This is a genomic window from Kocuria soli (assembly GCF_003797835.1).
GTDB classification, from domain to species: Bacteria; Actinomycetota; Actinomycetes; order Actinomycetales; family Micrococcaceae; genus Kocuria; species Kocuria soli.
On sequence record NZ_RKMF01000004.1, the window covers coordinates 1 to 57671 of the forward strand.

Here is a 57671-nt window from a genome sequence, read left to right on the forward strand (position 1 = left end):
GGGCGTCAAAGGTGCGTTAGCGTGAGTCACGAAGGCCTCCGTGGTGAAGATGTTGAGTGTGGTAACCCACATCTTGCCCGGAGGCCTTCATCTACCCCGCGTGTTCACAACCTGCCGGGGAAGTACAGCTAGCGGTGCGTTTGGTCTTCTGGTCGAAGTGCTCCAGGGTGTACTGCACGATCGGCCTGATACGGCGCGGATCCAGCAGGGCCTTCTCCGAGTCGATCGCTGAAACCTGTACGTCGTCGGGGTTACCGACCTTCACCGTATTGACGTAATCGATCCGGAACGGAAGCACATTCTTGTCGGTGATCGCGTCGACGATCGTGTACGTGTGCAGTTTGTCGCCGAAGGCCTGCTCGGTCGTGCGCAGCTGCGGGTTACCGCCCTTACCAGCATTCGCCGCGAAAATCGGCGTCCCGGTGAAGCCGAACAAGTTGTACTTCTTGAATGCCCGCGTGATGTCGGTGTGCATGTCGCCGAACTGGGACCGGTGGCACTCGTCGAAGATGATCACGGCGTGCCCGGAAAACACCGCGTGGCCCTTGTTGGCCTTGATGAACGTGGACAGCTTCTGAATCGTGGTGATGATGATCCGAGCGCCCGGGTCCTCAAGCTGCTTCTTCAGGATCGCCGTGGACGCGTTCGAGTTGGCCGCGCCCTTCTCGAACCGGTCGTACTCGCGCATCGTCTGGTAGTCGAGGTCCTTGCGATCGACGACGAATAGGACCTTGTCGACGCTCGGGAGCCTGGAAGCAAGCTGCGCCGACTTGAAAGAGGTGAGTGTTTTGCCCGAGCCCGTGGTGTGCCAAACGTAGCCCCCGGCGGCGACCGTGCCGAGGGCGCGGTAGTTGGTGGAGACGGCGATCTTTTGCAGGATCCGCTCAGTGGCCACGATCTGGTATGGACGCATGACCAGTAGATCGCGGTCGGCGGTGAGCACGCAATACTTCGTGAGGATGTTCAGCAGAGCGTGCTTCGCGAAGAACGTCCGAACAAACGCCGTCAGCTCGGTGACCGGCTTGTTGGACGCGTCAGCCCACCAGCTGGTGAACTCGAACGAGTTGCTCGATTTCTTGCCCCGGCCAGCGCTGGACGCCTTCTGCGCTTCCTTGAGATGTTTCGAGCGGGTGCTGTTGGAGTAGTACTTGGTCAGCGTCCCGTTGCTGATCACGAACAGCTGCACGTACTCGAACAAGCCGGACCCAGCCCAGAAGCTGTCGCGCTGGTACCGGCGGATTTGGTTGAACGCCTCACGGATGTCAACGCCGCGACGCTTCAGCTCAATGTGCACCATCGGCAGACCGTTCACCAGCACGGTGAGGTCATAGCGGTTGGCGTGGTTCGCGCCGCCCTCGTCTCTATCGATCTCGTACTGGTTGATCACCTGCAGACGATTGTTGTGGATGTTCGTCTTATCGATCAGCGAGACGTTCTTGGTCGAGCCGTCGTCACGTTTCAAGATCTGGACGTGGTCTTCCTGGACACGCACGGTCTTCTCGACGATGCCGTCGTTCTGGCCAGCGATCTTGGTGGTGAAGAACGACGCCCACTCTGCGTCGGAGAAGGTGAGGTGGTTCAGCGCCTCCAGCTGCGACCGCAGGTTTGCAACCAGCTGTGCCTCGGACCTGACCGGCAGATACTCGTATGCCTGCGACTCCAGCAGGCGGATCATCTCCCGCTCGAGTGCTGCTTCCGACTGGTACGCCTCAGCCTTCGGCTCGTCCGGAATGTATTCGGTAACGACCGTGCTCTCGGAAGAAACCGCGATTGGGTCGTACTTGCGTGCCTGCCCATCACTCATGCCGCCAACTCCTTGAAGGTCAAGAGCCGGTCCCGGTAATGCTCATACTGGCGGCGTCGAGCCGCAAGTTCGGCAGGGATACCGATGCTGAGGTCGTTGACCAGGGTGTCGAAGTTGTCGAGAAGTGCCACGATCCGTCGCTGGTCCTCAAGCGATGGAACCGGCACTCGGTATTCCTTGACCTTCTTGGAATTCAGATTGGACTGAGAGCCCTCACCGAGCGACTTCAAGCGCCCGTACTCGCGCGAGATCCAATGGAATACGAAACGGAAGTCTGCCTGATTCGGATCAATGTCTAGATTGCAGCAGGCCTGGTTCGTCGTGACCGGAATGGAGTTGATTGCCACTTTTGCCGCTGTAGCACCGTACATTGCCACTATCACGCAGTTCGCTGGAATCCACTTTGCGGACGAGTTCGCGAGACCCGCGTCGGTGATGCTCCTTCCGGTCGAGGTGATGTATCCGAAGTCGACTTCTTGAGTACGCACCCACGGTATACCGCCGCCATAGTAGTCGTCTCGACCAGATGACGGCGTTCCGCCTGACGAAACATGAGAGCTGATCGCCCCTAAAGTTGACCACCTGATACCCGCATCAGGCGAGAAACTGAATGCTTCGTGACGGTAGTGGTCGTACTGGCGGCGTCGAGCCTCCAGCTCCGCCTCCAGCTCCGCCTCCAGCTGAGTGAACTGATCCAATATTCGCACGATTTCCCGCTGCACATCGAGAGGGGGTACAGGGATTCTGAATTTCGAGTAGGTACCGATCCACTGTCGAGCATGGTCCTGCGGTCGGTACGCAATGGTTTGCATTGCATACCACACAAAACGAAGGCTCACCCCAGCGCCTAAACGACAACTAAGCATCTTCATGGCAGATGACTTCACCTTGAACCTGAATTCAACCCACTTAAATGCCGTCGTGAAGTCATCAAATATTACGACCGGATCTACCGATGATGCCGAATATATTCCTTCAGTCTCATCCGTATAGCCGAGAATGAATTTCTGTCCAGCAGTCAGTACCGGCGTTTTATGAGAGTCATCGTAGCGCGCGGATGAGACCAGGTATTTGGCGGGTTGCTCGTAGTCAAGCAACTCCCCCAAGGGCTTGAATTCGACCCCATCCGGGCAAAGGTCCTGGATTAGTTCATCGATGCGGCTCATGCGAAGAAATCCTCGTCGATCTCGACAACCTTGTAAGTCTCTTTCGCCTGCACGCCCACGCCGTAGCGGATCATGAGTCCGGTGAGTCGTGCACCGTCGATCAGGATGATGCGTGTTGGCACGTTCTCCGCATACAAGCGCGCTCCGTCAGAGAACCGGCTGGTCGTGATGAAGACGCCGCTGTCCGCCTTGCCGCTGAGCGCCCCGACAAACGCCTGCAAATCTGGACGCCCCACGGTGTTCTCGCCTTTGTACCGCTTGGCCTGGATGTAGACGCGGTTGAGACCTAGGACGTCCTGGTCAATCACGCCATCAATGCCGCCGTCGTTGCTGAGCTGTGTGACGTTACCGGCTCCGGTGGTGCCGCCGTAGCCCATGGCCAGCAGGAGATCGACAACTGCCTGCTCAAAAAAGCCTGGGTCTTTGTCCTGCAGCCGCTTGAGTAGCTCGATAGCGATCTCTTCATGGATACGTGCGACGCCACTTTGCACCTGCTCAGTTGGAGTCATTGACGATTCTTTGACCGGGTTGGTCGTTTCAGACTCAACCGTCTTGCGGTCCGTGGAAGCCACGTACTCGCGGATCGGCGAACTGGGGTCCGCACCGAGGGCCTTGATGTCACGTTCCTTGGCACCGTTCGGAAACAGCTCGATCAGCTGCTTACCGGCATCAGTGATCTGATAATGACCTCGCTTCGGACGCGTCAGCGCACCAACGTTCGTCAGAAACGAGACGCCCCAACCGATGCGGTTCTTATACCTCTCCCCACTTCCGGAGGGGAGCATCTCGCGGCGCTGTCCATCCGTCAGTCCGACTTCGTCAGCGGTCATCGGCTGAAACTCGCGCCAATGCCGTACCGCGCCATCGCTCATGACTCGCAGCGTCGGGATCATGAAGCCTTCCCAGTTGGGCATATCCGTCATGACCGCGTACCTTCCAGATCCGCCACGATCTCGTCGATCGCCGTGCGCAGCTCGGCCTGGCGCGCCACGATGCCCGCGATCTCGGAGTTTAGCTCCGTGATGTCAATTTCTTCGCGAGTGTCCTCGGCCTCTACATAGGACGAGACCGCGATGTTGTAATCGTTTGCGGCGATGTCCTCGTTGCTCACGAGTGCTGTGAAGTAGTCCTCGGGGTCACGCGTCGTGAACGCCTCAAGAATCCGCCCTCGGTGCTCATCCAGTAACTTGTTCTTGTTGCCAATGCGCTTGAACTCAGCCGACGCGTCGATGAACAACACATCGCTGGTCTTCTTCGACTTTTTCAGCACAAGGATGCACGTGGCAATCGTGGTCCCGAAGAACAGGTCTGGCGGAAGCTGGATGACGGCGTCAACGTAGTTGTTGTCGATCAGGTACTGGCGGATCTTTTTCTCCGCTCCCCCGCGATACAACACACCGGGGAACTCAACGATCGCCGCCGTACCATTGACGGCCAGCCAGCTGAGCATGTGCATGGTGAAGGCCAAGTCAGCTTTTGACTTGGGAGCGAGAACCCCGGCCGGGGCAAACCGCTCGTCGTTAATCAGCAGCGGGTTGGCATCGCCTTCCCACTTGATCGAGTAGGGCGGGTTGGAGACGATCGCCTCGAACGGCTCGTCGTCCCAGTGCTGGGGGTCGATCAGTGTGTCGCCATGGGCGAGGTTGAAGTCGGAGTAGTTTACGTTGTGCAGGAGCATGTTGATCCGCGCGAGGTTGTACGTGGTCAGATTGATCTCCTGACCGTAGAAACCCTGACGAACGTTGCCCCTGTCGAGCACCTTGTTGAATTTCAACAGCAGGGATCCCGATCCAACGGCGGGATCGTAGACCTTGTTGACCTGTTTCTTGCCGACCACCGTGATGCGCGCCAGCAGCTCAGAAACTTCCTGCGGCGTGTAGTACTCGCCGCCGGACTTACCGGCGTTCGCGGCGTACATCTGCATGAGGTACTCGTAAGCGTCACCGAACAGGTCGATCGAGTTGTCCTCCCAGCGCCCCAACGGCAAGTCGCCGATCGCGTCGAGCAGCTTCACCAGCTTCTGGTTCCGCTTGGCCACCGTGGATCCGAGCTTGTTACTGTTCACGTCCAGGTCATCGAACAAACCCTTGAAGTCGTCCTCGCTCTCAGTCCCGATCGCAGAGGCTTCAATGTTCTTGAACGCACGCTCAAGGGTCTCGTTCAGGTTCTCATCCCACGCCGCACGCTCCCGAACGTTGGAGAAAAGATCGGACGGCAGGATAAAGAAACCCTTCTCCGCGACGATGTCCTGGAGAGCCAATCCCGCCTCCGAGTCGGGCATTCGCGTGTAGTCGAAGGACTCATCCCCGGCGTCATGCTCTCCCTTGTTGATGTAGGCGGTCAAGTTCTCGGAGATGAACCTGTAGAACAGCATGCCCAACACATAGGACTTGAAGTCCCAGCCATCAACGCTGCCCCGAAGGTCGTTCGCGATTCGCCAGATGGTCTTGTGCAGCTCAGCACGCTGAGCCTCTTTGGTGGTGGGGACCATAATGCAGTTCTCTCCTGGGCGCTCACGCGCTGTACTTGCTACTGAGTGGTTGGTTTCAGACTATCCGCGCCCACCGACATTCGAATGCTCCGACGCCGGTTTGGCACGGGAAGGGCCCGCCCCGTCGAAGACGGAAGCGGGCCCAACCAGGCAGCCGATCAGATCAGATCAGTTGGACGCGATCTGGCGCAGCACGTACTGCAGGATGCCGCCGTTGCGGTAGTAGTCGGCCTCACCCGGGGTGTCGATGCGGACGTCCGCGTCGAACTCCACGGTGGAGCCGTCTTCCTTGGTGGCAACCACCTTGACGGTCTTGGGGGTCTGGCCCTCATTGAGAGCGGTCACCCCGGAGATCGAGAAGGTCTCCGTGCCGTCCAGGTTCAGCGAATCGGCCGACTCACCGGCGGGGAACTGCAGCGGCAGCACGCCCATGCCGATCAGGTTGGAGCGGTGAATGCGCTCGTAGGACTCGGCTATCACGGCCTTGATGCCGAGCAGTGCGGTGCCCTTGGCGGCCCAGTCACGCGAGGACCCGGAACCGTACTCCTTGCCCGCCAGGACAACCAGCGGGGTGCCTGCGGCCTGGTAGTTCTGGGCGGCGTCGTAGACGTAGGCCTGCGGGCCGCCGTCCTGGGTGAAGTCGCGGGTGAAGCCGCCCTCCACACCGTCCAGGAGCTGGTTCTTGATCCGGATGTTGGCGAACGTGCCGCGAATCATGACCTCGTGGTTGCCACGGCGCGAGCCGTAGGAGTTGAAGTCCTTGCGCTCCACACCGTTCTCGATCAGGTACTTGCCCGCGGGAGTGTCGGACTTGAACGACCCGGCCGGGGAGATGTGGTCGGTGGTGACCGAGTCCCCCAGCTTGAGCAGAACGCGGGCGCCTTCGACGTCGGAGACCGGGGTGGTCTCCATGGTCATGCCCTCGAAGTACGGTGGCTTGCGCACGTAGGTCGAGTTCTCGTCCCACTCGAAGACCTTGCCGGTGGGCGTGTCCAGGTTCTGCCAGCGCTCGTCACCGTCGAAGATCGTCCCGTATTCCTTGGTGAACATCTCGGTGTCGATCGAGGCGTCGATGATCTTCTGGACCTCGGCCGGGTCCGGCCAGATGTCCTTGAGGAACACGTCGTTGCCCTCGGCGTCCTGGCCCAGCGCGTCGGACTCGAAGTCGAAGTCCATGTTGCCGGCCAGTGCGTAGGCGACCACCAACGGCGGGGACGCCAGGTAGTTCATCTTGACGTCCGGGTTGATGCGGCCCTCGAAGTTACGGTTGCCGGAGAGCACCGAGGTCACGGCCAGGTCGTTGTCCTGGATGGCCTGGGAGATCTCGTCCTCGAGCGGACCCGAGTTGCCGATGCAGGTGGTGCAGCCGTAGCCCACGATGTAGAAGCCGAGCTCCTGCAGCGCGGGAACCAGACCGGACTTCTCGTAGTAGTCGGTGACCACCTTGGAGCCCGGTGCGATCGAGGTCTTGACCCACGGCTTGGCCTTGAGGCCCTTTTCCACCGCGTTGCGGGCCAGCACGGCGGCGGCCATCATCACGGACGGGTTGGAGGTGTTGGTGCAGGAGGTGATCGAAGCGATCGACACCGCACCGGTCTCAAGCTCGAACTCACGCCCGTCGGCGGTGGCCACGGCCGCGGAGTTCGTGCCCTTGGAAGACTGGTAGTTGGCGACGTCCTTCTCGAACTGCTCCTTGGACTTGGACAGCTCGATGCGGTCCTGCGGACGCTTGGGGCCGGAGATGGACGGAACCACAGTGGAGAGGTCGAGCTCCATGTACTCGGAGAACTCGATCTCGCGCGACGGGTCGTGCCACAGGCCCTGTTCCTTGGCGTAGGCCTCCACCAGGGCGACCTGCTCGGCGGAACGGCCGGTCAGGCGCAGGTAGTCCAGGGTCACGTCGTCGATCGGGAAAATCGCGGCGGTCGAACCGAACTCGGGGCTCATGTTGCCGATCGTGGCGCGGTTGGCCAGCGGGACGGCGCCGACGCCCTCGCCGTAGAACTCCACGAACTTGCCGACCACGCCGTGGGCGCGCAGCATCTCGGTGATGGTCAGCACGACGTCGGTCGCGGTGGCACCCGAGGGGATCGCGCCGGTGAGCTTGAAGCCCACGACACGCGGGATGAGCATGGAAATCGGCTGGCCGAGCATGGCTGCCTCGGCCTCGATGCCGCCCACGCCCCAGCCGAGAACGCCGATGCCGTTCTCCATGGTGGTGTGCGAGTCGGTACCCACGCAGGTGTCCGGGTAGGCGCGGTTCACGCCGTCGACCTCACGGGTCATCACCACGCGGGCCAGGTTCTCGATGTTGACCTGGTGCACGATGCCCATCCCCGGGGGGACGACCTTGAAGTCGTCGAACGCGGTCTGGCCCCAACGCAGGAACTGGTACCGCTCGCCGTTGCGCTGGTACTCGATGTCCATGTTGCGCTCGATGGCCTGCGAGTTGCCGAAGGAGTCGATCTGCACGGAGTGGTCGATGACCAGCTCGGCGGGTGCCAGCGGGTTGACCCGGGTGGGATCGCCGCCGAGGTCGGCAACGGCCTCACGCATGGTGGCCAGGTCCACGACACAGGGCACACCGGTGAAGTCCTGCATGATCACACGGGCCGGGGTGAACTGGATCTCCGTGTTGGGCTGGGCCGATGCGTCCCAGTTCGCCAGGGCGTCGATGTGCGCCTGGGTGATGTTCGCGCCGTCCTCGGTGCGCAGCAGGTTTTCCAAGAGAACCTTGAGGCTGTACGGGAGCTTCTTCGCTCCTTCCAACACGTTCAGACGGTAAATCTCATACTCGGTGCCATTGACGTCGAGAACGCCTTTTGCTCCGAAACTGTCCACGGTGCTCATATTGCCCGGAACTCCTCTCGCCACGGTTGTGCTGTACCGCGGACGTCATGGGCCGCATCTGGACCGGTACTGGGCACCGGCTGGGCGACGTCGACGTCCCGGCAGTCGCGCCCCAATATACCGCTTTGAGACACCTGTTCACTCCGTGACGCCGCCGCGAAGCCCCGTTTGACGACAAATTGTCAAGGGGAGCGTCCACCGGTCATTACCGGCCGTTCTTTCCGAGGCGCTCCCGGCCGTTCCGCGAATACTTGACAGGCCTCCGGCAGGCCAGGCGGGTTCACCGGGTCAGGGTCACCAGCGATTCCAGGTGGTGGGTGTTGGGGTAGAGATCGAACGCCCGCATCGACTCGACGGCCCACCCGTGGTGGCGGAACCGGGCGAGGTCACGGGCCAGCGTGGCCGGATCGCACGACACGTACACGACCCGTTCCGGACCCAGAGCGTGGATCGCGTCCACGACGGCTTTGCCTGCGCCGACCCGGGGCGGGTCCAGCACGACGACGTCGGGTCGACGCGAACCGTCGGCCACGGCGGATCCCGCAGCTGGCCGGGTTCGCGCCCGCCCGTGGCGCCCGCCGGAGCCGCGGCGTCCACGGGACCGGACGGTCCCCGGCCAGCGGCGCGCCAGGACCTGTTCGACTCCCCCACGCACGACCTCCACGTGGTCGTCGTCCCCGAAGGTCAGGACCGCGTCCGCGCTGGTCACCGGCGAGCCTTCCACACCGACGACGGCGCCGGTCGTGGTCCCGCGCGCCCCCACGGCCTCGGCCAGGGCAGCCGTGAACAGTCCCGCCCCCGAGTAGAGGTCGAGAGCGAACTGGCCTTCTCGCGGCTGCGCGGCACGCAGCACCGCCTCGAGAAGATGCCCGGGAGCCAGTCTGTGGATCTGCCAGAACCCTCCAGCCGAAACCCGCCAGGCGTGGTGATCGACGTGTTCGACGACGTGCCCCTGCCCGGCGACAACGGTGTGTTCACCCGCTCGGCCCTCGGGCGGGCCGAGGACCACGGAGGTTCCGGGGCCGACCCGGTCCAGGTGGGGCAGCAAGTCCCGCTCCAGACGCGCGATCAGTGCGTCCCGGGCTTCGGCACCGTGGGCCGAGGACGTGACCGTTCCGCGGGCCGAGTCGGACCGCGGGGTGAGGATCAGCTGCGGCGGCTGCTGGGTCCTCCCGCCGTCGGGGGCGGCCAGATCCACTCGGGCCACGCCCGTCAGGTTCACCCGGTGCAACTCGAGACGTTCCAGCACCGGAACCATGAGCGGGAAGCCCTCGACCGGCACGAGGTCTTCGCTGCGGTGCGGGTGCATACCCACCGCGCCGTCGTCGTCGACCGCGAAGTGCGCGCGGGTCCGCCAACCGAGACCATCCGGGTCCTCCCCCGGCAGCGCTTCCACACGGGGAGCGAGTTGGTCGAGTTCCTGCGGACCGAACTTGCCGATCCCGCCCAACAGATCCCGGAGAACGCCGGTCTTGATCTCCCGCTGCCGCTCCAGGCCCAGGTGCCCGAATTCTGCCCCTCCGACGGGCCGGCGCCCGAGGGCAGCCGCGCGCAGTGCATCGGCGGGCTCCCAGGGGTGACGGTCGCGTCGATCGGGGGAAGCCTCCAGGACCTCGACGACGTCCCCGCGCCACAACTTGGCGTTCTCGTCGCTTTCCGTCAGCCGTACACGCACGGTCTCCCCCACGTCGGCGTGGCGGACGAACACGACCCTGCCCTCCGGCGTACGCGCCACGGTGTGCCCTCCGTGGGCCCAGTCGTGCGGTTGGAGGACGACCTTGGATTCCTCCGGCCGGTCATGACTGTGGTTCACCTGGTCTCCGTCCGCTCGGAAGATGGGTCTTGGAGCCCGGAGCCCGCCGAGGAGGTCTGGGCGGGATCACCCGAGTCGACCCGCCAAGGGACGGAGGCGATCATGACCCCCGGCTCGAAGCGCAGTCGGCCTGCCAGGGCCCGGGTCGACTGGTTGTGCAGTATCCGCTCCCACCAGGTCCCCACCACGTATTCGGGCAGGTACACGACCACCAGGTCGCGGGGGGAACGACGGCGGACGCGATGCAGGTGGTCGATCACCGGCTGCACGGAGTTGCGGTACGGGGCATCGAGCACCGTGACGGGTACCGGGATCTCCAGCCTGCGCCATTCGTCGAGGATGCGCGTGGTGATCGCCGGGGACACGTCCACCACGATCGCCTCCAGGGTGGATGGGCGCGAGGCACGGGCGTAGGCCAGGGCACGCATCGCGGGTTTCCGGACCGAGGGCACGATGATCATGGCGTGGACCCGGGAGGGCAGTGCCCGCGCCGAGGAATTGCGTTCCAGCTTGAGATCCCGGTCCACGAAGTCGTAGTGCCGCCGAATCGCGAGCATGAGCCCGCCCAGCAGGCACATGGCCACAACTGTGATCCACGCGCCCTGGGCGAACTTGGTCACGAGCACGATGACCAACACGGTGGCACTCAGCACGAAGGCGACGTGGGCGAGGACCGTGGTGCCGATCAGCCGCCGTCGGGCTGCGGGTTCGTGGACGTAGCGGCGCTGCCGCCTCCAGTGCCGCACCATGCCGGCCTGCGTGAGGGTGAAGGACGTGAAGACCCCGACCACGTAGAGCTGCACCAGACCGTTGACGTTGGCCCGGAACAACACCACCAGGAGCGCGGCGGCCACCAGGAGCGCGATGATCCCGTTGGTGAAGGCGAAACGGTCACCGCGTGCCTTGAGCTGCCTGGGGAGGAAGGAGTCGCGGGCCAAACGCGAGCCGAGAGCCGGGAATCCCGAGAATGCCGTGGACGCTGCGAACACGAGCACCAGGACAGTTGCCAGGATCACCACGTAGAACATCGGCGTGTCCAGGCCGAAGACCGACCGCGCCAGTTGCCCCAGCAACGGGTTCTGGTAGAAGTCCTCGGTGGGCGCACGACCGTCGATCCGCAGTTGCGCGGCGGGGTCCAGGACCACGACGGCGCCGGTACGCTGGGCCAGGTAGATGGTCCCCATGAGCAGCACGCAGGAGATCGCGCCCATGATCGTCAGGACGGTCCCGGCGTTGCGCCCCTTGGGCTTCTTGAAGTACTGCACGGAGCCGGCCACGGACTCCACGCCGGTCACGGACACCGCGCCCGAGGAGAACGCACGGAGAATCAGCATGACCATGGCCAGGGTGCTCCAGGCGGTCTGCTGGTCAGCGGTCGGGAGCACGTCCCAGCTCGACGACGGCGCAGGGGTCAACCCGCCCGTGACGGACTCGACCACGCCCACACCGATCAACACGAACATGACGATGACGAACAAGTACGTGGGCACCACGGCAGCGCGTCCCATGAACTGTTGGCCGCGGAGATTCAACAGACCGGCCAGCAGGACACCGACCAGGGCCACCTCGGTCCGGTGATCGATGAGCGAGGTGAATGCCGCCGCCAGGTACTGGGCGGCAGCGGACATCGACACTGCGACCACCAGGGTGAAGTCCACCATGAGCGCCGAACCGACGACCACCCCCGCCTTGCGGCCCAGGTTCTTGGAGGCGATCTCGAAGTCCCCACCGCCGGAGGGGTAAGCCCGAAGATTCTGCCGGTAGGCCGCGACGACGACCGCCGTCACCAGGACCACGGCCAGCCCCACCCACGGTGACAGCGCAACGGCCGAGATGCCGGCCAGGGCCAGGGTCAACACGATCTCATCCGGTGCGTAGGCCACGGAGGACAGAGAATCCGCGGAGAACACGGGCAACGCGGTGCGTTTGGGTAGAGCCGTCTCGGCGAAACGCTCGTTGTGCAACGGGCGCCCCACCAGCGTGGTGCGTACGGCTCGCAGAATACTCACCGGACCAGGCTAGCCCCACCGCACCGTCCAGGGCTCATCGAGGGTGCGCGGTGGTGGCCGGGGAGGGCAGTACCCTGACTGCATGCCGCATTTCGTGATCATGGGTGCAGGACGCGTGGGCGTCATGCTCGCCCACGCACTGGAGGACTCCGGGCACTCGGTGGCCGTCGTCGATCAGGACGACCGCTCCCTCCGTCGGCTGCGCAGCGGGTTCCAGGGGAAGAAGGTCACCGGGCACGGGTTCGACCGAGACGTCCTGCGCCGCGCCGGGATCGAGACCGCGTACGCCTTCGCGGCCGTCTCCAGCGGCGACAACACGAACATCTTGGCGGCCCGGGTGGCCCGCGAGACATTCGGCGTGGAACGCGTGGTGGCCCGGATCTACGACCCCGCCCGCGCCGAGTTCTACCAACGGCTCGGCATCCCCACGGTGGCTGCGGTCCGGTGGTCCGCCGACCAGGTGCTGCGGCGCATGCTGCCGGAGCAGAGCATTGCCGGGGACTGGAGGGAGGCCTCCGGGCGGCTCCAGCTGGGCGAGCTCTCCCTGGACGATTCCTGGTCCGGCCTGCATCTTGACGCGATCCAGGAGGCCACGGGGGTTCGAATCGCCTTCGTGACCCGCTTCGGCGAAGGCATCCTCCCGGGGCCCTCGACCAGTTACCAGAAGGGCGACGTCGTGCACGCCATGATGCGCATCGAGGACATCGAAGACGTGGCCCGGGTCCTGGCTCAACCGCCCACGGCGCAGATCAAGGAATTGGCACAGTCCTTGCGGCTGGACGAGGACTCCGACGGGAGCGAGGAAGCGTGAAGGTAGCCGTCGTAGGGGCAGGGTCCGTCGGGTCCTCGATCGTCCGCGAGTTGTGCGGCCACGGGCACCAGGTCGTCGTCATCGACGAGAAACCGGATGCCATCGGTCGTGCGGATCTTCGGAACAACCACTGGATCGTCGGTGACGCCTGCGATCCCATGGTGTTGCGGGAAGCGCAACTCGAACAGATGGACGTCATCGTGGCAGCCACCGGCGACGACAAGGTCAACCTGGTCGTCTCCCTCATGGCGCGCTCGGAGTTCGGCGTGCCGCGCACGGTCGGGCGGGTCAACAACCCCAAGAACGAGTGGATGTTCGACCAGGCCTGGGGCGTGGACGTCGCGGTGTCCACGCCGCGACTGATCACCGCCCTGGTCGAGGAGGCCGTGGAGATCGGCGGGGTCGTGCGGCTGCTGAACCTTCAGTCCGACCGGGCGACCCTGAACGCCTTCACCGTGCCCCGCGAACACGACCTGGTGGCCACAACCGTGGGCGAGGTCCCCTGGCCGCAGGAGGCCACCCTGGTCGCCATCCTGCGGGACGGGCTACCGATCGCCCCCACCGACGACGACGTGATCGAAGCGGAGGACGAACTGTTCTTCCTTGCCACGGGCGACGGCGAAGGCCGACTTCACCGCTTGTTCGCGCGCTGACCCTGGTCCTTACGCTGATCCGACGCACCCTGTTCTGGTTCGTCCTCCGGGGTCTTGACGGCTTCCGGGCGGGACACCATCCAGGCGAGCCACAGGGCCATCGCGTACAACGGGGCGCCCATCACCAGACGGGTGATCCCCAGCGCGGACACCTGGTCCGAGAAGTACAGGGGCAGCTGGACCGCCAGCCGCAGCGCGAACATCAGAACGATGAACATCGTGGCCAGCCGATAGGCCTTGAGGCGCACCGGGACCTCCCGCCAGGCCGTGCCCTCACCACGGATGTATCCGAAGATCAGTCCCAGCAGCGGCCACCGGACCAGCACGGAGGCCAGGAAGCCCAAACCATAGACCACATTGATGTAGAAGCCCGGGACGTAGTAGTCCTTGGCCTCTCCGCTCTTGGCCGCGAAGTAGGCGCAGATCGCCACTCCGATCAGGCCGGAGACCGCCTGGACGAGCGTCTGCCGCTGAACGAGCCGAATCACGGTGAACGCGCCGGCCACCGCCAGCGCACCGATCAACGCGGTGCCCAGGTCACCGGCGAGCACGAAAACGGTCAGGAAGATCGCACCGGGCAGGAGGGCCTCGGTGAGTCCACGCCATCCACCGATGGCGTGCAGGACGTCCAGCTGGCCGTTGGCGTTGCGGCGCATCCCCGAGCGTTGCGCGTAGGAAGTCATGGCCGAACGCACCGCATGGGAATCGCGCGATCCGGCGTCGTCGGCCGACTCGATGCGCGACTCGGTGCCCGGGTCCTCCCGGGGTTCGCCCTCCGGTGTTCCGGGAGGCAGGGCGCCCGTCATCGGCGGACCTTCTTGGCCACGATCTCGTAGCGCGGGTTGAAGATCGTGGCGTCCGGGCCGCGGTGGCACAGCAGCCCCACGCAGTCCAGGTACACCCCGACCGCCACGCCGGGAACCTCACGCTGCCCCTGCCACACCAGGCGCACGGGCTTGCCCTCCACCGAGGGGCATTCCGGATCCTGGGCAATGAGGAGGGCGGAGAACTCGGCGGTGTCGTGAACGGGAGCGATGCCCACCTCCACCACGGCCCCGGTGGCGCGTACCTTGCGCCGGGTCGCGGACCGGTCGGCATCGAGGTCGGCCTGGCCGACGTGCGCCGGCGCCACCTCGGGGATGGTGTTGGTCAGCACGGAGGCCATGGAGGCCGTGCACGGCGAGGAGGAGTCGCTCATCGGATCTCCGTCACCTCGGGCCCGCGCTCGGGAGGCTGGAGCGCACCCGATCCACCGTTCTGCTCAGCGGTCTGGCGCGCGGCCGCTTCCTTGCCGGCGGCACGTACCCGAGCCGAGGCGTCAGCCGACTGGCCCGAGTTGCGCAAGGCTGCGCGGCGGGTGGCCCGTGATCCCGAGGCCCGGTGGGCCCCGTCGGGAACTGTGAGCGGGAGCAGGTCCCGCGGGGGCATCGGATCGTTGCCGCGGACCACGACGATCCCGCGGATGATCTCGTCAAAAGTCTTCGAAGCCGCGACGTCGATTGCGGCCGCGCCGGAGATGACCGTACGCAGGAACCACCGCGGCCCGTCGATGCCGACGAACCGTGCCGGTCGGTAGCCGTCGGTTCCGTCCGAGGTCTTCGCCGGGAACCGTGCGCGCAGCTCCGTCCCGAAGGTGCCTTCGACCGACTCCGGGGCGCCGTTGTTACGCGCCAGGGAGTCCTTGAGGTCTTTGCGGATCTCGTCCCACAACCCACTGGACTTGGGGGCCGCGAAGGCTTGGATCTGGGCGGTCGAGCCCGCGACGTCCAGGTTCACCGCCCGGGGACGCTTGGTCTTCTCGTCGACCTCGAGGCGTAGGCCCACCCCCTCGGTGGGCTTGATCAAGATCGAGCCCAGGTCGATGTAACCGTCCCGTGAGTCGATCTCGGAGACGTCCCACGGACCGTCCGCGCGCGGGTCCTGGGAATCCACCTCGACGGCGTCCACGGACTCGGCCGATTCCGCCGTCTGGTTCTTCTTCTTACGTCCAAACACCATTACTCGTCTCTTCTGCCTACCGTCAGTCCCGGCCCGAGGAACCGAAACCGCGATCGCCGCGTTCGGTCTGGTCCAGTTCCTCCACTTCCTGGACCTCGACCATCGCCACCCGCTGTACCACGAGCTGAGCGATTCGGTCTCCGCGAGCGATCTCGAAAGTCTGCGTGGGATCCGTGTTCAACAGCGTCACCTTGATTTCGCCCCGGTAACCAGCATCCACCGTTCCGGGCGCATTGACCACCGTGATGCCGTGTTTGGCCGCCAGCCCGGACCGTGGATTCACGAATCCGGCCCAGCCCTCCGGAATCGCGATGGCGACGCCCGTGGGGATCAGGGCCCGCTGCCCGGGTTCCAGGACCACGTCCTCACGCGCTCGCAGGTCCATCCCCGCGTCTCCCGGGCGGGCGTGGACCGGCAGCGGCAGACCGGGATCGAGCCTCCGGACCTTCAACGGAAGACGCTCCGGGGCGGTACGGGTCTGCGAGGGCGCGACCTCGGTGGGATTCTGGTAGTCGTCGAACACAGTGCCCCACTCTAACCGGCGACGGGCACCTGCCAGCGCGTGAGAACATGAGACCCATGACATCACCCACGACCGACCGGGAGGCCCAGAACACCGTGCTCTACCAGGAACGCCTGAACCCGGCGTGGTGGATGTGGCTGCTGTTCATCGGCTTCGGCCTGACCGTTCTCATTGCGCTCTACCCCATCGCACCGTGGCTGGGCGTCCTGGGTGCCGTTCTCGCCGTCGTGACGACGGCGGGGATCTCCTACTCCCGCGCCCCGCGGATCGTCGTGACCTCGGAAGAACTCCAGGTGGGACGGGCTCGGATCGAGCGCCGGTACGTGGGGACCGTTGAGTCGTTCACCAACCCTGACGAGGTTCGCGCCGTACGCGGTCCCCAACTCAATGCACGGGCCTACATGAACTTCTCGGCCTCCGTCGGGCCCATCTGTCGGATCGAGATCGTGGACCCCGTCGACCCCACCCCCTACTGGCTGACCTCCACGCGGCACCCCCGCGAACTCGCGGAAGCACTCAACGCGGACTGAATCCGCGGCCGGGGCATCGCGCGGACACACGGCCGCCCCGAAGACCGTCCCAATGACTGAGGGCCCCACCGGCGGTGGGGCCCTCAGTCATTGGCACGTGTGGGGTTTCAGCCCGCGCATTCCACGCAGATCTTGAGGCCGTTGCGCTCCTCGGCGATCTGCGAGCGGTGGCGCACCAGGAAGCAGGAACCACAGGTGAACTCGTCCTCCTGGGCGGGAAGCACCACGACGGAGAGCTCCTCGTGGGAGAGGTCCGCACCGGGTAGCTCGAAGCTCTCGGCGGCAACCGCCTCGTCCTCGTCCACGCTCGCAGACTGCTGACCGCCGCGGCGTGACTTCAACTCCTCGATGGAGTCTTCCTTGAGTTCTTCGTCCTGCTTGCGCGGTGCGTCGTAGTCTGTGGCCATCTCGTTCCCATCCATGCTAAGAACCGTGTGTGGAACCGGGGCGCGATCTTCGGCTCCGTGGAGCGGGGGATCCCGGAGGCGTCGGCGCCCCGTGTCGGTGAGATTGTTCACCAAAGAGACCCAAAAATCCAACCACGTACGCTCAGAACGCAATGAGTTCCCACGGATGTGAGCCGATTCACTCTCCAGCACACTGATTATCCATCCTTCAGACCCTCGCTCCCAGTCCCGGGGGCACGGTGTCTTGGGGAAAGATGGATTGTCCGGGCACTAGACTGCGGAGTCGACAGTGAGTGCCACTTCCCCCAGACCGGTCACCCTCTGTGCTTCGGGACCACACGGGCCCCGGACCACGGCAGGCCTTTCGACTGCACTCGACAACCGAAACACCCGTAGCGAAGGCTGGAGAAGTATGGACGAGCTGCGCCTTGTGGGCGTGCACGACGACGGCGAGCACCTGGTGGTCGAGACCCCGGACGGTGGCCGCCACCTGCTGCGCATCGACCAGCACCTGCGCGGCACGGTTCAGCGAGCCCGGCGGGTGGCACCTCGCCGTCAGGGAACTCAGGCCGGGGACTTCGGGCCGCGTGACATCCAGGCACGGTTCCGCGCCGGAGCCACGGTGGACGAGATCGTCGAGGAGTCGGGTTGGGAAGCCGCCCGCGTCCGTCGTTACGAGTGGCCCATCCTGGCCGAGCGGGCACACATCGCCCGCGAGGCCCAGAAGGTCGAGGTGGTCGCCCGGACGTCTCGTTCCGGGGCCTACCGCTCCGTCTTCGACGGCGAGGCCCAGAGCCTTTCCCAGATCGTCATGACCCACGCCGGCCAGCTCGGCGTGGCCACGACCTCCTTGGACTGGGACGCCTGGCAGCGTCCGGACCAGCAGTGGCAGGTTTCCGCGCGGTTCCGCGTGGCCAACCCCGATGCCGCCCCGCGCGATCTGGTGGACCAGGAACCCTCGGCGCAGTGGATCTTCAACCCCGCGAGCCTGACCGTGACCCCGGACAACGGGTGGGCCAGCAGCCTCACGGCCTCCCCGCAGGCCGAGTCCGCGGTGACGGGCAGTGACAGCCTGTTCGGCGCGCCGTCCTCGCGGGTGCCCGCGTCAGTCACTCCCGACGAGGCTCCCGTGGCCGACAACGCAGCACCGGACGAGGAGCCCTCGAACGACGCCGCAGACGCCTCCGTCGTTGACGGTTCCGCCACCGGATCCACCGCCGGGACCGCGGATCATGGCCCCGGTGCCGCAGCGCAGGTCCGGGGTCAGAAGCAGAGCGCCGTTCGTGACGCGGCCTCGGCACAGGAGACGGACGAGCTGCTGGACGTCCTGGAGGCGAGGCGGGGTCAGCGACTGGGACACGACGCGGAATCGGATGACCAGTTGGCCGAAATCTTGGGCCGCAGCATGGGTCACGTCAGCCGTCATCCGCGTCCGATCTCCGCGCCGCAGAACTCGACGTTGTTCGACCGGCCCGTCAACCCCGCGCATCCCGCCGGCCAGACCAGCGCGCAACAGTCCTCGCAGCAGGCCCCGCAGGATGCCGAGCCGGACTCCACCCAGGGCTCCACACCCGAGGTCCAGGAGGACACAGCGGAAGCAACGGCCGAGCACGGCAATGCATCCGAGGAGTCGGCGGGGGCCACGATCCACCACCTGGGACGCGCCGACGACCAGGACAGGCCGGACTCCCCCGTCGTCGAGATCACCGACACCGATTCGCGTCCGCTGGGCAACTCCGCCGATGCGCCCACCGCCTCTGCCCCGGCGTCGAACGACGATGCGGCCGATGCCGGGACCGAGCAGCACGAGGCCACCGTGGCCCCGCTCAGGGGTGCCGCCGAAGCCACCACCGAAGCTCGCTCCGACGAGTCCTCGGAGGACTCCGCTGCGGATCAGCCGGCAGAGGAACCGGCAACGACGGAGCAGGCAACGACGGAGCAGGCGCCGACGGAGAAGCCGGCCCAGGAAAAGACGCCGCGGCCCCGGCCGCGAGGTCGAGCCGGTGCCAAGCGCTCCCGTTCCTCCGTCCCGAGTTGGGACGAGATCGTGTTCGGCGCCAAGAACGAGAACAACTGACCCCCTGACTTCGCGCTCGCCGACCGGGCGTGATTCGTTGACCAAGGACTCTGCACCGCCATGGCACCCACACCCGAAACGCCGTCCACGGACCGCCCCCGGTCCACTCGACCCGCGCCGGAGCGCGAGACGATCTCCGGGCGCAGCAAAGCCGTGGCGGCTGCGGTGCTCCTGGCGGTCGGTGCCCTGGTCCTGGCCGGTGCGGTCTACCTGATCCTGCTGGGCGGCGCGGACGGGGACCGGGAAACCGCGGGATCCAGCCCCAGTCCGACGGCGTCGCCGTCGGGAACGGTCCGTGAGGGCACCGCCTCCCCGTCGGAGTCGCCGTCGCCCACCGAATCCTCACCGTCCGAAACCCCCACGGAGGAGGCCCCCGCTCCCGTCCCCGAGGAGCCGGTGGTTCCGGTGGAACCCGTCCCGACGGAAGAGGTTCCGGTCCCGGTGGAGACGGTGCCGCCAGTGGAGGAGGTGCCGCCCATGGAAGAGGCCCCCGTCGAAGAGGCCCCGGTGGAGGAAGCCCCGGCGGTCGAGCCGGTCGTCCCCGCGGAACCGGTGGTCCCCGACCCCGCAGTCCCCGCAGTCCCCGCCGACCCGGCCGTACCGGACACCGGGACAGGCACGGGAACGGATGTGACCGTTCCGGGTGCGGCGACGGACAGCCTGGCATCGTCCGTCACCTCCGACACGGCGGATGCGGGCGTGGCTCTGGACGGCACCACCGGTTGACCCCAGGTCCTCCGGTTCGCCTCAGGCCCTCCGCTTGGTCCCGGGCCCTCCGCTTGAACGGACGGCCAACCGAGTCGGAGGTCTCAGGCTCCCGTGAGGTCCATGAGCGGGACCACCGCTTCCTGGCGAGTCAGTCCCCCGTGCTGGCCCACCGTGCCGAGCGTTCCCAGACCGATCCGGGAGAGGTCGTGGAAGGCCAGGTCCTCGTGCGCCGGAAGCACCAAGACGTCACCGATGCGCGCGGGCACCTCCGGGCGCAGTGATCGGGGGTCACCGAACCATCCACCGGCCAGCAGTTGTTCACGCGTGGCCACATGCACCGCAGACCCGTATTCCTTGCGCCACGCGGCCATGAGCGCAGTCTGGGTCTCCTGCCGTTGCTCGTTGTCAGTGGCCGGCCCCACGTGCAGTTGGAGGCAGCGGGGCTCACCCGCGGTGGTCGACACACCGTCCAACAGCCCCGGGATAGAGGAGACGTCAACTCGTCCAGAAACGGGGACGTCGACCATGCCGTGATCAGCCGTCAGCAGGACCGTGGTTTCCGGTGGTACGCCCGCAATCAACCGCCGCAGCGTGCTGTCGAGCTCCTCGAGGTGTTCGTTCCACTCCGCTGATTCCCACCCGAGCTGGTGACCGGTCTTGTCCAAGTCGTCCCAGTAGAAGTACATGAGACCCCGACGCCCCGGCTTCAAGTTCTCCAGTGCAGCGCGTACCCGGGCGTGGGTCGTGTCGGCCCCCACGAACCGGCCACCCCGCAGGGCGGCAGCGGTCAGTGCGGAACGACGGAACTTCTTGCGGCTCACCGTCACGGCGTCCACTCCGGCTGCTTCCGCGGCCTCCAGCACCGTGGGCTCGGGCTGCCAGGCCAGCGGGTCGACGCGCGGATCCCAGTTCCCCAGCATGTTCACGGCTTCGCCGAGTTCCGGCGAGTAGGAGTCGTAGCCCGTCAAGCCGTGCACGCCGACGGGCAGTCCCGTGCCCAGGCACGCCAGGGAGGCCGCCGTCGTCGTCGGGAAGGCCGCGTCAAGTTCCGCGGTGAGCGGTGCGCGGCGCAGCAACGGTGCATACCCGGAACGGGCCCGGAGCTGCTCCAGCCCCAGCCCGTCGACGAGCACGACGACGTAGCGTTGCGCGGACGGCAGACCCAGGACGTCCCGATATCCGGGGACCCCGAGCGCGCCCGCCGCAGAACTGAGGACGTCGGCCACCGCCCCTCCCCCGTAGCGGGGTGGCGGGGGCAACGACGCTTCCGGTGACTCAAGCGAACCGGACATCAGCGGATCGGTGACTGGTTCAACGCCGCTCGGCGCAGACACCGGGCGAACTCGCGAGCACCCTCGACGGCTTCCGTCCCGTCGGCCTCGGCGCTGATGCGCAGGACCACGTCCTGGACGGCAGACATACCGGTGTAGCCGTGGTCGGCCTCGCATTGGGGGTCCTCACAACCGGCCGGTTGCAGGTCCAGATTGCGGGTCCCCGTCCAGGCCACGGAGAGGTTGACCTCGCTGATCGGATGACCGGGCTGGTACTCCTGCGGCTTGTAGTACGCGTAGGTCAGCGTCACAGAGTGAACCTCGGAGGCGGCTACGGATTCGGTCGAGACCAGGGCCACCACTTCGTGTCCCGCCTCGTCGTACTGCTGATCGTCCACGTGCGTGATGTGCAGGACCTGGCCCGCGAGGACCAGGACCGTGATGTGTCGGTGAATCTCGTCCCGGTCGAACGTGGTCTCGAGTTGCACCAGGTGTGAATCCGGTGCGGTGCCGTCGAGTGCCTCTGCCACCACGTCGTGCACCAACTGCGGGTAGAACCCCGCACGTTCGATGTCCTGGTGCAAGCGCTCACCGCGCGGTCCGGACTGGGTCATCCGTGTCTGCCTACTTCCTGAAAAAACGGTCTCTGGTCGGGGTGCGCGCCGGCCCGCGGTCTGAGGGCTGTTGCCTGCTACCCGCCGATGCTCCCGGGGCCTTCCCCACCGAATCCGGGACCGATGGTCGCTTCACCGTTGTCACTGTCGTCGGTCTGCTCCGTGAACGGAGTTTCCTGAGTGGAGGTCGGTGCTGGAGTGTTCGTGGGCGGGGGGTCTGGTTCCCCACCCGTCCCGTTGAGCAGGATGACACCCAGGACCACAGCGGTCACCAGGACAAGGGCCAAGAGTCCGATCAGGACCCAACCGGCGGCACCCGCGATGCCGAATCGAGCCAAGGGTCCGGAGCGTCGGGCCCCCGGGGGAGACACAGGCCGCCCCATCGGGACGAAAGGTTGCGCCGAGGAGGTGGCTCCGGTATTCGGATAGCCGCTGTGCCGCACCGGTCCGGCGTTCGGCAGATACGTCGGCGGGGCGTCCAGGGACGTGTCCGTGGGGTCGTCCACACTCAGGTGAGACAGGTCCGGCCGCGGCTGTGACGCGGTGCCAGGCATCGGCGAGTTCCATCCCTGCGCCACGGCACCGCCCAACAAGGTCGCGCGGGACTCCTGCCCTTGTGGCAGCGGCCCCTGCACGACCGAGCCCGTGGTCGGTCCGCTCGTGGGTGGAGCCGTGGCCGGGGCAACATCCCCTTCACCCGTGAGCCCGGAAGGCATCCCGTGCAAGGCGGCACCCGCCGGGCCGGCTGCCGGTCCGACCAGCGGTTCGCCCCCGGGCGGTGGTGTGGAGACCATCCCGTAATTGGTCCGGACCCAACCGCCACTGGGCACGTCCAGACCGGGTCCGGTGGTCGTCGTCGTACTGGCTGCCGCGCTTGCCGCGCCCGAGTCCCCGGCGTCACCGCTCCGTGCGGCCGTCACGGCCCCGGTGGTCGGCTGTTCGGGGGGCTGACGGCTGCCTTCGACGATCTCCTGCCATTCCGTCGGGAGGGGGTCCAGCGCCTGGAAGATCTCGAGGACCTCCCCGTCACGGGTACGGGCGGGGTCGAACCGTCGGTCCTCTGACTCGGCCGCCAGCCGTTCCTGCAGCGCCAGGGCGCCGTCGTGACGGACTGCCGGGTCGGGGTCCAGCAGCGCTGCGATCTCCGCCCCGAGCAGTGACTCCTCCCCGAAGGCGGCGAGTGCCATGTCGGGTGTGGGGCTCTGGCCGCGGCCGTGGTTCGGCTGCACCATGCGCATGGCGACCACCCCGGCGGCAAATAGGTCCTGGGCGGGGTCGGGGTCGGCGCCTTCCAGCAGTTCGGGGGCGATGTACCCGGGGGTTCCCACCACGGTGCCGATGCGGGTCAGTCGTGCGTCCTCGACCTGCGTGGCGATGCCGAAGTCGGCAAGCCGCGCCAGCGGTCGCCCCATCCCCGTGGCATTCATCATCAGGTTCGCGGGTTTGACGTCCCGGTGGATCCAGCCCTCCGCGTGGACGAAGTGCAGTGCACGCAGCAACTGCAGCATGACTTCCTCGACCACCTCGTCGGACAATGCCCCGTGGTCCTGCAGCGCGGTCTCCAGGGTCCCGCCGTCGCACAGGTCCATCGCGATGACCACGTGTTCGTCCTCGGCGGCCCAGCCATAGGGGGCCAGCACGTGGGGGTGTTCGAGCTTGACGGACTGTTCGCGCACAAAGCGCAGGAGGTCGGCCGAGTCACGCTGGCGGAGGACCTTGGCGGCGCACAGTTTGCGACGACGCTGGTCCCAGGCCCGCCAGACCGTTCCGGATCCGCCCCGGGCAATGGGGTCGATGAGGGTGTACCTGCCTGCGATCGTGTCGCTCAAAGGTCACCTCCGCATCGCTCGCCGTGCACTGTCCGTTCGTTCCCTGGGGTCCCCCAATCGCACATCCGCTGAAAGCACGGTGAGGTGTTCGCTGGACAACAGTACCGGGTTCAGGTCCAGGCGAGCGATCTGCGGGTGCCGGTCCTTGATCAAGGCGACGCGGATCAGCAGGTCTTCGAGCGACTCCACGGCGACGGGCGGTTGGCCTTCGTAGCCGAAGAGTTTCCGGGCCGCCTTCGGTTCCCTGACCATCGCGCGGATGTCTTGATCGGTCAGCGGCGGAACGCGGTGCGCCCTGTCGTCCAGCAGCTTGACGGCGTCACCGGCCATGCCGAAGGAGAGCACCGGGCCGAACAACGGATCCTCGGTGGCGGTGACGACGACGGCCTGCCCGGTGGGTGCCATGGCCTGGATGTCGAGTTCCTCCGAGCCCACGGGCAGGGTGCGGCGCATCGAGGACACGGCCTCCCGCAGCTGTTCCGGGGAGTCGATCTGCAGCCGCACCCCGCCCAGGTCCAGGCGGTGACGCAGGTGCCGGTCGGTGCTCTTGACCGCCACGGGGTAGCCCAGCTGCTCCGCCGCGGCGACTGCTTCCTCGACGTCGCGGAAGCGCACCGTGGGCAGCACGTTGATGCCGTAGGTGGCCAGCAGCTTACGGGTGCGCTCCGCGTCGAGGGTCAGCAGGGACTCACCGGGGATCTCGGTGGCCCATTCGTTGATGAGTTCTTCGGCCGCCTCCGGATCGATGTCCTCGGGCACGGTGACCTTGTCGTCCTCTCCGTCGCGCCACGCCACCCATTGCTGGACCCGGTGGAGTGCTTCCACCGCCGTCGACGGTGCCAGGAAGACCGGGAGCTGCCGCTGTTGGTCGTCCCGGTAGACGTAGGACGGTGCACGGACCTCCGTGCTTCCGGTCATGGCCAGCACCACGGTCTTTCCGGACTCCGCGCCCGCCGCCAGAACCGCGTCCGACCACTGCCGCTCGCTGACACCGGGTACGGGGATGAGCGAAACGACGGCGGCGTGCACATCCGGGTCCGTCAGGAGTTCTCGCAGCGTTGCGGCAACGGCCTCCACCGCGGCCTCTCCCCCGGCAGCCGTGTCCACGTTGTCCCGCACGGCGGTGACGTCCATGCCGAGAACGGCTGCCGTGTCCTCCATCAGGCGGCTCAGGGCCATGGCATTGGCCACCAGCGCGGTACCGCCGCCCTGCGGCCACGGCTGCCCGGAGGCCACCGCTGCCAGATCCATGAGTTGGTCCGAGGTGGTCACCTGCAGGACCCCGGCCTGACGCAGCATCGCATCCAGGGCTCCCGCGGGTGCCTCCGTGATGCGGCCGGTGTGCCCGGGAGGCAGCCGAAGGCCCGTGACCTCGGACTTGGCCACGATCACGGGCTTGATCCGCGACAGTCGCCGGGCGATCCGCGAGTACTTACGGGGGTTGCCGAAGGACTGGAAGGTCATCCCGCACACCTGGGTGGCGTCGTCATCCTCCCAGAACTGCATGACGTCGTTGCCGGAGACATCGGCGCGGTTACCCGCCGAGAGGAAGGTGGACACCCCGAGTCCGTGACGGACCGCGGCCGAGGCCTGCAACGTGCCCAGCGCTCCGGACTGGGTGAACAGCCCCAGGTTGCCCTGCCGGAAGGTGGCGGGCAGAACGCTCGCGTTGAACTTGTGCTCACCGGAGTTGTTGAGCAGACCCAGGCTGGCGGGGCCGACCACTCGCATGCCGTGCCCACGTGCCAGGCGCACGAGTTCGCGCTGACGGCGAGCGCCCTCCTGGCCCGCTTCGGCCCAGCCACCGGTGACGACCACGACGGCGTGGGCGCCGGCCCGCCCGCACTGGTCCACGACGTCCAGCACGGCGTCGTAGGGCACCGCGACGACGGCCAGGTCCACGGGGTCCTCGACCTCCTGGATCGAGGCCTTGTGGATCATGCCGGTCTGCTCGAAGGCCACGGGGTTGATGCCGTAGAGCTTGCCCGTGAACCCGGAGGCGACGATGTTGCTGACCACCACGTGGCCACCGTTGGTGGGGTCCGCGGAGGCACCGATCACCGCGATGGACTCCGGTGTGAAGATTCGCGCGGTGGAGCGCGCTTCGGCCCGGTGCTCTCGGGCGATCATGACGGACCGCTGCTTTTCCGTGGGGTCGATCGAGAATTCGAGGGCCACCACTCCGTCGTCGAACCGCCGGGCGACGTCGTACCCGGCTTCGACGAAGACCCGCAACATGGCACGGTTCTCCGGGAGGACCTCCGCGGAGAAGTGGTCGATCCCATTCTCCAGGGCGGCGGCGCTGAGGTGCTCGAGCAGAATCGACCCGATGCCGCGCCCTTGGTGGGCGTCGGAGATCAGGAAAGCGACCTCCGCGTCGTCGGGCTTCTCCGTGCGGTCATAACGGCCGATGCCGATGATCTGGCCGCCCAAGAGGATCACGAAGGCCACACGGTCACGGTGATCGACCGTCGTGTAGCGTTCCAGTTCCCGTTGGGTCAGCGTGGTCTTGTGCGAGAAGAACCGCAGATAGATGGTGTTCTCCGACTGCTGGTGGAACATGTCCAACAGCAGGGCCTGGTCGTCGGGGGTCACGGGACGTAGGTGGGCCGTCGCGCCGTCGCGCAGCACCACGTCCGCTTCCCAGTGGGCCGGATAGCCCTGCTGAAGCGCGATCGCGGCCGTGTCAGGGGCCTGGGCGTGGGTGTCGCCACCCTCGGGAGTCGACTCGGAGACCATAGACTTCAGCGTATCGACAATCCCGGGCCACCGGGCGGAAAGCGCCCGCCCCGTGGCCGACACGGGGGTAACAAAGGAGACACCAGCCCTATGGCCCGACGCAGGTCAGGATCCCGTTCCTCGCGAGACGAGCTACCCGCGGATTTCCAGGAGAACGTCGTCGACGTCGACGTGACCAGCGAGATGGAGACGAGTTTCCTCGAGTACTCCTATTCGGTGATCTACTCCCGGGCACTGCCCGATGCGCGGGACGGGTTGAAGCCCGTGCAGCGTCGCATTCTCTACATGATGGACGAGATGGGGCTGCGTCCCGACCGGGGGCACGTCAAGTCCGCCCGCGTGGTCGGCGAGGTCATGGGCAAGTTGCACCCGCACAGCGACTCGGCGATCTACGACGCCATGGTCCGGCTGGCCCAGTCCTTCGCCATGCGGGCCCCGCTGGTCGACGGACACGGCAACTTCGGGTCGCTCGACGACGGCCCGGCCGCCTCCCGGTACACGGAGGCCCGGCTCGCCCCCGCCGCGCTCGCCCTGACCGCGGACCTGGGCGAAGACGTCGTGGACTTCATCCCGAACTACGACAACCAGTTCACCCAGCCCTCGGTGTTGCCCTCGGCCTTCCCCAACCTGCTGGTCAACGGTGCCTCCGGGATCGCCGTCGGCATGGCAACGAACATGGCCCCCCACAACCTGCGCGAAGTCGTGGCGGCGGCCCGGCACCTGATCGCCAACCCGGAGGCCACGCTCAAGGACCTCATGAAGTTCGTGCCCGGCCCCGACCTGCCCACGGGCGGGCGGATCGTGGGGCTGGACGGGATCCGGGACGCCTACGAGACCGGCCGGGGATCGTTCAAGACCCGCGCGACGGTGTCAGTGGAGCAGGTCTCCGCGCGCAAGCAGGGCATCGTGGTCACGGAACTGCCGTACATGGTGGGCCCCGAGAAAATCATCGAGAAGATCAAGTCGGCGGTACAGGCCAAGAAGCTGGCCGGCATCTCGGACGTGGTGGACCTGACGGACCGCGCCAACGGCCTGCGTCTGGTGATCGAACTCAAGAACGGTTTCAATCCGCAGGCGGTCCTGGCCCAGCTCTACAAGCACACGCCGCTGGAGGAGTCATTCGGCATCAACAACGTCGCCCTGGTCGAAGGGCAGCCGCGCACGCTGGGTCTGGTGGACCTGCTGCGGGTCTACGTGGAGCACCGCCTGACCGTCGTGCGGCGTCGGACCCTGTTCCGGTTGGGCAAGCGGCAGGACCGGTTGCACCTGGTCGAAGGCCTGCTGATCGCGATCCTGGACATCGACGAGGTCATCCAGATCATCCGGTCCTCGAACGAAACCGCGGAGGCACGCGAGCGCCTCATGCAGATCTTCGACCTGACCCAGGCGCAGGCCGATCACATCCTGGAACTGCGGCTGCGTCAACTGACCAAGTTCTCCCGGATCGAGCTCGAGGCCGAGCGGGACGACCTGCAGCGCGAGATCGCGGAACTCGAAGCCATTCTGGGATCGGACGCGAAACTGCGTGACGTGGTCTCGGACGAACTCGCGGAGGTGGCCGAGAAGCACGGCGACGACCGCCGAACCAAGCTGCTGAAGTCCGAGGACCTCCCGGAGGTCACCGCTGCCCCCGGGGCCAAGAAGTCCGCGGGACCGACGCTGGAGATCACCGACGACCCGTGCTGGGTCTTCCTCTCCGCCTCCGGCCAGTTGGCCCGCACCACCAACCGTGTGCCCCTGGCCGAGCCCGGGCGGCGGCTCAAACACGACGCCTTGCGGTCACAGGTTGCCACCACGGCCCGCGGTGAGATCGGTGCGGTGACCTCCGCGGGGCGCATGATCCGCATTCCCGTGCTGGACGTCCCCGTCCTGACCGATTACGACGGCGTCCCCAAACTGTCCGAGGGTGTGGCGGCCAAGGAGTTCTTCACCCTGGAACGCGGCGAGACCCTGGTGGGCCTGGCTCCGTTGAACGCGGTGATCGCGTTGGGCACCAAGCACGGTGTGGTCAAGCGGTTGAACCCGGACTACCCGCTGAACCGGGACGACTGGGAGGTCATCACCCTCAAGGGACAGGGCAAGTCCCGCGACGCGGTGATCGGCCTGGGCGTGGCCGGGGACGATTCCGAGCTCGTGTTCATCACCCGGGAGGCCAAGCTCCTGCACTTCCCGGCTGGATCGGTCCGCCCACAGGGCCGAACCGCCGGTGGTGTGGCCGGGGTGAAGCTCGCCGAAGGTGACGAGGCGGTGTTCTTCGGCCCGGTGCTCACGGCGGACCCGGAGGCCGTCGTCGTGACGGTCGCCAAGGCCGATGAAGTGCTGCCCGGCATGACGGAGCACTCCGTGAAGATCACTCCCCTGTCCGAATACCCGGCCAAGGGCAGGGCGACCGGCGGCGTGCGGTGCCAGCGGTTCCTGCGCGGTGAGTCCACGCTGTCACTGGCCTGGGCCGGTCATGGTCCGGCCAAGGCCTCCACGGTCGGCGGGGTGGCGCGATCGCTTCCGAGCGAGCACGGCAGGCGCGACGGATCCGGCATCCCGCTGGAGCAGGCCATGGACGTCATCGGCCCGGCCTGGACCGATACCGCCTCTGCGCAGAACGACACGACCGTTGCGCCGGTCCCCGGTGACGTGGCTGCCGCTGCCGAATCCGCTGAGGGGCCCCGCGGTGCCACACTCCCGGGGCTGGAGGACTGACCCGTGACGCTGGAGATCCTGCGTGCGGTTCACGGCGACGGGGCCGTGCTCCATGCCCTCGCCGAGGAAACCTTCCTGGACGCCTGCCCTCCCGGCACGGACACCGCCGTTGCCGCGGCCTATGTGGCCAACGAACTCTCGGCGGAGCGCTTCGAGCAGTGGCTGGAGGACGGGCGTCACCACATCCTGCTCCTGGTCGAACCGGGCACTCGACGCTCGGCAGCGTACTTGGTGCTCGTGGCGGACGAACCCGTGCGTGCCGGAGTGCCCGTCACGCAGGATGCGAATGAACCACTGGATCCGGAGGCGACCCTGTGGTTCGTTTCCAAGCTCTACGTGGTGCGTGAGTCCCGCGGTTCCGGGGGTGCGCGCCGCCTGCTGGAAGCGGGAAAGTCCCTGGCCGCGGATGCCGGGGCCTCGGGGCTGTGGCTCACGGTCAACCAACACAATCTCCGGGCCAACACCTTCTACGAACGCAACGGGTTCCGGACCGTGGCCACCGCCGAGTTCATGATGGGTCCCAAGGTGCACGACGACTTCGTCAAGGTCCTGCGCTTCTGACCTGCGGGCGCGCGGCACCGGTCCCGGTCAGGGCTCGGTGTGTGGGCGGGGTGGCTCAGGCGCGCGGGCCGAGCAGGTCGAGTGCTTCCACGGCCTCCCGTTCGGCCAGCAACTCCGCCACGGAACGATCGATCCTGGCCCGGGAGAAGTCGGCGATCGCCCACGGTTCAACGATCGTGTACCGCCCCTGAGAACACGTCACGGGGAACGAACACACGACCCCTTCGGGCACGCCGTGGATCCCCGTGGACGGCACGGCCATGGACGCCCAGGAGCCCTCCGGTGTTCCCCGCAACCAGGTCCGGATGTGGCGCAGTGTCGCGTGGGCGGCCGAGGCCACCGACGACCCGCCGCGCACCTCGATGATTTCCGCGCCACGCTTGGCCACCTTGGGGATGAAGAACTCGTCGATCCACCGCCGGTCGTGACCGTGTTCCAGGAGGACCTCTTCCGCCGGGCGGCCCCGGACCGTGGCCCGGGTGAGGTCCACGTACTGGCTGGTCGAGTGGTTGCCCCAGATGGCCACGCCGTCGACGTCGTTCACCGACACTCCGCAGGCGATGGCCAGCTGCGCCTCGGCCCGGTGGTGGTCCAACCGGGTCAGTGCCGTGAATCGCTCCGCGGGGACGTCCGGAGCGTGGGAGGCGGCGATCAGCGCATTCGTGTTCGCCGGATTCCCGACGACGACGGCCCGGAAGGCGGGAGCCGCCGCTTCGTTGATCGCCCGCCCCTGGACGGAGAAGATGCTCGCGTTGGCGCTCAGCAGATCAGCACGTTCCATGCCCTTGGAGCGCGGTCTGGCACCGATGAGCAGGCCCACCTCTGCGCCGTCGAACGCGGCCGTGGGGTCGTCGAAGACGTCCACGGATTCCAGCAGGGGCATCGCGCCGTCGAGCAGTTCCATGGCGACACCCTCCGCGGCACGCACCGCCTCCGGAATCTCCAGCAGACGGAGCCGGACGGGAGTCTCGGATCCCAGGAGCGCCCCGGCCGCGGCCCGGAACACCGTGGCGTAGCCGATCTGCCCTGCGGCTCCGGTGATCGTGACGGTGGCCGCGGACGTGGTTCCCACGGGGTCCCGGGCAATGGACTGGGCGATGTCGACCATGGCTGCTCCTGAGGCTCACAACGCAACGGAGTCGTCCCCGGTGTCAGGAACGACAGGAGGGTCACCGTGACCCCCGTCACGGTGACCCTCTCATCCTAGTCAGGCGAACTGCCCGCGGCGCGCTTCATGGACCTTAGAAGACCAGGGAGAGCACGAACACCCAGACGCACAGCACCGCCAGCAGGCCGATGCTGTAGAGCAACACCTGCCGGGTGAGATCGGCCTCCTTGCCCGGCTCTCGTACCGCCGCGGTCGCAATGGCGATGGACTGGGGCGAGATGACCTTGGCCATCACACCACCCGCGGTGTTGGAGGCCACCAGCAGGGTCTGGCTGGTGCCGATCTGCTGGGCCGTGACGGCCTGCAGGGAAGCGAACAGGGTGTTGTTGTTCACCACGGACCCGGTGACGAACACCCCGATCCAACCGATGACTGGCGAGAGCAGGGGGAAGACACCACCGGCGGCGGACAGTGCCAGGGCCATGGAGGAGGACATGCCCGCGAAGTTCATCACGTTGGCAACTGCCATGACCAGGCAGATCATCACGATCGGCGCCCACAACTGCCGGACGGAACCAGCCAGTTCCTCCCACGCCTGCTTCCAGGTGATCGTGGGAGTCACCACAACGGTGAACAGCGCCGCGAACAGGATGGCGGTGCCGGAGGCTGCCAGGATCGACCAGTTCCACAGGGCGAGCACCGGAGTGGTTTCGGGCACGATCGGGGCGGTCCTGGCCACGGCCTGGTGCAGGAAAGGCATGGGGACCGCCACGGTCGCACGACCCAGGAAGGCGGCCACGGCCGGAACGGACCACACCAGGATGAAGGCGGAGAGAATGTAGAACGGCGACCAGGCCTGGGCAACCCGTGCAATCGTCACGGGCTGGCGTTCAGAGCGCAGCTCCTCCAACGCCGGAGCGTGGGCCTCCCGGTAGATGGTGCGCGGGCTCCAGTACTTCAGGACCAGCGCCATGGCCAACATGCCGACCAACGGCGGGATGATGTCCGCCAACGCAGGGCCAGCCACCCACAGGAACAGCGACTGCAGGCCGGACACCAGAACCCCAATGACCAACGCGAGGCCACCTGTTTCGCGCAGACCTCGGCGACCGTCCAGGATGGCGACCAGCAGCAGGGGGATGAACACCATGATCCCCTGGGCCACGACGACCATCATTCGGGACAGGTCGGTCAGCGGGACCTCGCCCTGCTGGGCGCCGACGATCACCGGAATGCCGATGGCTCCGTACCCACCGAACGCGGCGTTGGCCACCAGGCTGATGCCCGCTGCCCGCAGCGGACGGAACCCCAGGTTGACCAGCAGGGCGCCGCAGATCGCGATCGGGATGCCGAACCCGGCAGCCCCCTCGAGGAAGCCGCCGAAGCAGAAGGCGATCAGAAGCACCTGCAGGCGCTGATCCTCGGAGATCGAGGAGATCGAGGACCGGATCACGTCGAAGTACCCGGCCCGTACTGCGATCCGGTACAGCCAGACGGCCATGAGCACGATCCACCCGATTGGCCACAGGCCGCCCAGGAATCCGTACACGATCGCCGATCCCGTGGCCGCCACCGGCAGGCCGAAGACCAGTGTCCCGAGACCGACGGCCAGGACCAAGGCGATGAGCGAGGCCTTGAGGCCGGTCAGCTTGAAGACCGTGAGGCCGAGCAGAAATGCAATGATGGGCACGGCGGCGAGCAATGCCGAGAACACGACCGACCCCGTGGGGTCGTAGTCCTGAAGCCACATGGAGGATGGCCCTTTCGCGAAAGTCGAGAGGGCATCGGATGCACTGGCCGAGTCGACCGCTGCAACTACCTCGTGCAATTGCGTTCATGTGCGTTGCCCTGGTGAGACTCCCCAATTGTCCGTCCGTGCGGGTCGACATGCGGCGCTGTTGCCAACAATTCCCCATATGGTCACACATATGCGCAATTATTCACAGTGCCGGGCAGATACGGGGCAGGTACGGAGAGGCACACTCACGCGTCGATCTGCTCGGCATCCAACGTGGCGGCTCCGGCGATGATGAAGTCCTTGCGGGGAGCCACGTCCGAGCCCATGAGCAGAGAGAAGGCGCGTTCCGCGGCCTCGGCCCCTTCCACGGTCACCCGCCGCAGCATCCGGTGACGGATGTCCATCGTGGTCTCGGCCAGCTGATCGGCGTCCATCTCCCCCAGGCCCTTGTAGCGCTGGATGGGCTCCTTGTAGCCACGTCCCTCGGCCTCGAGCCGGGTCAGCAACGTGTGCAGCTCACGTTCCGAGTAGGTGTAGACCATCTCATTGGGCTTCGAACCACGGTTGACGATCTCCACCCGGTGCAGCGGCGGGACCGCAGCATAGACCTTGCCCGCTTCCACGAGGGGCCGCATGTACCGGTAGAACAACGTCAGCAGGAGCGTCCTGATGTGGGCGCCGTCGACGTCGGCGTCCGTCATCATGACAACCTTGCCGTAACGGGCGGCGTCGACGTCGAAGGTTCGCCCCGAGCCCGCACCGATCACCTGGATCAGCGCGGCGCATTCCGCGTTGGCCAGCATGTCCGTGACGGAGGCCTTCTGGACGTTGAGGATCTTGCCACGGATGGGCAGCAGCGCCTGGTACTCGGAATCACGGGCCAGACGAGCCGTGCCCAGGGCGGAGTCACCCTCCACGATGAACAGTTCGGACTTCTCCACGTCCGTCGACCGGCACTCGACCAACTTCGTGGGCATGGAGGAGGTCTCCAGAGCGTTCTTACGCCGCTGGGTCTCCTTGTGGAGGCGTGCCGAGATGCGCGACTTCATCTCGGCCACGACCTTCTCCAGCACCGCGTTGGCCTGATTCTTCTGATCACGCTTGGTGGCGGTCAGGGCCTTGGTGAGCTCCTTCTCCACGACCTTGGACACGATCTGCCGAACCGCGGGGGTCCCCAGGATCTCCTTGGTCTGGCCCTCGAACTGCGGCTCGGCCAACCGGACCGTGAGGACGGCGGTGAGACCTGCAAGGACGTCGTCCTTGTCGATCTTGTCGTTGCCGGCCTTCAGCCGCCGGGAATTGGCTTCGATCTGCTTCCGGAAAACCTTGACCAGGGCCTGTTCGAACCCGGTCTGATGGGTGCCGCCCTTGGGCGTGGCGATGATGTTGACGAAGGTTCGCACGGTCGTGTCGTAGCCGATGCCCCACCGCAGGGCGACGTCGACCTCGCAGTCGCGTTCGACCTCCTGCAGCCGGGAGTGGCCGCCGTCGTCGAGCACGGGGACGGTCTCCGTGAAGGAGGCCTCGCCCTGGAAGCGCCACACGTCCGTCACCGAGTCGTCGGTGGCCAGGAACTCGGCGAACTCGGAGATGCCACCGTCGTGCTGGAACACTTCCTCGTGCGACTCGAATTCACCGGGGGTGCCCGGTGCCCGACGTTCGTCACGCACGGTGATCCGCAGCCCCGGAATCAGGAAGGCCGTGGTGCGTGCTCGGGTGACCAGCTCGTCGTAGGAGAACTGCGCGTCCGGGGTGAAGATCTGGCGATCGGCCCAGTAGCGAATCCGTGTTCCCGTGACACCACGGCGGGCCTTGCCGACGACCTCGAGTTCCGAACCGGAGACGAACGGTTCGAAGGGTGCCTCCGGGGACGGCGTCGACTTGTCGGCGAACTTCCCCGGCTCGCCACGGCGGAAGGACATCTGGTAGGTCTTGCCGCCGCGGTCCACCTGCACGTCCAGTCGAGAGGACAGGGCGTTGACCACGGAGGCCCCCACACCGTGGAGGCCGCCGGAGGCGGTGTAGGAACCGCCGCCGAACTTGCCACCCGCGTGCAGTTTGGTGAAAACCACCTCGACGCCCGACAGGCCGGTTCGCGGTTCCTTGTCGATCGGGATGCCACGGCCGTCATCGTGGACCTCAACGCACCCGTCCTTGTGCAGGACCACGGTGATCTGGTGGCCGTAGCCCGCCAGCGCCTCGTCCACCGAGTTGTCGATGATCTCCCACAGGCAGTGCATGAGACCGCGGGAGTCCGTGGAGCCGATGTACATGCCGGGGCGCTTGCGCACGGCTTCCAGCCCCTCCAGGACGGAGAGGTGGCGGGCGTTGTACTCGGATTTGGTGGGGGTCACTGTTGGCGGTACTCCTGGCAACGACGGGAAGGGGAGCGGGAGGCAGAATCCATCCAGCTCCCGGGCACAGACCAGTTCACTGTAATGCTCCGAGGTGGTGCGGCCCCGGTACGGCGCGGGCGTTGTGCAGCACAGGGGCGGTGACGGGCACCGAGGAGTTCGTGCGCGGTGGGCGAAAACACCATGGCCGACGGATGGAAACGTGGCGGTGCGTGGTTGTATGTACGTACTCGGAAAGTACTTCCCCACTCGAGCCTTCCGGCACGAGCACGAGGGCACCGGCCGGCGGCAGCCGAACGGTCGGCGAGTTGAAGTCTGAGCTGAAGGAGGATGCCGTGAACGCCACGCTCGAGACCCCAGAGTTGAACGCGACCCACCGCTGTGATGCATGCGGTGCGCAGGCCTATGTACGAGTCGTCCTCGAATCCACCGGTGGGGAGTTGCTCTTCTGCGCTCACCACGCGCGCGCCAACGAAGACAAGCTTCGTCCCATGGCCGCCACATGGCAGGACGAAACTCAGCGTATCGACGCCTGACAGAGACCCACCCGGGAGGTGTGTCCCGACCCAACACGGTGGCCCCGGTACCGCGATTCGGTACCGGGGCCACCGTCTGTCCATCTGAGGCACCTCTGCCCTCCGGCCTTTTGCGCCGAGTTCGGGGTTGTTCCGCCTATTCGCCGCCATAGGCGGAACAACCCCGAACTCGGCGAGGGAGGCGGCGCCTCAGTTCATCGCGGAGTCGTCAAGGTGCGCGGCCAGCCCCACGTTGTCCGTGTAGTCCACGGCGACGTCCACGATCGAGACGCCGGGTTCGGCCATCGCCTGGGTGAAGGCCTCCTTGAACTCGTCCATGGTGCGAACGGCGCGGCCCGTGGCACCCATGGACTCGGCGTACTTCACGGCGTCGTAGTCACCCAGTTCCACACCAGACTTGCGGCCGTACTTCATCATCTGCTGGAAGGCCACCATGTCGTAGGCGTTGTCCCGCATGATTACGTGCACCATGTTCAGTCCCAGCCGGGTGGCGGTTTCCAGGTCCTGGGCCGAGTACAGGAAGCCGCCGTCGCCCGAGACGGAGACCACCGGGTGCTCTGGACGCACCAGTGCCGCACCGATCGCCCACGGCAGGGCCACGCCCAGGGTCTGCTGCCCGTTGGAGAACAGCAGGGTCCGTGGCTCATAGGTGCGGAAGTACCGCGCAAGGTAGATGGAGTGCGACCCGATGTCGGCCGCGACGGTCGACTTGTCGTCGTCGATGAGGTCACGGATCACCAGGGTGAGGTGCGCCGGGTTGACGCCCTGTTCGGTGTCACCCATGGCACGCGCCTGCGTCTCGTACTCGGCCAGCGCATCGCGCTGCAGGGAGATCTCGGTCTGCGCGGTCTGGCTGAGGGTCATCCCCCGCAGACGCTCCGTGAGGATCTCCAGCGTGGCGGCGATGTCCCCGCGGAGCTCAAGTCGGGGTTGATACGCGTGGTCCAGGTCCGCCGGGACCGCGTCCAGGTGGATGATCTGGCGATCCGCTCGGGTGTTCCAGATGATGGGGTCGTACTCGACCGTGTCGTAGCCGACGGTGAGGACCACGTCCGCCTTGGACAGCAGGATGTCACCGGGCTGGTTGCGGAACAGCCCCACCCGACCGAGGAAGTGCTTCTCCAGATCCCGTGAAATGGCGCCGGCGGCCTGGAAGGTTTCGACGACGGGCAGCCCGGTGGCCGCGACGAGTTCCCGGAGTGCGGCCGTCGAGCCGTAATCGGCGCCGCGCAGTCCCACGAGCAGAACAGGGCACTGTGCCTGACGCAACGCCTCCACCGTTCGGTCCACGGAGACCTGCGCCGCCGGGCCTTGCGGGGCCACCGCCTTCTTCCTCAACGCGGTCTTGTCCGTCTTGGCACCGGTCACACTGTCGGGAAGCATGACGGCAGCCGCGCCCTTGGGCTCGGTGGTCGCCGCGCGGAACGCGTTGGCCAGGGCCTCCGGAACGTCGCTCGGGTCGGTGGACTCGACCGACGACTTGGTCACGGGAGCCAGGAAGTTCACGGCGTCCAGCGACTGGTGCGTGCGCTTGAGCCGGTCCGGCAGCCCCACGGTTCCGGCGATGGCCACGACGGGATCCTGCTCCGTCGTGGCCGTGAGCAGGCCGGTGGCCAGGTTCGTCGTTCCGGGTCCGGAGGTCACGAGCACGACCCCGGGCACCCCCGTCAATCGGCCGACGGCCTGCGCCATGAACACGGCGTTCTGCTCGTGTCGGCACACGACCAGCTGAATGTCTTCGGCATCCACGAGGGCGTCGTACACGGAGTCGATCTTGGCCCCGGGAACACCGAACACGTACTTCACGCCTTGCTCACGAAGGGTGTCAACGACCAGTTGTGCGCTGCGGATCTCGTTTTCGCTCATGAGTCACCAGATTGTGTCGGACGGACGATGTCCTTTCGATCGTATGACTCCGTGTGGTATTCGGTGGGTTTTTGCGGGCGACCTCACGACCTGCTGCGACTGATCTCACAGCAACCCCATGCACGACGGCGGCCGGCCACCGACTCTCAATCGGTGCCCGGCCGCCGTCGTGCATGCCGTTCCGCATGACCGCGCGGGTGCGTTGGGATCAGTCCAGGTAGTCGCGCAGGACCTGCGAACGGGACGGGTGACGCAGCTTGGACATGGTCTTGGACTCGATCTGGCGGATCCGCTCGCGGGTCACGCCGTAGACCTTGCCGATCTCGTCCAGGGTCTTGGGCTGGCCGTCGGTGAGCCCGAAGCGCATGGCCACCACACCGGCTTCACGCTCGGAGAGCGTGTCCAAGACGGAGTGCAGCTGTTCCTGAAGGAGCGTGAAGCTCACGGCGTCGGCCGGAACAACGGCTTCCGAGTCCTCGATGAGGTCGCCGAACTCGGAGTCCCCGTCCTCACCCAGCGGCGTGTGCAGGGAGATCGGCTCCCGTCCGTACTTCTGGACTTCCACGACCTTCTCGGGGGTCATGTCGAGTTCCTGGGCGAGTTCCTCCGGGGTGGGCTCGCGACCGAGGTCCTGCAGCATCTGGCGCTGCACACGGGCCAACTTGTTGATGACCTCGACCATGTGCACCGGGATACGAATGGTGCGTGCCTGGTCGGCCATGGCGCGGGTGATGGCCTGACGGATCCACCAGGTCGCGTACGTGGAGAACTTGAAGCCCTTGGTGTAGTCGAACTTCTCCACGGCGCGGATCAGACCCAGGTTGCCCTCCTGAATGAGGTCCAGGAACAGCATGCCGCGGCCGGTGTAGCGCTTGGCCAGGGACACCACCAGGCGGAGGTTGGCTTCGAGAAGGTGGTTCTTGGCGCGCTTGCCGTCGTGGATGACCCAGCGCAGTTCCTTCTTCTGCTCGCGAGTCAGCTCGTCCGCATCGTTCTTGTACTTGTGCTCCGCGAACAGGCCGGCTTCGATCCGGAGAGCCAGATCGACCTCCTGTTCGGCGTTGAGCAGGGCGACCTTGCCGATCTGCTTCAGGTAGTCCTTGACGGGGTCGGCGGTCGCACCGGCGGAGACCACCTGCTGAGCGGGGGCGTCGTCGTCGTCGTTGTTGGACAGCACGAAACCGCGCGCGGTCTCCTGGGAAGCCGTGGTCTTGCCCGTGGGCTTGGCCACCACTTCCGTGCCCGACTTGGCGTTCTCCGCGTCCTCGGGTGCGACGACGTCGTCCCCGTCCTCCTCGGCTTCGTCCGCCGAGTCCTGGGAGTCGTCATCGGTGCTGTCGGCACTCATCGAGTCGTCAACGGCGAACTCGTCGTCCTCGTCCGCATCGAGGTCGTCGTCCTGCGCTGCGGCGGCCGCCTTCTTACCGCCACGGGCCCCGGTGGCCTTCTTCTTCGTGGAGTTGGCCTTTGCCCGAGACTTGGCAGGCGAGGCGGCCTCGGCCTTTTCGGGGACCTCGGCCACTGAATCGTCGGCGCCGACGGTTTCGACCTTTTCGGTCGTCGTCTTGGTGGCGGCCTTCTTGGCGGTACTCTTGGTGGCTGTGGTCTTCTTGGCCGCCGTGGTCTTCTTCGCCGCGGTGCTCTTCTTGGCCGCCGTGGTCTTCTTGGCCGCGCTCTTCGACGCGCCGGTGGTGCCCGACGACTCCTGTCCTGCTCCCGCCGACTCGGCGGTCTCTGCGGTGGCAGTCGTCTCGTTCGTGACAGCTGGTGACACTGGGAACCTTTCGTTGCTCGACGCGGTGCTACTGACGAGTGGTCATAACACCTATGACCCTGTCAAGTCCCGCGGGCGATCGTAGCCTGCCGACGGGGCGAGAAGGGTCTTCGAGGTGTTCCAACCACTGCCCGTGTGGCGTTGTTCCCGGTCCGGAGAAATTGGTGCAGAAATCTACAGTGCTTTCCGCAGCAGCCGGTGCGGCGGCCGCTCACACCTGTCGTGCCCTCCGCCAGGCAGTGGCCGGATCTGTTGCCCAGTGCGGGATCGGCCGCAAGGTCATGATCTCTCGCAAGCGCGCCACCCCGGGATGCCCCGGCGCCAACGACTCGGCTGTGCGTGCGCACTGGTCCACCTTGGAACCACGTGCTCGGAAACGCTCCAGGTGCCCGAGCACGACCCACAGTCCTGCTGCCACTCCCCCCGCCCAACGGTCGCTGACACGGGGTGCTGTGCAGCGGACGGCCTCTTCGACCGGGGACGGCTGGCCCTCCGGGTCGTTTGGACCGGTGAGGCCGCCGATCAAGACCTGCACCAGGTCCACGCAGCGATCCACCCGGTCCCACCGCGGGGTTCCGTCCCAGTCCCCCAACATGACCTGGGCCGTGTGCACCAGACCGTGCAAGTCCTCGTCACTGCTCGTCCGGTTCCACCCGTCCCAGGCGTGGCGAGCCGCCTCGATGTCGCCGGACAGCACGAGCGACAGCACCAGATCACATCCGAGGGGGTCGGTGGTTCCCGCGAGCAGATGCAGCAGGTCAGTCCGTGTCAGTTCCTGGAGCCGGCGGACCGGGTCGGCCGGATGCCGAGAATCCGGGGCGTCGAATGGCGACAGGATCGCGTCCCAGACCTCCAGGGACCGTGGGGACCAGTCCGTCGTGGCGGCTACCTCCGCCAGGAGCGCCAGGCGCCGTCGCAACTGTCGGTCGGCCTGGAGCGGTTCCCTGCCGGTTGTCCCGGATTCTGTGCTCCCGTCCGGCGGTTCCACCACGCTGCCGTCGACGACCAGTGCTACATAGACCGCGCTGTCCAGGATCTCGCGAACCGGGCGGGCGTCACCGACGTCGGCAACGGGCCACCACAGCTCGTTGTCAACGCACCAGGCGTCCCGGACGTCATGCCCGGACAGCGCACCGGCCTCGGCCACCGCATTCACGACGTGCGAGACGTGCCCGCCCAAGGACGGCGACACGTGGCGGACGTCGAGGGCCGGCGCCGGGCCCGACCGCCGATCGGAACTCGCCCCTGTGCTGCCCACCGGTTCTCCGTACACCGCGACGAAAACGGCATGACCGACGGGGTCGTGTTCGAGCAGTTCGGAGATCTGCATGGTCCATTCGGCCACGAACGCAGGATCGGCGAAGTCCGCCGCATCGGGCAGATCCACTCGCAGACACGGGCCCAGCCCGGAGGATGTGGCTGTCAGCATCACCAGGGACCGGGCGGGCCAGTAGCCCAGCGTGTGCGGGATGATCGCCAAGACGTCCGCCGCCGTGCGCGCCACGGGTCGGAACATCGCCTGGTCGGCGGGCCGCCCCGACCCGCCGGAGGCCTGTGAGGTGTCCACCGCGGGCGGCCTGCGGGGCCTGTTCCCTGTCGGATCGACGTGCCGTCCCTGAGGTTCTGTGGTCATGGGCCCACTGTGCCGGTGCGGGCCGTGGGCGACGGGCGTCACAGCAACCTGGGGAGGGGCCACCCTGCACCGCAGGTTCGCGGCTGCCTGTGGAGCCACACACCCGGCTGCCACGCACAACCCTCCGCACCGCCGCCTCACCGCCGTCTCCCTAGGCGGGGCCTTCCGCGGCATCCCGGTCAGACGACCGTGGGCCCGTACCGCGCTCGAACCTTACGTGCACTCCACAGCACGCCCGCCGAGCCCACCAGCGCCACGACCGCCTGCATGGACATCGCGACGCGGAAGGCTTCCGGCGCGAACGCGTCCGAGACCCAGCCGAGCGCCACCTGTGAGTCCAGCGCCAGGCCGATCAGGTAGATCGCCGTCAGGGAGGCCACGAATCCGCCGACGTTGGTGATGCCCGTGGCGGTCCCGATGCGGCGGCGCGGAATGAAGGACTGGATGATGTTGAACGCCACCATGGACGCGGGCATGCTCATCGCGATCGCCACGACCGCCGCCACAACGACCAGGAAGGGCGCGGTCCCCGGCCAGAGGATGAGGACCGACCACGCCAGGAACCCGGCGCCCACCACCGCGAAGGACACCATGACCCGCCGTTCGGGGTGCCGCGCCACGAGTCGTCCGATGCTCATGCCCACGAAGAAGTTGGTGAGTACGAAGAACGTCATGACGAAGGACGCCTGCCCCATGGTCATTCCCTGTGCGTTCTGCAGATAGGGATAACCCCACATCAACGCGAAGACCGTGCCCGTGAACTGCACGGTGAAATGCACCCAGAACCCCAACGCCGTCGCCGGATCCCGCAGGCAGGTGACCACGGCGGCCCAGGTGCGTCGCAACCCCAGGGTCGAACCACCGGTCGATTGGCCGTCGGGACTCTCGCGCAGGAACGCCAGAACCAGGACGCCCACGATCGCGGACAGGGCAGCCATGGCCAGGAACGACGGCGTCCAGCCCACCCACCCCAGCATGGCGCTGAACGGAATGATCGAGAGCAACTGACCGAAATTGCCCACTGTCCCCACCAGCATGATGATCATCGGGGCCTTGGCGAAGGAGAACCACGCGGGAATCACGCGCAGGACGCAGATGAACGTGGCTGCGTCCCCCGCTCCCACGAACACGCGCCCCACCACGCCCCAGGCCAGGGAGTCCGCCAAGGCAAGAACCACTTGACCTGCGGCCATGAGGATCGCTCCGCCAGCCACCATGGCCTTGGACCCGAACCTGTCGACCAGCACACCCACCGGGATCTGCAGCCCGGCGTAGACGAAGACCTGCAGCATGGTGAACAGCGACAGTTGCGAGGCTGTGGCGTGGAAACGCTCTGCCGCGTCCAGTGACGCCACCCCGAACGTCGTCCGCTGGGCGACCGCCAGAAAGTAGCCCAGGATCCCGACGGCGATGACCACGTAGGCCCTCCGTGAATCACGTTCGTACCGCTTCGCCGGGCCCATGGTCCGCTGGAGTCACTCCTCGTCAGGTTGATTCGCCAAGAAAGCCTCGACGGCCGCACCGATCTCGTCGGCGTCCGGAAGTTCCGACTCGTCACCGGCCAGCAGGGAACGCTGTGGTGCCTGCGCCGTGAGTTCGTCGTACCGATTCTCCATGGATTCGATCACAGCTTGGACCTCCGGGGCGGCAGCGACCTGCTCGTCGACACGATGCAGGACCTCGGCGCCCGAGTCCCGGAGTGCGTCCGTCGGCAGCGTCAGGCCGGTCGCAGCCGCCGCATGCTCGAAGGCCGCCACGGTGATCTGCGGCAACCGTGCGTCGGCGAGGTACTGCGGCACGTGCACGGTGAAACCGATCGTGTCCATGCCCACCTCACCGAACCGGATCTCGAGTTGCTGCGCCACGGACGAACTCATTTCCGCCACGGGCCGCTGGTTGTGGTTCTGTTCGACCAGGTCCGTGCGGTTGCCGTGGACGGACACCAAGAAGGGTCGGGTGTGGGGCACGGGCATGGGGACACCGGTCACGTTCATCACGATCGAGGTGTCCAAACGCTGGGCGAGTTGGATGACGGCCTCCACGAACCGGTTCCACTGGAGATCAGGCTCCGGCCCGGTCAGCAGGCTGAAGGGTCGGCCCAGCGAGTCGGTGAGCCCGTACAGGGCGAGATCCGCGTTCTCGGCCCGCTCGAAGTGGTCCTCGACGAAACGCACGTGGGGTCGCCGGGCACGGTAGTCCTGCAGCTGATCGGGATCGAATCGGGCCAGCACCTCGTGCGGCAAGGACTCGAGCAAGGTCTCGCGCACCTGGTCACTGATCTGCCCGCCTTCGGCGTAGCCCGTGAGCGAAATGAGCAGGGGCGCGCCGTGCAGGCGTGCGTCGTCCAACAGGCTGGCGTTGGCCATGTACAGCTCGGATGGGTCAACCACGGGCCACTCCCGGTCTCGACGATGGATCGGTACAACGATCCGTCACACGGATCACTGACAGGGGCCAGCGAACAGCACCGCGACGGTCACCGTCCTGCGTCTCGGCCCGATTCGACTCAACCTCTCCGCGGCACCGGCTTATTCCCGGTCCGTTCCATGTCACAACGCGACCACGTCCGCCGTTACGATCGAGAAAAGGCCGGAACCCCCAGCGGCGACCAGCCACGACCGGCCCATCACCGGTTATCCGACCGGGCCGGACGCCGGATTCAGCTCCGGTGCCCAGACCACCGACACGGAAGGCGACCACCCCATGCCACGTCCCACCGCTCGCAACCTCGCCCCCAATCTTCGCCGTCGCGGTTCCCGTACCCCGGATGCTGCTGCCGGCACCGGTCAAGGCCTGATCGATCTCCTTCCTTCGGTGGAGGTCGAACTCGCGACCACCGACAAGAAGCTGGCCAAGGTCACCGCGGACGCCGTCGTCCTCGCCGTGCAGAAGACCCCGGCGGGCCCCGTGGTCCTGCTCCCCGCCGACGCCAAGGGTCTCCCGCTGGACCTCGAGGAACAGGCCAAGGCCGTCGGTGCCACGGGTGCCGCTGACGAGGTCAAGAAGCTCGCCGCGCCCAAGGGCAGCCCCTGGCCGTCGATCGTTCTCACGGGACTGGGTACCGGTGACGAGTCTCCCTCCCACGTCGAGGCCCTGCGGCGCTCCGCGGGTTCCGCCACCCGTGCTCTGGGCAAGACCGACCACGCGGTGTTCGCCTTCCCCGTGGAATCCGTGGAGGAGGCCGCCGCCGTCGCCGAAGGCATTGCCCTGGGTGCCTACGGGTTCCGGGCGCAGAAGGCCAAGACCGCGCACTCCGTGGGTGCACCCCTGACCCGCGCCACGGTCCTCACGTCCGGGATCGAAGCCCAGGAACAGGAACTGACCGCCGCGGTCAACCGGGCGGAGGTCCTGGGTCGCGCGGTTTCGCGTGCCCGGACGCTGGTCACGCTTTCCCCGGACGTGGTCTTCCCCGAGTCCGTGGCCGAACTCGCCCAAGCGCTCGCCGACGGGAGCACCACCTCCGGCAAGTCCTCCGCGGAGCTCACGGTCGAGGTCCTGGACGAATCCGAACTTCGCGCCGGTGGATTCGGTGGTCTGATCGGCGTCGGTCAGGGAGCGGCCCGTCCCCCGCGCCTGGTCCGCATCGGGTGGGAGCCCAAGTCTCCCGTGGAGTCGGTGGCCCTGGTCGGCAAGGGGATCACCTTTGATTCGGGCGGGCTCTCGCTCAAGCCCGCGAACTCGATGATGACCATGAAGTCCGACATGGCGGGTGCCGCAGCGGTCCTGGCGACGGTGTTCGCCGCGGCCGAGGCGCAGCTGCCGGTTTCGGTCACCGGGTGGCTCTGCCTGGCCGAGAACCTGCCGTCGGGCACCGCGACCCGTCCCGGCGACGTCATCACCATCCGCGGTGGACGGACCGTGGAGGTGCTCAACACCGACGCCGAAGGCCGCCTGGTCCTGGCCGACGGACTCGTCGCCGCCCGCGAAGAGGACCCGGGCCTCCTCCTGGACATCGCAACCCTGACGGGCGCGCAGATGGTGGCCCTCGGTACCCGCACGGCCGGTGTCATGGGCGACGACGACGCCGTCGAAACCGTGTTGGCGGCGTCGGTGGCCTCCGGCGAGGACCTGTGGCCCATGCCGTTGCCGCAGCACCTGCGGGCCTCCCTGGACTCAGACGTCGCGGATCTGAAGAACATCGGTGACCGCAACGGCGGAATGCTCGTGGCGGGCCTGTTCCTCAAGGAATTCGCGGGCGCACAGGAGGCTGCCCAGGAATCGGCCGTCGAGCCGGTGGGCCCGTGGGCCCACCTGGACATCGCCGGACCGTCCTTCAACGAGGACGGCCCGTGGGGTTACACCCCCAAGCAGGGCACGGGCTTCGGCGTGCGCACCATGTTCTCGGTGATCGAGATGGTGGGCGGCGAACCCGTGTGACGAACACCGTTGCGCCGCGCCCCGCCCGTGTGGCTCACAAGGTCATGGCTTGACTAGAGTGGCCTTGAACCACAGTGAGCCTGGCGCGGCGCAACAGCCGAACGCATGAGGATCAATGAGCAAGGGAGCATCATCCGTGGCGGAGAACGAATTCGACATCCTGGTACTGGGCGGCGGCAGCGCCGGTTACGCGGCGGCCCTGCGCGCCGTGCAGCTGGGGTACACCGTTGCGTTGTTCGAGAAGAGCAAGGTCGGCGGCACGTGCCTGCACTGGGGTTGCATCCCCACGAAGGCGTACCTGCACTCCGCCGAGCTGGTCGCCGAGGCCAAGGAGTCCGAGAAGTACGGCATCAAGCTGTCGGTCGACTCGATCGACATGGGCGCGGTGCGTGACTACAAGAACGGCATCGTGGCCGGCAAGTTCAAGGGCCTCCAGGGCCTGCTGAAGTCCAAGAAGATCACCGTGATCGACGCCTTCGGCAAGCTCACCGGTGAGAACACCATCGAGGCCGACGGCACCACCTACACCGGCAAGCACATCATCCTGGCCTCCGGGTCCGTGTCCAAGACCATGGGCATCGAGATCCGCGACCGCATCATGACCTCCACCGAGGCACTCGAGATCGATTGGACCCCCAAGTCCGCGATCGTCCTGGGCGGTGGCGTGATCGGCTGCGAGTTCGCCTCCATGTGGAACTCCTTCGGTGTGGACGTCACCGTCATCGAAGGTCTTGACCACCTGGTCCCGAACGAGGACCCCTCGATCATCAAGATCCTGGAGAAGGAGTTCAAGAAGAAGGGCATCAAGTCCAACTTGGGCACCTTCTTCGAGAAGGTCGAGCAGAACGACGACGGCGCCAAGGTCACCCTGGCCGACGGCAAGGTCTTCGAGGCCGACGTGGTCCTGGTGGCAGTGGGCCGCGGACCGAACACCGCCGAGATGGGTTACGAGGAAGTCGGGATCCCGATGGACCGCGGCTTCGTGACCCCGAACGAGCGGCTGCACACGGGTGTCGGCAGCATCTACGCGATCGGCGACATCGTCCCCGGCGTTCAGCTGGCCCACCGCGGGTACCAGCAGGGCCGGTTCGTGGCAGAGGAGATCGCGGGCCTGAACCCCGCGATCGTCGAAGACGTGAACATCCCCAAGGTCACGTTCACCGAACCCGAGATCTCCTCCGTTGGCTACAGCCAGCCCAAGGCCGAGGAGAAGTTCGGCAAGGAGAACGTGGAGACCTTCGAGTACAACCTCCTGGGCAACGGCAAGTCCTCCATCCTGGGCACCGGCGGCATCATCAAGCTGGTCCGCGAGAAGGACGGTCCGATCATCGGTTTCCACGCGATCGGCAAGCGCATCTCGGAGCAGATCGGTGAAGGCCAGCTCATCGTGAACTGGGAGGCCTACCCCGAGGATGTCGCCGCATTCATCCACGCGCACCCCACGCAGAACGAGGCCATCGGCGAGGCTGCCATGGCCCTGGCCGGGGCACCGCTGCACGGCTGACCCGCGACCGTGGCCCGGGCCGGTGCACAGACACCGTTGCGGGCCACGGCGGGCACCCCGCTCGCGAGTCACCGCACCAGACGTAACGAACAAACTGTCCTAAGCGCACAGAAGAAAGAGACGGTCAGACAATGTCCGAAACCGTGAACCTTCCGGCCCTCGGTGAGTCCGTCACCGAAGGCACCGTGACCCGCTGGCTCAAGGAAGTCGGCGACGAGGTCGCCGTCGACGAGCCCCTGGTCGAAGTTTCCACCGACAAGGTCGACACCGAAGTCCCCTCCCCCGTTGCCGGTGTGATCGAGAAGATCCTGGTCGAGGAGGACGAGGACGTCGAGGTCGGCGCTCCCCTGGTCGTCATCGGTGACGGCTCCGGTTCCGGTGACTCGGGCTCCGAGGACACCGCCGAGTCGGCTCCTGCCGAGGAACCCGAGGCCGAGGCTCCCCAGGAAGAGGCAGCAGCCGAAGCCCCCGCGGAAGCACCCGCGGAGGAGGCTGCACCCAAGAAGGCGTCTTCGGGCGGTTCGGGCACCGAAGTCACCCTCCCCGCCCTGGGTGAGTCCGTGACCGAGGGCACCGTGACCCGCTGGCTCAAGGAGATCGGCGAAGAGGTCGAGGTCGACGAGCCGCTGCTCGAGGTCTCCACCGACAAGGTCGACACCGAGGTCCCCTCCCCGGTGGCAGGCACCCTGCTCGAGATCAAGGTCCAGGAGGACGAGGACGCCGAGGTCGGTCAGGTCCTGGCCGTGATCGGCGACGCCGACGCCGCGCCGGCTCAGGACGACTCCTCCGCCGACTCCGATGAGCAGGCCGCTGAGCCTGCAGCCGAGGACGCCACCGAGGATGCCGGGGAGCAGATCGAGGACGCGGCGACGTCGTCGTCCACTCCCGAGGCCACCGACGAGGCCGCTGAGAAGGCTGCTCCCGCGAAAACCAAGGAAGCCGCCAAGGATTCCTCCCAGCAGGAAGCTGCCCCCGCGCAGGCCCAGGCCCCGCAGAAGGCCGAATCGGCCGAGCAGCCCGCTTCGGCAGGTGCCGCCGAGACTGCCGGTGCCTACGTGACGCCGCTGGTTCGCAAGCTGGCCAAGTCCAAGGGCGTGGATCTCTCCTCCGTCCAGGGCACCGGCGTCGGTGGACGCATCCGCAAGCAGGACGTTCTGGCCGCGGCCGAGTCCGGCGCGCAGCAGGCGGCACCGGCCGCCGGAGCCGCTGCCCCGGCACTGGACAACGGCGAGCCGACCACCATCCCCGCCGTGTCGGAGAAGCGCGGAACCACGGAGAAGGCTCCGCGGATCCGTATGACGATCGCCAAGCGCATGCGCGAGTCGCTGCAGGAGTCCGCCCAGCTGACCCAGGTCACCGAGGTCGACATGACCCGCGTGGCCGCCCTGCGGAACAAGGCCAAGAACGCGTTCCAGGAGAAGCACGGCGCCAAGCTGACCTTCCTGCCGTTCTTCGCCCAGGCCGTGGCGGAGTCCCTCAAGGCCAACCCGTCCTTGAACTCCACGTTCAAGGAGGCCGAGAAGGAGATCGTCTACAACGGTTCCGAGGACCTGGCCATCGCCGTGGACACCCCCCGCGGTCTGCTGGTCCCCGTGATCCGTAACGCCGGCGACATGCAGCTGCCGGGCCTGGCTTCCTCGATCGCCGACCTCGGCGCGCGGGCGAAGGACGGCTCGATCAGCCCCGACGAGCTGGCAGGCGGCACCTTCACCATCACGAACATCGGCTCCTTCGGGGCCCTGTTCGACACGCCGATCATCAACCAGCCCCAGGTCGCGATCCTGGGCACGGGCACGATCGTCAAGCGGCCGATGGTGGTCCAGGACGCCGACGGCAACGACGTCATCGCGATCCGGCACATGTGCTACCTGTCGCTGACCTATGATCACCGGATCGTGGACGGCGCCGACGCCGGCCGCTTCCTGTCGACCATGAAGGCTCGCCTCGAGGAAGGCCGGTTCGAAGCCGCCCTGGAGCTGTGAGCACCCCGTGACCGTCATGGCACACGAGATCGACGGAAACTCTGAGTTCCCGTGATGCCGGTCACCAATGCCGAGTGGCGCGTCGTGAGCAATCACGGCGCGCCACTGCGCTTTAGTAGGGTCGAATCATGGATTTTCTGCACTCGCTGCTCGTTCTGGTCCACCTGTTCGGGGCCGCCGTGATCATCGGCACCTGGATCGCCACGTTCAAGACCCCCACCGTCACCACGTGGCAGTTCGCGGCCTCGATTGCCATGTTGCTCTCCGGTCTCCTGCTGCTCACTCTTGCTGAGCTCAACCCGGAGGTCACGGTCAACCACATGAAGATCGGCATCAAGCTCCTGCTTGCCATCGGCGTCTTCGTGGCGGCCTTCATCGGGTGGCGGAAGCAGCGCCGGGGCGACCCGGTCTCCAAGGGCCTCGCCCACGGCACGGGCGGCACCGCACTCATCGCGATGATCGTCGCCACCCTCGTCTGAGGCGACAGACGGCCACTTCCGACACAACACTCGAACCACTCACCGGCAGCCGCGGTGAGCACGGACCCTCCGGGGTGCTGCTCACCGCGGCTGCACGTCTTGGATCCGCCATCCCTGCCCTGTGCGGACCATGTCGACGGAGACGTCCTGCGAATCGGCTTGCCCGGGTCCCAGGCCTTCGGCGGTGACCGTGGCGTCCACCGTCGCTGTGTCCTCCGTTTCGGAAGCCACCGAGGGCTCACCTTCGACCGCCATCGCGAGGCTGCTGAACGCGTGCTCACCGGTGTCGGGGTTGATCTGCAGGCCGTCCACGGTTGAGCGGTCTGCTGCCAGGTCTTCGGCACCATCGGTGTAGATCCCGCCCAGCAGGTCCGCGTCGGCGGATCGCAGCGCCTCTCCTCGCGCGGCCACGAGTTCCGGGAGCGCCTCGGCGGCCGAGCCGGAGGCCGAGGTGGTCGACGGGGACGCGGGCGCTGAACCCTCCGGTGCCGCGTCGGCGACGACGGCGGTCCCGGTTTCGGTCCCGGCCTCCGGCCCCGTGAGTCCGCCGCGGGTCCGGAACACCAGGGCACCAACCACCACCAAGGCCACCACCACGACCACAGCCAGTACCGCGGCCCGGGGACGGCGGGATCGGGCGTACCGCGGCGTCTGTGGCGGCGGCACGTTGTCCTCGTCGACCATCAGCTCCGCGGAGTCCCAGGGGCGATGTGCTGCACGCACGCGCTGCGCCGGTCGGACCCCGCTCTGCCCCCTGGTTGCTGACACCCGCCCGCTGCGCAGGAGGTCGAGGACGTCGTCGGTGCTGTCCCGGGGCCCCTGAGCTGCTGTGCGCGGCAGGGTCTCCGTGTCTGCATCGGCAGGTTCCACGGCCGGTACCCGGCCAAGATCTTCGGCAGGGTCTCCCGCAAGGGTTCCACGGATGACATCGGCGATCTCCCGAGCCCAGTCCCCCAGTGCCCGGTCCCCCAGGGCCTGCTCTCCCGTCGCCCGGTCCCCGACGACCGGTCCCTGCACCTCACCGACCCGGTGCGCCGAAGCGTTGCGGTGCTCGTGTCGGGCCCGGGCCCCCGGCACGTCGTCAAGAAGGTCGTCGAGCACGTCCAAAGCCTGTTGCGGCAGTGCGGGGCAGGTGACGGACAGCCGGGCCCGCGAGCGCTCGGGTGACGGCCGACGACCGGTCAGGACGGTGGCTGCGGCCGCTGCGAGCATCGCCAGGTCCCCCTGGGCGTCGCGGACCTCACGCCCGGGCGCCATCGTGCGAATCCCCGAATCCGGCGAAACCAGGACCTGCCAGCCCTGGCCGGTGTCCAGCACGTCCCTCAGGGACATCCGCCGCAACGTCAGCCCGTGGTCGTGCAGCTCGCCGATCGCCTCGGCCACGTCAGCCACCATGCCGAGGACCTCCCCCTGGACTGCGCCACCCAGCCGGGCGACGTCCTGTGCGAAGGACCGTTCCGGGACGACGTCGTAGAGCAGCCAGGTCCGGTCCGTTTCCTGCACCACCGCCTGCGGCAGCGCCACACGGTCGGAGCGCACCGCGCGGCTGCGTTCGACCAGCCGCTCCCACGCCGCTCGTGCCGCGTCCTCCCCGGCTACTGCGTCCGGCTCCTGCCCCGGTGCCGGGCAGGACGGGGCCGGGATGGCCACACGTGTACCACCGTTGTCCGGGTCCTGGATCCGCCGTCCCCGGCCCGCCCACGGCCCTAGGTCCGCGAAGCCGTCGGGTCCGTGCGCCGGGAGGAACGATTCTGGTGCGCTCATGTGACCCAGCATGCGCCGCTCGAACTGTGACGGTGAGTTATCCACAGGCCGCCCGGCCGCGTAGTCTGGTGCGTATGTCCTTGTCCTTCGAACGGTTGGGTTTCGCCCCGGACCTGGTGCCCTACGCACCCGCACTGGAACTGCAGAAGAGCGTGCACCAGCAGGTGGTGGCGCGGGAACGGGCCAACACCGTGTTGCTCATGGAGCACGAGCCGGTCTACACGGCCGGCCGTCGGTCGTCCCCCGAGGAATACCCGCAGGACGGCACGGAAGTCGTCGAGATCGGTCGCGGCGGAAAGATCACCTGGCACGGTCCCGGGCAGCTCGTGGCCTACCCGATCACGCGCCTGAACACGCCCATCGACGTCGTCAAGTTCGTGCGGGTCATGGAGCAACTGGTGATTTCCGTTCTCGCGGAGTTCGGGGTCACTGCGGTCACCGTCGAGGGACGCTCCGGGGCCTGGATCCCGGCCGACGCACGCGGCGGGGACCGCAAGATCTCGGCCATCGGAGTGCAGGTGTCGCGACGTACCACGATGCACGGCATCTCCCTGAACTGCAGCAACGACCTCGCCGCATTCGGGGACTTCATCCCCTGCGGCATTTCCGACGCGGGCGTCACCTCGATCAGTCGGGAACTGGGCAGGAATGTTGAGCCGGTCGACGTGGTTGACGTGGTGATCGAAGAATTCCGTCGCCGGGAGGCCGAGCTGTGCGAAGTGTCCGAGATTCCCCGGGACCAACCGCCGTTGCCGTGGCCCACACCGGTTCACCCGTGAGAACTCGGCCCGTCCGCCCCTGGCCGTCCGCAGCCCTCGGGACCGTCACACCCGGCAGCGGATCGGCACCAACCAGCACCACCCAGGAGATCGCCGTATGACCATCGCACCCGAAGGCCGCCGCCTGTTGCGCGTGGAGGCCCGCAACGCCGAGGTTCCGATCGAGAAGAAGCCCAACTGGCTCAAGAACACGGCCCACATGGGACCCGAGTACACCAAGCTCAAGTCCATGGCCCGCGGACAGGGACTGCACACGGTGTGCGAGGAAGCTGGTTGTCCCAACATCTACGAGTGTTGGGAAGACCGTGAGGCGTCATTCCTGATCGGCGGCTCCGTGTGCACGCGCCGCTGCGATTTCTGCGACATCGCCACGGGACGTCCCGAGCCCATCGACCGCGACGAGCCCCGCAAGGTTGCCGAATCCGTCCGAGATCTCGGGCTGCGGTACGCGACCGTGACCGGTGTTGCCCGCGATGACTTCGAAGACGGGGCAGCCTGGCTCTACGCCGACACCATCCGCGCGATCCACGAGATCTCCCCGCAGACCGGTGTCGAGATCCTCATCCCGGACTTCAAGGGCCGCCCGGAGTCCCTGCAGATGGTCGTGGACGCCCAGCCGGAGGTCTTCGCCCACAACCTCGAGACCGTGCCGCGAATCTTCAAGCAGATCCGCCCGGCCTTCACCTACGAACGCTCCCTCGACGTCCTTTCCTACGGCAAGGACCGGGGCCTGATCACCAAGTCGAACCTGATCCTGGGTATGGGCGAGACCGACGAGGAGATACACGAGGCCCTGTGCGACCTCTTCGACGCGGGCTGCGACATCATCACCCTGACCCAGTACCTGCGGCCCTCCAAGCTGTTCCACCCGATCGACCGGTGGGTCAAGCCGGAGCAGTTCGTCGAGTACGCGAACATGGCCGAAGAGATCGGCTTCCTGGGCGTCATGTCCGGCCCGATGGTGCGCTCCTCCTACCGTTCCGGTCGGCTCTGGGCACGTGCCATGGGCAAGCTGGGCCGGGAGATCCCGGAGAACCTGGCGCACATCACCGACGAGGGGTCGACGGCGCAGGAAGCCTCCAGCCTGATCGCCAAGTTGGGCCGCTGATCCGCCCCGTGCCGCTAGACTGACTGCTGCCGCTTTCACCGCGGCAGTCACGATCCACGCCGTGCCCACCCGTACGGCGCCAGATGATCGCGCCAAGATCACCGACCACCATCATCACGAGGTTTCACCGTGTCTCCTTCCAGCGCCTCGGGCTCAGGCAAGTCCAACGCTTCGAACGACGCCAAGTCCACCCGCGCCGCGGCACGGGAGCAGAAGCGCGAGGAGAAGGCTCGCCAGAAGCAGGCCAAGGGCCCCGGTTACCTGGCCCAGATGAAGCAGGTCTACCAGATCACCAAGGAGCAGGACTCCAACATCACCCTCAAGCTCATCGCGATCGCGCTGGGCGTGCTGGTGATCTTCCTCCTGCTGGGGCTCTTGCTCAACAACTGGATCACCTGGTTGCTGATCGGCATTCCCTTCGCGGTGCTCGCTGCCATCTTCTACCTCTCCCGGCGCGCCGAAGGCGCCGCGTTCGCCCGGATCGAGGACCAGCCCGGTGCCGCCGGTGCGGCGCTGTCCACGCTACGTCGTGGGTGGATCGTGGACCAGGAGCCGGTCCAGATCGACCCGCGCACGCGTGACCTGGTGTTCCGCGCAGTCGGTCGCCCCGGCGTCGTCCTGGTCACCGAAGGCCCCACCGGCCGGGTCAAGAAGCTGGTGACCAAGGAACGCCGCCGCATCGGTCCCATGATCCAGAACGTCCCCATCCACGTGATCAACGCGGGCAACAAGGAGGACCAGGTTCCGCTGTCCCAGGTGGCCAAGCGGATGAAGAAGCTCGACGCCTCCCTCACCCGCGACGAGGTCAACAAGGTCTACAAGCGCATCTCCACGTTGCGCAACAATTCCTTGCCGATCCCCAAGGGCGTGGACCCCATGCGCACCCGCCCGGACCGCAAGGCCATGCGCGGCCGCTGAGGCCCCACTCACCGGACCGGTTATACAGACGACGCCCGCTGACTCCTCGTGGCAGCGGGCGTCGTCGTTCGGGGTGTCAGCGGATTTTGACCAGGATCGTGCCCACCGCGCGGTCCTGCAGCCCACGGTGGTCGGCGTCCATGATCAGGGCGGGGATCACGACGGCGATCAGGGCGGCACGCACGACGCCGCGCCACACGCCGGGTGCGTACCCGTCGAGCGTCTGGACCTGGAGCCCCATGACGAAGTGACCGACAGTGTGACCCGTGAAGCCCACGGACACGGCACTGAGCCCGAACCAGATCCACAGCGTGGTCAGATTCTGCTGGTCGTAGGACACCAGCAGAGCCGAAAAGCCCAGGGCGATGAACCAATCGATCACCAACGCCACGACCCGGACTCCGAGGCGGCCCACGGATCCTGGACCCTTACGGGGGCGCCCCATGCGCTGCCCGGGGTAGTCCTGAACCGGCGCCGGACCGTCCATCCAACTGCCGAGGTCGTCACGATCGATCATTCGCCCAGCCTATCGGCGTGCCAGCCCCTACCCGGCCACACAAGCGTGAAACGGTGGTGCGTAACCCGCGCGAAACACACGGGATACGACCGGGCAACGGCCTGTTCGTAGTGTCAGACGCGAACCAAGGGTCATCGCCCACACCGGACGGCCTCGAGCGCCCCCGCGATGCCCCGCAGAGCAGAAGGAGTACGTCTGTGTTCAAGACACCCGAAGAAGTCCTGGCCTTCATCAAGGACGAGGACGTCGTCTTCGTCGACATCCGCTTCACCGACCTCCCCGGCGTCCAGCAGCACTTCAACCTGCCGGCCAAGTCGATCGACGACGACTTCTTCAAGAACGGTCAGCTCTTCGACGGCTCCTCGATCCGCGGATTCGCCGGTATCGCTGAGTCGGACATGCAGCTGATCCCGGACATCAACTCCGCCTTCCTGGACCCCTTCCGGGTGGAGAAGACTCTCGCCGTGAGCTGCTCGATCGTCAACCCGCGCACGGGCGAGCCCTACCACCGCGATCCCCGCGGTGTCTCCGAGCGCGCCGAGGCCTACATGGCCTCCACCGGCATCGCCGACGTCGCGAACTTCGCCGCCGAGGCCGAGTTCTTCATCTTCGAGGACGTCCGGTACGACATCCAGCCGCAGGGCTCCTTCTACTCCGTCGATTCGGACGAAGCGATCTGGAACTCGGGCCGCAAGGAAGACGGCGGGAACCTGGGCAACAAGACCACCACCAAGGGCGGGTACTTCCCGGTCTCCCCCGTGGACAAGCAGGCCGACCTGCGCGACGCCATCTGCGTCGCACTGGACGAGGTCGGGCTGGAGGTCGAGCGTTCCCACCACGAGGTCGGTGGCCCGGGACAGGCTGAGATCAACTACAAGTTCAACACGTTGGCCCATGCCGCCGATGACCTGCAGAAGTTCAAGTACATCGTCAAGAACACCGCGGACGCCTTCGGCAAGTCGGCCACCTTCATGCCCAAGCCCGTCTACAACGACAACGGGTCCGGCATGCACTGCCACCAGTCGCTGTGGAAGGGTGGCGAGCCGCTGTTCTACGACGAGAAGGGCTACGCAGGCCTCTCGGACACCGCCCGGTGGTACATCGGCGGCCTGCTCGAGCACTCCTCGGCGGTCCTGGCCTTCACCAACCCGACCGTGAACTCCTACAAGCGCCTGGTCAAGGGCTTCGAGGCACCGGTCAACATGGTGTATTCCCAGGGCAACCGCTCCGCGGGCATCCGGATTCCGATCACGGGCACCAACCCAAAGGCCAAGCGCCTCGAGTTCCGCGCACCGGATCCCTCCTGCAACCCGTACCTGGCCTTCGCCGCGCAGCTCATGGCCGGTCTGGACGGCATCCGCAACCGCATCGAGCCGGCGGATCCGATCGACAAGGACCTCTACGAGCTGCCGCCGGAAGAGGCCAAGGACATCAAGAAGGCTCCCGCCACGCTCGAAGAGGCTCTCCTGGCGCTGGAGGAGGACCACGAGTTCCTGCTGGCCGGGGACGTCTTCACGGAGGACCTGATCGAGACCTGGATCGCCTACAAGCGCGAGAACGAGCTCCTTCCGCTCTCCGTGGTGCCCCACCCCATGGAATTCGCTCTCTACTACGGCGTGTGAGGTCCACGCTCTGTGAGGTCGGTTACCCGGGTGGTTTGAGCCTGGCAATCTGATCGGTCTGGGAGTAGAAGTGATGACGAGTCACTTCTACTCCCAGACTCATGTGTGGGGTCCGCCATCCGGGCCGCGCACCGGCATCGAGCGATGCGCAGACCAGCGCGCCGAACGAAAGGATCGATCATGTCCAGCGGGCCCAAAGAACTGCACGGGGAAATCATGTTCCGCAACGAGGTCTTCCAGACCGGCCTCATGGCGGGTCTGCTGGACGGCGTGTACGACGGCGAGATGACGATCGGCGAGTTGCTGGGCCACGGGAACTTCGGGTTGGGAACCTTCGACGGGCTCGACGGCGAAATGGTCATCCTGGACGGTGTGGCCTACCAGATGCGCGCCGACGGGTCGATCGAACCCGCGGAGCTTGCCCAGCGCACCCCGTACGCCGTGGTCACCAACTTCGTTCCCACGATCCGGCGCGACCTGCCCAACTCCCTGTTGCGCAAGACCGCCTCTCAGGTCCTGGACGAACTCACGGTGTCCAAGAACTACATGTACGCGCTCAAGATCACGGGCAGCTTCGACTGGATCCGCACGCGCACCGTGATCAAGCAGTCCAAGCCCTACCCGCGCATGGTCGACGCCACGGAGAACGAGGACGTCCTCCAGTTCGACGACGTCGACGGCACGATCGTGGGCTTCCGGACGCCGATCTACGAACAGGGCATCTCCGTGCCCGGCTGCCACGCCCACTTCATCGACGACTCCCGGACCGTGGGCGGCCACGTGATCGACTTCAAGCTGCGCGAAGCCCGCGTGGAGATCTGCCCGGGCACCGAGTTGCGGCTGAACCTGCCGTTGACCCCGGAGTTCTCAGCGGCCAATCTTTCACCCGAGGACCTTACCGAGCAGATCTCGAAGACCGAAAAGCACTGACGACGGCGAAGCCCGTCACCGTCCGTAGAAGATCCGCTCGAACACCGCGCGGGAATGCCGTGTGATGCGCAGAAAGTCGTCTTCGAGTCGCGAGGCCTCACCGGGCGGGTAGCCACACCAACGCGCCACGGCCTCCATGTCCAGGCCTGCCTTGGGCAGGACGTCCGATGCACGGCCCGTGCGCAACACGTTGTAGTTGCGAATCAACGTGCACAACCGCCAGGCCTTGGACAGCGCGTCCGCGTCCAATTCCTCCAACAGCCCGGCCTCCACGGCCGCCTGCAGGGTGCGCAAGGTGCTCGTGGTCCGCAGACCCGCGTGGGCGTGGGCGTGCTGCAGCTGCAAGGTCTGGGCCAGCCATTCGACGTCGGAGAGCCCGCCGCGCCCGAGCTTGAGGTGCCGGTAGGGATCGGCACCGCGAGGTAGGCGCTCGTTCTCAACCCGCGCCTTCATCCGGCGGATGTCCTGCAACTGCCGGGCCGTGAACTCCGCGGGATACCGATGGACGTCGATGACCTCGAGGAACTGCTCGGACACGGCGTTGGAACCGGCCATGTGGCGGGCACGGGTCAGCGCCTGGAACTCCCAGGTGTCGGCCCACCGGTCGTAGTACTCGCGGTAGGAGTCCACCGATCTGACCATGGCGCCCTGCTTGCCCTCGGGGCGCAGGTCGTTGTCGATCTCAAGCGGACGTTCGGCCACCAGCGGTGGCGTGCAGGGCGCCTTGAGCAGTTGGGTCATGCGCTGTATCACTCGGTGCGCCTGGTCGGACGCGGCCTGCTCGGAGCCGCCGTCGGGTGCCTCCTCCAGGCCGCGGTGACCGTGGTCGTGATCGCCTGTGCACCGGGCGTAGGCGTACATGACGTCGGCGTCGGAGCCGTACCCGATTTCCCGGCCGCCCTGGCGGCCCATGGCGATGACCAACACGTCGGCCAGGCAGCCCTCCCCCTCGGCCACGTAGATTTCGCGTTCCGCGACGTGCAACGCCCCCAGCACGGTCGCCCGGTCGATGTCGGACAGGGCCTGGACGACGGCGTCCACGTCCAGCACGCCGCAGGCATCGGCCAGGGCGACTCGCACGACCTCGCGCCGCCGCAGCAGCCGGATCATGCGGATCGCGGCCGCGGCGTC

44 protein-coding genes (1 of these 44 running past the window's edge) are annotated in these 57671 nt (G+C 66.7%); 17 read left to right on the forward strand and 27 right to left on the reverse strand.

What is annotated here, in order from left to right:
- Window positions 1-91 precede the first annotated feature (91 nt).
- The 7 genes from EDL96_RS03895 to EDL96_RS03925 all read right to left on the reverse strand — a co-directional run bounded on the left by EDL96_RS03895 (window position 92) and on the right by EDL96_RS03925 (window position 12133).
- On the reverse strand, window positions 92-1804 hold the full coding sequence (locus tag EDL96_RS03895) for a type I restriction endonuclease subunit R (protein WP_407656901.1): 1713 nt from the start codon (window positions 1802-1804) through the stop codon (window positions 92-94).
- Window positions 1801-2970 carry a restriction endonuclease subunit S gene (locus tag EDL96_RS03900; protein ID WP_123824518.1) on the reverse strand — a complete coding sequence of 390 codons (1170 nt, stop codon included), beginning with the start codon at window positions 2968-2970 and terminating at the stop codon, window positions 1801-1803. The genes EDL96_RS03895 and EDL96_RS03900 overlap by 4 nt, the downstream gene beginning before the upstream one ends.
- The gene (locus EDL96_RS03905; protein ID WP_123824519.1) at window positions 2967-3893 is read right to left on the reverse strand and encodes a restriction endonuclease; all 927 of its coding nucleotides are present in this window, start codon (window positions 3891-3893) and stop codon (window positions 2967-2969) included. Before EDL96_RS03905 ends, EDL96_RS03900 begins: the two co-directional genes overlap by 4 nt.
- Window positions 3890-5461, reverse strand: coding sequence for a type I restriction-modification system subunit M (locus tag EDL96_RS03910; RefSeq protein ID WP_123824520.1), 1572 nt, complete (start codon window positions 5459-5461; stop codon window positions 3890-3892). Before EDL96_RS03910 ends, EDL96_RS03905 begins: the two co-directional genes overlap by 4 nt.
- Window positions 5462-5629: 168 nt before the next feature.
- Entirely contained in the window at window positions 5630-8311 is a 2682-nt protein-coding gene (gene acnA, locus EDL96_RS03915) for an aconitate hydratase AcnA (protein ID WP_123824521.1), read from the reverse strand.
- A gap of 280 nt (window positions 8312-8591) precedes the next feature.
- Window positions 8592-10124 (reverse strand): class I SAM-dependent RNA methyltransferase, encoded by a 1533-nt coding sequence (locus EDL96_RS03920; RefSeq protein ID WP_123824522.1) that lies wholly within the window; start codon window positions 10122-10124, stop codon window positions 8592-8594.
- The gene (locus tag EDL96_RS03925; RefSeq protein ID WP_199732531.1) at window positions 10121-12133 is read right to left on the reverse strand and encodes an APC family permease; all 2013 of its coding nucleotides are present in this window, start codon (window positions 12131-12133) and stop codon (window positions 10121-10123) included. The genes EDL96_RS03920 and EDL96_RS03925 overlap by 4 nt, the downstream gene beginning before the upstream one ends.
- Window positions 12134-12215: 82 nt before the next feature.
- Here EDL96_RS03925 and EDL96_RS03930 point away from each other — a divergent pair, with 82 nt between their 5' ends.
- The gene (locus tag EDL96_RS03930) at window positions 12216-12944 is read left to right on the forward strand and encodes a potassium channel family protein (RefSeq protein WP_123824523.1); all 729 of its coding nucleotides are present in this window, start codon (window positions 12216-12218) and stop codon (window positions 12942-12944) included.
- A complete protein-coding gene (locus EDL96_RS03935) occupies window positions 12941-13597 on the forward strand; it encodes a potassium channel family protein (RefSeq protein WP_123824524.1) in 657 nt (218 codons plus the stop codon). Before EDL96_RS03930 ends, EDL96_RS03935 begins: the two co-directional genes overlap by 4 nt.
- On the opposite strand, the gene EDL96_RS03940 is transcribed toward EDL96_RS03935, so the two are convergent.
- The 4 genes from EDL96_RS03940 to dut are packed head-to-tail and all read right to left on the reverse strand — an operon-like array spanning window position 13576 to window position 16118.
- Complete coding sequence (locus EDL96_RS03940; RefSeq protein ID WP_123824525.1) at window positions 13576-14403, reverse strand: DUF3159 domain-containing protein; 828 nt, start codon at window positions 14401-14403, stop codon at window positions 13576-13578. The two genes, EDL96_RS03935 and EDL96_RS03940, sit on opposite strands and share 22 nt — an antisense overlap.
- Complete coding sequence (locus tag EDL96_RS03945; protein ID WP_233568671.1) at window positions 14400-14795, reverse strand: hypothetical protein; 396 nt, start codon at window positions 14793-14795, stop codon at window positions 14400-14402. The genes EDL96_RS03940 and EDL96_RS03945 overlap by 4 nt, the downstream gene beginning before the upstream one ends.
- The gene (locus EDL96_RS03950; RefSeq protein WP_123824526.1) at window positions 14792-15595 is read right to left on the reverse strand and encodes a DUF3710 domain-containing protein; all 804 of its coding nucleotides are present in this window, start codon (window positions 15593-15595) and stop codon (window positions 14792-14794) included. The genes EDL96_RS03945 and EDL96_RS03950 overlap by 4 nt, the downstream gene beginning before the upstream one ends.
- Before the next feature lie 22 nt (window positions 15596-15617).
- Window positions 15618-16118: a dUTP diphosphatase gene (gene dut, locus EDL96_RS03955; RefSeq protein ID WP_407656902.1), complete on the reverse strand. Its 501-nt coding sequence runs from the start codon at window positions 16116-16118 to the stop codon at window positions 15618-15620.
- A 56-nt stretch (window positions 16119-16174) separates the two neighbouring features.
- Here dut and EDL96_RS03960 point away from each other — a divergent pair, with 56 nt between their 5' ends.
- Window positions 16175-16648 (forward strand): DUF3093 domain-containing protein, encoded by a 474-nt coding sequence (locus EDL96_RS03960; protein ID WP_123824528.1) that lies wholly within the window; start codon window positions 16175-16177, stop codon window positions 16646-16648.
- 107 nt (window positions 16649-16755) lie between these two features.
- Here the strand turns inward: EDL96_RS03960 and EDL96_RS03965 are convergent, their stop codons facing one another.
- Window positions 16756-17055 carry a DUF4193 domain-containing protein gene (locus tag EDL96_RS03965; protein ID WP_123824529.1) on the reverse strand — a complete coding sequence of 100 codons (300 nt, stop codon included), beginning with the start codon at window positions 17053-17055 and terminating at the stop codon, window positions 16756-16758.
- A gap of 412 nt (window positions 17056-17467) precedes the next feature.
- Here EDL96_RS03965 and sepH point away from each other — a divergent pair, with 412 nt between their 5' ends.
- A complete protein-coding gene (gene sepH / locus EDL96_RS03970) occupies window positions 17468-19132 on the forward strand; it encodes a septation protein SepH (protein WP_123824530.1) in 1665 nt (554 codons plus the stop codon).
- Between the two features lie 60 nt (window positions 19133-19192).
- Window positions 19193-19858 (forward strand): hypothetical protein, encoded by a 666-nt coding sequence (locus EDL96_RS03975; RefSeq protein ID WP_123824531.1) that lies wholly within the window; start codon window positions 19193-19195, stop codon window positions 19856-19858.
- Between the two features lie 83 nt (window positions 19859-19941).
- Here EDL96_RS03975 and EDL96_RS03980 read toward each other — a convergent pair whose 3' ends face one another.
- From EDL96_RS03980 to EDL96_RS03995, 4 genes are all read right to left on the reverse strand, one after another.
- Window positions 19942-21132 (reverse strand): alkaline phosphatase family protein, encoded by a 1191-nt coding sequence (locus tag EDL96_RS03980; protein WP_123824532.1) that lies wholly within the window; start codon window positions 21130-21132, stop codon window positions 19942-19944.
- On the reverse strand, window positions 21132-21725 hold the full coding sequence (locus EDL96_RS03985) for a DUF5998 family protein (RefSeq protein ID WP_123824533.1): 594 nt from the start codon (window positions 21723-21725) through the stop codon (window positions 21132-21134). The genes EDL96_RS03980 and EDL96_RS03985 overlap by 1 nt, the downstream gene beginning before the upstream one ends.
- Before the next feature lie 77 nt (window positions 21726-21802).
- Entirely contained in the window at window positions 21803-23554 is a 1752-nt protein-coding gene (locus EDL96_RS03990) for a serine/threonine protein kinase (RefSeq protein WP_123824534.1), read from the reverse strand.
- 3 nt (window positions 23555-23557) lie between these two features.
- Complete coding sequence (locus EDL96_RS03995) at window positions 23558-26293, reverse strand: bifunctional acetate--CoA ligase family protein/GNAT family N-acetyltransferase (RefSeq protein ID WP_123824535.1); 2736 nt, start codon at window positions 26291-26293, stop codon at window positions 23558-23560.
- 90 nt (window positions 26294-26383) lie between these two features.
- Between EDL96_RS03995 and EDL96_RS04000 the strand changes: the two genes are divergently transcribed.
- Together EDL96_RS04000 and EDL96_RS04005 are read left to right on the forward strand one after the other, a co-directional pair.
- Complete coding sequence (locus EDL96_RS04000) at window positions 26384-28990, forward strand: DNA gyrase/topoisomerase IV subunit A (protein WP_123824536.1); 2607 nt, start codon at window positions 26384-26386, stop codon at window positions 28988-28990.
- 3 nt (window positions 28991-28993) lie between these two features.
- Entirely contained in the window at window positions 28994-29551 is a 558-nt protein-coding gene (locus EDL96_RS04005; protein WP_123824537.1) for a GNAT family N-acetyltransferase, read from the forward strand.
- A gap of 55 nt (window positions 29552-29606) precedes the next feature.
- Here the strand turns inward: EDL96_RS04005 and EDL96_RS04010 are convergent, their stop codons facing one another.
- From EDL96_RS04010 to EDL96_RS04020, 3 genes are all read right to left on the reverse strand, one after another.
- Window positions 29607-30659 carry a malate dehydrogenase gene (locus EDL96_RS04010; RefSeq protein ID WP_123824538.1) on the reverse strand — a complete coding sequence of 351 codons (1053 nt, stop codon included), beginning with the start codon at window positions 30657-30659 and terminating at the stop codon, window positions 29607-29609.
- A 133-nt stretch (window positions 30660-30792) separates the two neighbouring features.
- Complete coding sequence (locus EDL96_RS04015; RefSeq protein ID WP_123824539.1) at window positions 30793-32409, reverse strand: L-lactate permease; 1617 nt, start codon at window positions 32407-32409, stop codon at window positions 30793-30795.
- 233 nt (window positions 32410-32642) lie between these two features.
- A complete protein-coding gene (locus EDL96_RS04020; RefSeq protein WP_123824540.1) occupies window positions 32643-34751 on the reverse strand; it encodes a DNA gyrase/topoisomerase IV subunit B in 2109 nt (702 codons plus the stop codon).
- A gap of 335 nt (window positions 34752-35086) precedes the next feature.
- Here EDL96_RS04020 and EDL96_RS04025 point away from each other — a divergent pair, with 335 nt between their 5' ends.
- A complete protein-coding gene (locus tag EDL96_RS04025; RefSeq protein ID WP_123824541.1) occupies window positions 35087-35287 on the forward strand; it encodes a DUF7455 domain-containing protein in 201 nt (66 codons plus the stop codon).
- Window positions 35288-35476: 189 nt separating this feature from the next.
- Here the strand turns inward: EDL96_RS04025 and alsS are convergent, their stop codons facing one another.
- From alsS to EDL96_RS04050, 5 genes are all read right to left on the reverse strand, one after another.
- Window positions 35477-37153: an acetolactate synthase AlsS gene (gene alsS, locus EDL96_RS04030; RefSeq protein WP_123824542.1), complete on the reverse strand. Its 1677-nt coding sequence runs from the start codon at window positions 37151-37153 to the stop codon at window positions 35477-35479.
- Between the two features lie 208 nt (window positions 37154-37361).
- The gene (locus EDL96_RS04035) at window positions 37362-38927 is read right to left on the reverse strand and encodes an RNA polymerase sigma factor (protein WP_123824543.1); all 1566 of its coding nucleotides are present in this window, start codon (window positions 38925-38927) and stop codon (window positions 37362-37364) included.
- 211 nt (window positions 38928-39138) lie between these two features.
- A complete protein-coding gene (locus EDL96_RS04040) occupies window positions 39139-40560 on the reverse strand; it encodes a hypothetical protein (protein WP_123824544.1) in 1422 nt (473 codons plus the stop codon).
- Between the two features lie 179 nt (window positions 40561-40739).
- Window positions 40740-41978 (reverse strand): MFS transporter, encoded by a 1239-nt coding sequence (locus EDL96_RS04045; protein ID WP_233568672.1) that lies wholly within the window; start codon window positions 41976-41978, stop codon window positions 40740-40742.
- A gap of 57 nt (window positions 41979-42035) precedes the next feature.
- Entirely contained in the window at window positions 42036-42950 is a 915-nt protein-coding gene (locus EDL96_RS04050; protein ID WP_123824546.1) for a PAC2 family protein, read from the reverse strand.
- Between the two features lie 313 nt (window positions 42951-43263).
- Between EDL96_RS04050 and EDL96_RS04055 the strand changes: the two genes are divergently transcribed.
- The 4 genes from EDL96_RS04055 (at window position 43264) to EDL96_RS04070 (ending at window position 48902) form a co-directional block, all read left to right on the forward strand.
- Window positions 43264-44937, forward strand: coding sequence for a leucyl aminopeptidase (locus EDL96_RS04055; protein WP_123824547.1), 1674 nt, complete (start codon window positions 43264-43266; stop codon window positions 44935-44937).
- 115 nt (window positions 44938-45052) lie between these two features.
- Complete coding sequence (gene lpdA, locus EDL96_RS04060; RefSeq protein WP_199732532.1) at window positions 45053-46441, forward strand: dihydrolipoyl dehydrogenase; 1389 nt, start codon at window positions 45053-45055, stop codon at window positions 46439-46441.
- 131 nt (window positions 46442-46572) lie between these two features.
- On the forward strand, window positions 46573-48423 hold the full coding sequence (gene sucB / locus EDL96_RS04065; protein WP_123824548.1) for a 2-oxoglutarate dehydrogenase, E2 component, dihydrolipoamide succinyltransferase: 1851 nt from the start codon (window positions 46573-46575) through the stop codon (window positions 48421-48423).
- Window positions 48424-48551: 128 nt separating this feature from the next.
- Window positions 48552-48902: a hypothetical protein gene (locus tag EDL96_RS04070; RefSeq protein ID WP_123824549.1), complete on the forward strand. Its 351-nt coding sequence runs from the start codon at window positions 48552-48554 to the stop codon at window positions 48900-48902.
- Window positions 48903-48983: 81 nt separating this feature from the next.
- On the opposite strand, the gene EDL96_RS04075 is transcribed toward EDL96_RS04070, so the two are convergent.
- The gene (locus EDL96_RS04075) at window positions 48984-50666 is read right to left on the reverse strand and encodes a hypothetical protein (RefSeq protein WP_123824550.1); all 1683 of its coding nucleotides are present in this window, start codon (window positions 50664-50666) and stop codon (window positions 48984-48986) included.
- 74 nt (window positions 50667-50740) lie between these two features.
- Between EDL96_RS04075 and lipB the strand changes: the two genes are divergently transcribed.
- The 3 genes from lipB (at window position 50741) to EDL96_RS04090 (ending at window position 53471) form a co-directional block, all read left to right on the forward strand.
- On the forward strand, window positions 50741-51445 hold the full coding sequence (lipB, locus tag EDL96_RS04080; RefSeq protein ID WP_123824551.1) for a lipoyl(octanoyl) transferase LipB: 705 nt from the start codon (window positions 50741-50743) through the stop codon (window positions 51443-51445).
- Between the two features lie 97 nt (window positions 51446-51542).
- On the forward strand, window positions 51543-52553 hold the full coding sequence (gene lipA, locus EDL96_RS04085) for a lipoyl synthase (protein ID WP_123824552.1): 1011 nt from the start codon (window positions 51543-51545) through the stop codon (window positions 52551-52553).
- 129 nt (window positions 52554-52682) lie between these two features.
- Window positions 52683-53471 carry a DUF4191 domain-containing protein gene (locus EDL96_RS04090; RefSeq protein ID WP_123824553.1) on the forward strand — a complete coding sequence of 263 codons (789 nt, stop codon included), beginning with the start codon at window positions 52683-52685 and terminating at the stop codon, window positions 53469-53471.
- A gap of 76 nt (window positions 53472-53547) precedes the next feature.
- On the opposite strand, the gene EDL96_RS04095 is transcribed toward EDL96_RS04090, so the two are convergent.
- Window positions 53548-53988, reverse strand: coding sequence for an RDD family protein (locus EDL96_RS04095; RefSeq protein WP_123824554.1), 441 nt, complete (start codon window positions 53986-53988; stop codon window positions 53548-53550).
- Window positions 53989-54185: 197 nt separating this feature from the next.
- On the opposite strand from EDL96_RS04095, the gene glnA reads away from it, so the two are divergent.
- Both glnA and budA read left to right on the forward strand, forming a co-directional pair.
- Window positions 54186-55610, forward strand: coding sequence for a type I glutamate--ammonia ligase (glnA, locus tag EDL96_RS04100; RefSeq protein ID WP_123824555.1), 1425 nt, complete (start codon window positions 54186-54188; stop codon window positions 55608-55610).
- A gap of 180 nt (window positions 55611-55790) precedes the next feature.
- Window positions 55791-56540, forward strand: a complete 750-nt coding sequence (gene budA, locus EDL96_RS04105; protein ID WP_123824556.1) for an acetolactate decarboxylase — start codon at window positions 55791-55793, stop codon at window positions 56538-56540.
- A gap of 15 nt (window positions 56541-56555) precedes the next feature.
- Here budA and EDL96_RS04110 read toward each other — a convergent pair whose 3' ends face one another.
- Window positions 56556-57671, reverse strand: the 3' end of a protein-coding gene (locus EDL96_RS04110) for a bifunctional [glutamine synthetase] adenylyltransferase/[glutamine synthetase]-adenylyl-L-tyrosine phosphorylase (RefSeq protein ID WP_123824557.1). The gene runs 2061 nt beyond the window's last position; 1116 of the gene's 3177 nt are visible here — the last part of the coding sequence; its start codon lies beyond the right edge, outside the window — the gene reads right to left on this strand; the stop codon is at window positions 56556-56558.

Coding starts and splice junctions, on each gene's coding strand:
- EDL96_RS03995 (WP_123824535.1), bottom strand. CDS start 26,293: ATGGTCTCCGAGTCGACTCCCGAGGGTGGCGACACCCACGCCCAGGCC.
- EDL96_RS04055 (WP_123824547.1), top strand. CDS start 43,264: ATGCCACGTCCCACCGCTCGCAACCTCGCCCCCAATCTTCGCCGTCGC.
- sucB (WP_123824548.1), top strand. CDS start 46,573: ATGTCCGAAACCGTGAACCTTCCGGCCCTCGGTGAGTCCGTCACCGAA.
- EDL96_RS03975 (WP_123824531.1), top strand. CDS start 19,193: ATGGCACCCACACCCGAAACGCCGTCCACGGACCGCCCCCGGTCCACT.
- EDL96_RS03945 (WP_233568671.1), bottom strand. CDS start 14,795: ATGAGCGACTCCTCCTCGCCGTGCACGGCCTCCATGGCCTCCGTGCTG.
- sepH (WP_123824530.1), top strand. CDS start 17,468: ATGGACGAGCTGCGCCTTGTGGGCGTGCACGACGACGGCGAGCACCTG.
- lipB (WP_123824551.1), top strand. CDS start 50,741: ATGTCCTTGTCCTTCGAACGGTTGGGTTTCGCCCCGGACCTGGTGCCC.
- EDL96_RS04040 (WP_123824544.1), bottom strand. CDS start 40,560: ATGACCACAGAACCTCAGGGACGGCACGTCGATCCGACAGGGAACAGG.
- EDL96_RS03895 (WP_407656901.1), bottom strand. CDS start 1,804: ATGAGTGATGGGCAGGCACGCAAGTACGACCCAATCGCGGTTTCTTCC.
- lpdA (WP_199732532.1), top strand. CDS start 45,053: ATGAGCAAGGGAGCATCATCCGTGGCGGAGAACGAATTCGACATCCTG.
- EDL96_RS04075 (WP_123824550.1), bottom strand. CDS start 50,666: ATGAGCGCACCAGAATCGTTCCTCCCGGCGCACGGACCCGACGGCTTC.
- EDL96_RS04000 (WP_123824536.1), top strand. CDS start 26,384: ATGGCCCGACGCAGGTCAGGATCCCGTTCCTCGCGAGACGAGCTACCC.
- EDL96_RS03985 (WP_123824533.1), bottom strand. CDS start 21,725: ATGACCCAGTCCGGACCGCGCGGTGAGCGCTTGCACCAGGACATCGAA.
- acnA (WP_123824521.1), bottom strand. CDS start 8,311: ATGAGCACCGTGGACAGTTTCGGAGCAAAAGGCGTTCTCGACGTCAAT.
- EDL96_RS04015 (WP_123824539.1), bottom strand. CDS start 32,409: ATGTGGCTTCAGGACTACGACCCCACGGGGTCGGTCGTGTTCTCGGCA.
- budA (WP_123824556.1), top strand. CDS start 55,791: ATGTCCAGCGGGCCCAAAGAACTGCACGGGGAAATCATGTTCCGCAAC.
- EDL96_RS04095 (WP_123824554.1), bottom strand. CDS start 53,988: ATGATCGATCGTGACGACCTCGGCAGTTGGATGGACGGTCCGGCGCCG.
- EDL96_RS04010 (WP_123824538.1), bottom strand. CDS start 30,659: ATGGTCGACATCGCCCAGTCCATTGCCCGGGACCCCGTGGGAACCACG.
- lipA (WP_123824552.1), top strand. CDS start 51,543: ATGACCATCGCACCCGAAGGCCGCCGCCTGTTGCGCGTGGAGGCCCGC.
- EDL96_RS03960 (WP_123824528.1), top strand. CDS start 16,175: ATGACATCACCCACGACCGACCGGGAGGCCCAGAACACCGTGCTCTAC.
- EDL96_RS03950 (WP_123824526.1), bottom strand. CDS start 15,595: ATGGTGTTTGGACGTAAGAAGAAGAACCAGACGGCGGAATCGGCCGAG.
- EDL96_RS03940 (WP_123824525.1), bottom strand. CDS start 14,403: ATGACGGGCGCCCTGCCTCCCGGAACACCGGAGGGCGAACCCCGGGAG.
- EDL96_RS04070 (WP_123824549.1), top strand. CDS start 48,552: ATGGATTTTCTGCACTCGCTGCTCGTTCTGGTCCACCTGTTCGGGGCC.
- EDL96_RS03905 (WP_123824519.1), bottom strand. CDS start 3,893: ATGACGGATATGCCCAACTGGGAAGGCTTCATGATCCCGACGCTGCGA.
- EDL96_RS03900 (WP_123824518.1), bottom strand. CDS start 2,970: ATGAGCCGCATCGATGAACTAATCCAGGACCTTTGCCCGGATGGGGTC.
- EDL96_RS03910 (WP_123824520.1), bottom strand. CDS start 5,461: ATGGTCCCCACCACCAAAGAGGCTCAGCGTGCTGAGCTGCACAAGACC.
- EDL96_RS03965 (WP_123824529.1), bottom strand. CDS start 17,055: ATGGCCACAGACTACGACGCACCGCGCAAGCAGGACGAAGAACTCAAG.
- EDL96_RS03930 (WP_123824523.1), top strand. CDS start 12,216: ATGCCGCATTTCGTGATCATGGGTGCAGGACGCGTGGGCGTCATGCTC.
- alsS (WP_123824542.1), bottom strand. CDS start 37,153: ATGAGCGAAAACGAGATCCGCAGCGCACAACTGGTCGTTGACACCCTT.
- EDL96_RS03980 (WP_123824532.1), bottom strand. CDS start 21,132: ATGTCCGGTTCGCTTGAGTCACCGGAAGCGTCGTTGCCCCCGCCACCC.